A 55,181-nucleotide genomic window follows, 5' to 3' on the forward strand; every position below is an offset into this window, starting at 1 on the left:
CGTCCGGGAACGGGGTTGGCCTGAGGCAGGCCCTGGGGCGGTTCAGGCCGGGAAGACAGTGCATAACCGGGCCGGCGGGCACTCGTCCCACCGGCCCGGCGTCCTCCCGGTCAGGCGTCGACCTTCTCGTCCTCCAGCGACGCGCGGATCTGCTCCCGCAGCTCCGGGCTGTCGGTGTGTTCGTGGACGGAGACCGCGTGTTCCGTCGCGGCCCGCACCACTTCCTCCTCCTCACCGGCGATGGTGAGCGAGCAGTTCGTGACGCTCGGGTGCTTGCGGCAGTCAGCGATCTTCCTGGTCATGACGGCCTCCTCGGCTCGTACGGCATGCCGTCACACCCAGGATAGATCCGCACGAATCGGGCTTTCAGGAACCGGGCTTTCGGGCTTCACAGTCCGTCCAGGGGCGGGGTCGTCTCCGTGGGCGGCACCTGCCAGGGCTTGGCGATCACCACCCACACCGTGAACGCGACCACGGCCACGCACAGCACGAACACCACCAGCGCACGGAGCGCACGGCGCCGCCGCAGCATCCGGCCGCCCTGCTCGGCCGCCCGCTCCGCCAGATCGGCGGGGACCTGCGGATGCGGCACGTCCAGCATCCGCCGGACCTGGTCCTCCTTCTGGTCCTGACGGCTCATGGCCCCGCCCCCAGCAGCCGTATGGGCAGCCGCCGCGCCGTGGGCCTGCGGGTGCCGCGCATCGTGGCCACCGACCGGTTGCAGAGCGCCCGGATCCGGTCCACCGGAAGCCCCAGCAACGCGGCGGCCTGCTCCTCGGCGACCCCCTCGTACAGCCGTAGCACGAGAACCAGCCGCTCCCGCGGGGTCAGCGGATCCAACAGCCCGCCGCGCGGCCGATGGTGCCGCCACGCCTCATGGGCGAACCGGATGGCCAGCTCCTGCCGGGTGCGGTCGTACGGATCCTCACCGTGCAGCCCGTCCCAGGCCGAGTACGTGCGGGCCAGGGCGGCGGTCAGCAGCCGCTGCGCCCGTTCGTTCGCGCCGGGCGGCTGCGTGGGCTCGGCGGTGAGCAGGGTGGCGGTATGCAGCAGTCGGCCCGCGGCGCCCGCCACAAAGGCCTCGAACTCCCGGGCGCGCCGCCGTCGAAGTCCTGTCTGCCGCTCTCGCACACCCACATCGGAGCGCCGGGGAGGTCCCCGGGTCAAGAGGTCGTGCAGGCGTATTCCGGCCGTCAGCCGCCCGCAGGCTGCTGCTGCCGCGCAGCCAGCGCCGCGTTGAACCGGGTCAGCAGCGTGCAGAACGTCTCGCGCTCCTCCGCCGTCCATTCGCCTGTCACCTGTGACATCAGCTCCCGCCGCGACACACGCACCTCGTCCAGCCGCGCATGTCCGCGCGGCGACAGCTGAAGCACGACCGCGCGGCCGTCCTCCGGATGAGAGGTCCGCTTGACCAGACCGGTGTCGACGAGCGGCGCGACCTGACGGGTCACGGTCGAGGAGTCGATCCCCATGCCCGCGGCCAGCGCCTTGACGCCCATCGGGCCTTCCCGGTCCAGTCGGTTCAGCAGCAGATACGCCGCCCGGTCCATGGAGTTGCGGACCTGGCCGACACCGCCGAGGCGGGTCTGCTCGGCACGGCGGGCGAAGACGGCCACCTGGTGCTGCAGAACGTCGAGCAGGTGGTCGGGACCCGGGGATTCGGGGGTGGCGCCCCCGGAAGGAGACGCAGCAGTCGTCATGTCCTGAGGGGGCATGGCCGGGGGCTCTCTTCGTGCGGTGTTCGGATGGGTGGGGGACAGAGTACGCGGCCACGGGGCAACATGTACCAGCACTGCACAAACCTGCGAACAACGGCGCAGGACGGCCCCAGCACGGCGTCCGGCTCCGCGTCCAGCTGCGAGACTTGCGGTTATGAACTTCCGTACGTCACACCCGTTTCCCCCGGTGATCCTCGACGACGTCCGCGGCGCACGGAAGATGCTCTCCGGCGTGGCCCGGATGACCCCGATGGAGGGCAGCCGTCACCTGTCCGGGCTGGTCGGGGCGCCGGTCCACTTCAAGTGCGAGAACCTGCAGCGGACCGGCTCGTTCAAGTTGCGCGGCGCGTACGTGCGGATCGCCGGCCTCTCCCCGGTCGAGCGCGCGGCCGGGGTCGTCGCCGCAAGCGCCGGAAACCATGCGCAGGGTGTCGCACTCGCATCTGCGCTGCTCGGCGTACGCGCAACGGTCTTCATGCCGGTCGGGGCGCCGCTGCCGAAGGTCGCCGCGACCCGCGAGTACGGCGCCGAGGTCCGGCTGCACGGCCACGTCGTCGACGAGACCCTCGCCGCCGCCGAGGAGTACGCCCAGGAGACCGGCGCGGTCTTCATCCACCCCTTCGACCACCCGGACATCATCGCCGGACAGGGCACCGTGGGCCTGGAGATCCTCGAACAGTGCCCGGAGGTCCGCACCATCGTCGTCGGGATCGGCGGCGGCGGACTCGCCGCGGGCATCGCCGTGGCCGTGAAGGCGATCCGGCCCGACGTGCGGATCGTCGGAGTCCAGGCGGCGGGCGCCGCCTGCTACCCGCCGTCGCTCGCCGCCGGCTACCCGGTGGCGATCGGCTCGCTCCAGACGATGGCGGACGGCATCAAGGTGGGGCGCCCCGGCGACGTACCGTTCGGGCTCGTCCAGGAGCTGGTCGACGAGGTCCGTACGGTCTCCGAGGCCGAACTCTCCAGTGCGCTGCTGCTCTGCCTGGAGCGGGCGAAGCTGGTCGTCGAACCGGCGGGGGCGAGCCCGGTGGCGGCGCTGCTGAGCGACCCGGAGTCGTTCCGCGGTCCGGTCGTCGCCCTGCTGTCCGGCGGCAATGTCGACCCGCTGCTGATGCAACGCATCCTCACCCACGGCATGGTGACCGCGGGCCGCTATCTCAGCCTGCGGGTCCGGCTCACGGACCGTCCGGGGGCACTGGCCACGCTGCTCTCCGTGCTGACCGTCGCCGACGCCAACATCCTCGACATCGGCCATGTGCGGACCGATCCGCGGCTCGGACTCACCGAGGCGGAGGTCGACCTGCATCTGGAGACCAAGGGTCCCGAGCACTGCGAGGAGGTCACCGCGGAGCTGCGCGGGGCGGGCTACCTGGTGACGGACTGACACGCCGTCAGTTGGGCGTTCGCCGGGCGGGGAGAGGCGCACAAACCTAGGATCCGTCGAGGAAACCAACAAACGCTCTGGGGGAATCCCGTATGCCAGGCGCCATCTACGCCGAAGGTCTGGTGAAGACCTTCGGCGATGTACGAGCACTCGGCGGTGTTGATCTCGACGTGCCGGAGGGTACGGTCCTGGGCCTCCTCGGTCCCAACGGCGCAGGCAAGACGACTGCCGTGCGTGTCCTCACGACGCTGCTCAGACCCGACAGCGGCCGGGCCGTCGTGGCAGGCATCGACGTGCTGAAGAAACCCAACGAGGTACGCCGCTCGATCGGCCTCTCCGGCCAGTTCGCCGCGGTCGACGAGTATCTGACCGGCCGCGAGAACCTGCAGATGGTCGGTCAGCTCTACCAGATGAGCGGGCGCGACGCGAAGGCCCGCGCGGTGCAGCTGCTGGAGCGGTTCAACCTCGCCGATGCTGCCGACCGCCCCGCGAAGACGTACTCCGGCGGCATGCGCCGCCGCCTCGACCTGGCGGCGGCGCTCGTCGTCTCCCCGCCGGTGATGTTCATGGACGAGCCGACGACCGGACTCGACCCGCGCAACCGGCAGCAGCTGTGGGAGGTCATCGAGGAGCTCGTCGCAGGCGGCACGACGCTGCTGCTGACCACGCAGTATCTGGAGGAGGCCGACCGCCTGGCGCATGACATCTGCGTCATCGACCACGGCCTCGTCATCGCCCGCGGCACCTCCGACGAACTGAAAGCCAGGACCGGCGGCGAGCGCGTCGAGGTCGTCGTCCACCACCCCGACCAGATCGATCCGGCCCGCGCCGTCCTCGCCAACCTCGGCAAGGGCGAGGTCACCGTCGCCCAGCACACCCGCAAACTGACGGTCCCGGTCTCCGGCGGCGCCAAGCTGCTCGCCGAGATCATCCGTGATCTCGACACCCGCGGGGTCGAGATCGACGACATCGGACTGCGCCGCCCGACCCTCGACGACGTGTTCCTCTCGCTCACCGGCCATGTCGCCGAGGCGCCGGAGACCGACGAGAACGGGACGGTCCCGGGTCCCGCCACGCAGACCAGCAGGAAGGCCGGACAGGAGGTCAGGAAGTGACTGCCACGACTGCCACGACGGACACGCCGCACCTCGCGGCAACCCCCAGAGCGGGCGGCGGCATCGGCGGGTCGGTCCGCGACTCCCTCGTCGTCGCCAAGCGGAATCTGATCCGGATGACCCGGATCCCGAATCCTGTTCGCCAAGGTGGATTTCAGTTCAACTCGGCAGGAAGTCACGGTCTGCGCGTGAGCGCCGGGAAGGGCGGGGTGCAGTGAGCAGTACGACCGACTCCCTGGTCATAGCACGTCGCAACCTAATCCGTATGAGCCGGATTCCCGAGATGATCCTTTTTGGGGTTATCCAGCCTGTTATGTTCGTAGTCCTCTTCACGTACGTCTTCGGCGGGTCCATCAACGTTCCCGGTGCGCCCGCGGGCAGCGCGAGTGCCTACAAGGAATTCCTGATGGCGGGCATCTTCGCGCAGACGGTCACCTTCGCCACCGCCGGTGCCGGCGCCGGTATCGCGGACGACATGCACAAGGGCCTCATCGACCGGTTCCGCTCGTTGCCGATGGCGCGCGGTGCGGTGCTCACCGGCCGTACGCTCGCCGACCTCGTCCAGACAGCGGTGACGCTGGCGGTGCTGGCGGGCGTGGCCTTGATCGTCGGCTGGCGTACGCACGAGAACATCGGCAGCGTGCTGGCGGGTTTTGCCCTGCTCCTGCTGCTCGGCTACGCGTTCACCTGGATCGGCGCCCTCATCGGCCTGACCGTGCGGACGCCGGAGGCGGCGACCTCGGGTGGCCTGATCTGGCTGTTCCCGCTGACCTTCATCTCGATCGCGTTCGTCCCGGTCAACGGCATGCCGAGGTTCCTCCAGTACGTCGCCGAGTGGAACCCGTTCAGCGCCACGGTGGCTGCGGCCCGCGAGCTGTTCGGCAACACGATCGACGGGGTCCCGAAGTCAGTGACCGGCGCCTGGCCGATGGAACACCCGGTGTGGGCCGCGCTGATCTGGTCCGTGCTGATCATCGCGGTCTTCCGGACGCTGGCGGTCCGCAAGTACCGCCGAGTGGACGCCTGACCCACCCCTTGAAGGCGCAGGCGGAATCACGAGACCGCCGATTCCTCTTCGCTAAGTTGGATTTCGTTTCACTTGGCTAGCGCCAGGGGCAGACAGTGGGGGAGGCGTGAACTCCACCCACGCCACGCAAAGGGGCTCGCCGGGCTGAATCCGGCGAGCCCCTTCTCTCTGTGTCAGAGCGTCAGCAGAAGACCGCGTACTTCGACGATCCTTCCCAGGTGCTCTTCCCGTTGTACGTGGCGACAGCCCACGTCGTGACGGACGCGCAGGTCGGCTTGTTGATTCCCACCTTCACGGTGCCAGCGTTGATGGTTGCGCACTTGGACGCGAGGTTCACGTCCGGACCGTACGGGTACAGCGCGTTGAGATAAACGCAGAGCTTCGTACCCACGGGGTTCGGGCCGTTCAGATTCGCTTCGGCGTAGACCTTGCCGCCAGACAAGTAGGGGAGCTTGGCGGTACCCGACGCCTGCTCGCCAGCCTGAGCTGTGAACGCGCTGGCCAGAACGAGGAGCAACGCCGCAGATCCCGTCCCCAGCAACTTGATGCTTGCCTTCATCGCTTATCAGCTCCATACGCGGCCCTCCGCAACTCACGCCGAGTCGAGACGAGCCGCTTCGTGTGTGATTCACATCGAGGCGTTCGATCTCGCGCAGGCTAACGACACGTAATCAGACAGGTACACCGTGTTTTCAGACCCTTGTTCGGCTTGTTTGCTATTGCCAACAAGATGGAGGTCGGGTAACGGCCATGCGGGCAAGACTGTTCGCGCATCCTCTTCGGTCCCCGCCTCGCGCGAGGGCTTCTCCGTTTCCGCTGGTCAGCGCGCGGGCGACACGCCGTTATCGGCCCGACCATCGAATCGTGACCGATTCGTGCGCTTGACCATGGATTACCACGTCAACGGGCTTTTAGTCTTTTTGCTCCCAGGTGGAACCTGTCAGTAGGGGCAGTGAAAGCGGAGTCTCAGATACCGGATTTATCTCGGCTGTGATTACCTCGGGAGCGCGCAACAACTTGAAGCTTGTACAAAACATCGAGCAGGGAGTCCCCCGTGCCTGCAAACTGCCGACGAAAGCACCGACCCGTGACGGGTCGCGCTAGCACCACTGCCGGAGCCGCGTCCCTTGCGGTCGCAGTGTCGTGGATGGCTGTCGTCGGTATAAGAGGCCCCCATGTCGATCAGGTCGAGCGCCCAAGCATCTCCGCCGACGACACCGAGTCGCCGTTCGACGACAACGCGCTCAACGCCAACACGCAGGGCACCGCAAGGTCGGCCGAGACCGCTCCAGGGTCACGGGGCGAGATCGTGGACGCCGTCGAGCCTCCCCGGACCGACCAGGCAGCCACTCCCGCAGCCACGGAGGGGGACGCCCTCCAGGACCCGGCCACAGAGCAGGGCGGCAAGCACCGGAAGACGAAAAAGGTCGGCAAGCACAGGGCCACCCCGAAGCCGTCCGCGAAACAGTCCGCGAAGACGCCGCGGAAGGCCAGCAAGACCAAGCCGCGCGCCTCGGCGCCGCCCACGGTCACCGCGAAGAAGCAGTCCGGCACGAAGCCGTCCAGCGGGGCGACCGTGTACGTCGTGGGCGGTCCGGACATCGAGAAGCCCAAGGGCGACGGCAAGCGTGACAAGCATGGAGCCCTGGACCACCTCGACGACCTCCTGAACAACTTCCACATCTTCAGCAGGTTCGCCGCGCCCGACGATTACGACCCGCCCTTCGAGCGGTCCCAGGGTTACGACGCGTACGTGGAAGAGACTCCGACCGGGGACGATCCACAGCCTGTGGAAGAACCTCCCGTCGTGGACGAATCCCCGGCCCTCGAAGAGCCCACGCTCTTCCAGGCGTAGGCCGGACAGCAAAAGGGCTCGCCGAGATCCTCCAGGGGCGAGTGGAGACCGGGACCTACGTGGCCGGCGAGCTGATCCCCAGCACCGTGGCTCTCGCCGCCGAGTTTGATGTCTCGACGAGCACCATGCGGAAGGCCCTGGTCGCTCTCATCGAAGACGGCACGCTGTGGGCAGAGCCGGGCATGGGAACGTACGCCCGAGACGAAAAGCCCCCGAGCCAGCACGTCAGGGGCGTCCTCTCGTAACGTTCAGTGATGGCCCATGTCGACATATGTGGACCTCGGTGACTCTCCAACGATTACTGGTCGGCAGAGTTTGGAGGAATCTCCTATCCTCCATGTGAAATTCCTCACATAGGCTTCGATCACCGCTCAGTGAGGCTCTGGCCCTGCATCCCCGGGCGGTAGAAGATCGAGCGCAAGTCGCTGACCGCTTCGCCCTCCCCCTCCGCGGAAGGCCAGTGCCATGACGATGAACTCGAATCAGAAGCGCCTCGCTGCATACCTCTTCTGCCTGCTCCTCGCGATCATCGTCGGGGGCGTTGCGGCGCTTGTCGTCGCTCTGCTCGGCGCGCCCATGCTGGCCGTGGCCGGTGCGGGGGCAACCGGCTTCGTGGGTGTCATGGGTATCGGGTCGAAGGCCATCGGCCCGTTCGTCTTCACCGACGACAAGGCCCCCCCTGTCGAGCCGCAGAGGGAGCCTTCGTCGTAGCTCTGGCACCGGGCAGGCGCTGGCCGTAGAGCCTCGCCCAACCCCTCACCCAAGATCCTCCCAACTGAGCCTGGTTGGGGGGATTTTGGCGTGCTCTCTGGCGGTAAGTGCTACGCTCGCATGGCGGTTCGGACATCCACTCCGTCCCGCAAGCGGTAGTGGCATAGACGGCCCCTCCACCACCGCAACAACGCACACGGGCCCCCTGACTGCGAACAGGGGGGCTTTCGTAGCGAGAAACCGCATGTCGCAGGCCCGCAGTGAGGGGCCTGCCCGAGTACTGAGCATAGGGCTGGTGCGACAGGACTCGACCGACTCCCGTGGAGGAGTGCGTCCAGTGACGCACATCGCGACGGAGAGTCAGACGCCATCTGTCGTAACCGAAACAGGTGGCCGGTCGAGGCTGCCGCAGCGCTTGATCGGACCACCTTCAGTGGAAGGGGTGCCGTGAGCGCCAACAAGAAGAAGCTCGTCGCTGTCGCGCTCTGCGTCGTGACCGCCGCACTGGCCGGCTTCGTGTCAGGAGTCGGGCTCTCGATACTCGGCGCATCCAGGCTGGCAAGCGTGTCCGGCGGAGCCGGCGCTTTCCTGGCGATGGGCATGTTCGGGCTCTCGATCATCGGCTTGTTCGAGTTCAAGGACGAAGACACGAGAACGCCCCCGGCTCGAACTCAGCAGGGGGCGCCCACGCCTTGAACTACCGCACCGGGCAGGCGCCGGTCGTACAGTCCTCATCGGTGGAATCCTCGATCGACGTCACCTCGTACGTCTCGAACTCTTCCTCGGTGATGCGCTCGTACGGCGCCTGCTCCCTGGTGCCGTCGACCATGATCGTGGTGCCCTTCAGGTCGGGCAGCCACGCCTGGATCACCTTCATCGTCTCGTCCAGGTCCAGGCCCTCGGGGACGTTGGCCGTGAAGCTCACGGCGTTGTCCGCGTACTCGGTCTGGTACATGGCCTGGAAGGCGAGCATGTCGTTCAGGCTGATCTCGTCCGCCGACTCGACGATCTCCGTGGGGTAGCCCATGGGCCAAGGTGGAAGGCATCCTCTCGTCGACCCGGCAGTGGAAGGACGTGCGCGGCGGGTTCGAGGTGATGTTGGACAAGGTCCGCACCGACCAGAGCTGGAGGGTCTACAGCGGGGACGAGCGCATCGGTGGGAGGTCGTCCACCAGCCTGTACCGCAGCGCCTCACGATGGTGGGACACGGGCGAGTACGAGCTTGCACTGAAGGCGCTCACGCCCTACCAGGGAGTGCTGGCCCGGCCTCCGTACGTGCTGCCTCCGATGGAGGTGACCGGTGCGGTCGATGCGAGGTTCACGGCAGAACATGCAGGTCACGGGCGTGGGGACGGTAACACGGTGAGTTGCAACGGGGGCAGCATGAGTGGAGACGCTTCCCGGAGATGGTGATCTTCGGGCTGATCCAGCCGATCATGTTCGTGGTGCTGTTCAGCTACGTCTTCGGCGGCTCCATGATGATCGGCGGTTCCACCAGCCCCAGTGACTACCGCAACTTCCTGATGGCGGGCATCTTCGCGCAGACCGTGACCTTCGCCACCGCGGGCGCCGGTGCGGGCATCGCGGACGACATGCACAAGGGCCTCATCGACCGGTTCCGCTCGCTGCCGATGGCGCGCGGCGCGGTCCTCACCGGCCGCGCGCTCGTCGTCGCCGCGTCCAGACGACGCTCACTCTGGTCGTCCTCGCGGTCGTCGCCCTGCTGGTCGGCTGGCGCACCGACGAGAACGTCGGCAAGGTGCTCGGCGGCTTCGCGCTGCTGCTCCTGCTGGGGTACGCCTTCTCCTGGATCGGGGCGCTGATCGGTCTGTCGGTCCGCACCCCCGAGGCAGCCACGTCGGGCGGTCTCATCTGGCTCTTTCCGGTCACGTTCATCTCGAACGCCTTCGTGCCCACCGAGAACATGGCGAGCTGGCTCCAGCCGGTCGCCGAATGGAACCCGTTCAGCGCGACCGTCCAGGCCTGCCGCGAACTCTTCGGGAACCTGGGCGTCTCCCCGTCCGGTGCCTGGCCGATGCAGCATCCCGTCTGGGCCTCGCTGATCTGGTCCGTGCTGATCATCGTGGTCTTCCGCACCCTCGCGGTCCGCAAGTACCGTTCGGCGACCGCCTGAGGAACACCAGGAAGCCCCGGCCGTCGGCGGCCGGGGCTTCCTGGTGTTCTGCGGCGTCCGGAGGCCGGCTCAGCCCGAGTAGGGCTTCGCCGCGAGGATCTTCACCGAGGCCCGCTTGCCGTTCGGCAGCTCGTACTCGGCGTCCTCGCCCATCTTCTTGCCGTTCACGCCGGTACCGAGCGGAGACTGCGGAGAGTACGTCTCGATGTCCGCGCTCGCGTACTCGCGCGAGGCGAGCAGGAACGTCATGGTGTCGTCGGGGTCACCGTCGAACGCGATGGTGACGACCATGCCGGGCTCGACCACGCCGTCGTCGGCGGGGGACTCGCCGACCTTCGCATGCTCCAGGAGCTGGGTGAGCTGGCGCACCCGCAACTCCATCTTGCCCTGCTCCTCCTTGGCCGCGTGGTACCCGCCGTTCTCCCGGAGGTCACCCTCCTCACGGGCCGCCGCGATCTTGACGGCGATCTCCGTGCGCGCGGGACCAGACAGGTACTCCAGCTCGGCCTTGAGCTGGTTGTACGCCTCCTGCGTGAGCCAGGTGACGTTTTCGCTGGTCTGGGTCACAGGTGCTCCTAGTCGGTACTGGTATTCAAGCGTCGGTACTGGGAATACAAAGCATCGCCCTACCCAGAAGCATGTGCCTCCACGGGTGGGCGAAACCACGAGCCTAACAATTCCCCAGGAAAAGGGGGAGAAGGTAAACCGCTATGACCGCGTCGACGCGGGTCGACCGCGATCATCGCAGGTCAGGGCCGGTCCGTGCCGGTCAGTTCGACGACCCGCCGTCAACCGTGCAGCCCAGCAGCTCGACGCTGGTCGCCCGCGAGGTCGTACGCAACGAGACGATCCGGTCGATCCGGTCGGAACGGTCGTCGAAGCGGACGTCCTTCCGGGCCACGTCGCTGCCGTCCACCTGCTGGGAGCGGAGGGTGCAGTACCCCTTCGCGTCCCGGTCCTTACGCACCTCGAGGTGGACGTCGACCCGGTCGTCCGAAGCGATCCTGAACTTGATCACCTCGGCGCTGATGCCCTGGCCGGCCACGTAGTCGTAACCGATCCAGCCGACCACGCCGAGCAACGCCACGCCCAGCACCGAGCCGATGATCTTGAGCTTGCGGTCCGCGCGCTCGTCCGCGGAGCGCCCGTAGCGGCCCTCCGGAAGTGCTTCACGCGCCGCAGTCATGATCGTTCCTCCTGTGCCGGGGATCGAGGAATTTTCCGCCCCCCGGTTCGGTCACTATAGAAGCCTGCCACCCGCCATCCGACCGCCGCCCCACACCGACGTCCCTCCGGGACGGCGCCACTGGACGGCGGCCGAATCACTGAGGATCGAGTCTTGACTGAACAGCTTCGACTGATGGCCGTCCACGCCCACCCCGACGACGAGTCGAGCAAAGGGGCGGCCACCATGGCCAAGTATGTGTCCGAGGGGGTGGACGTGCTGGTGGTGACCTGCACGGGAGGCGAACGCGGCTCCATCCTCAACCCGAAGCTCCAGGGCGACGCGTACATCGAGGAGCACATCCACGAGGTACGGAAGAAGGAGATGGACGAGGCCCGGGAGATCCTGGGCGTCAAGCAGGAGTGGCTCGGCTTCGTCGACTCGGGGCTGCCCGAGGGCGACCCGCTGCCCCCGCTGCCCGAGGGCTGCTTCGCGCTGGAGGACGAGGAGAAGGCGGCAGGGCGTCTCGTCCGCTCCATCCGCGCGTTCCGGCCGCAGGTCATCACCACGTACGACGAGAACGGCGGCTACCCGCACCCCGACCACATCATGACCCACACGATCACGATGATCGCGTTCGAGGGCGCCACGGACACCGAGACGTTCCCCGAGGTCGAGTTCGGCCCCGCCTGGCAGCCGCAGAAGCTCTACTACAACCAGGGCTTCAACCGTCCGCGCACGGTGGCGCTGCACGAGGCGCTGCTCGCCCGCGGCCTGGAGTCGCCGTACGGCGAGTGGCTGGAGCGCTGGAAGGAGTTCGAGCGTGTCGAGCGGACGCTGACCACGCACGTTCCGTGTGCGGAGTTCTTCGAGACCCGGGACAAGGCGCTGATCGCGCACGCCACGCAGATCGATCCGGACGGCGGCTGGTTCCGGGTGCCGATGGACATCCAGCGGGAGGTCTGGCCGACCGAGGAGTACGAGCTGGCGAAGTCTCTCGTCGACACCTCCCTCCCCGAGAGCGACCTCTTCGCGGGCATCCGCGACAATGCCTGATATGTACGCGACCCAGGCACTGACCCACGTCGTTCCTCTCGCCGAGGAATTCGACAAGAACAAGGTGACACCCGGCGTCCTCGGCTTCCTCGTCTTCGCGGCGCTCGCGGTGGGCGTGTGGCTGCTGATGAAGTCCATGAACCGGCACATGGGCAAGGTGAACTTCGAGGAGGCGCCGGATCCGGATGCGGGGTCGGCCGGGGCCGACGTATCCGGGGCGGGGGCCGGGTCCGCGAAGTAGCGGGTTCCGGCGCAACCCGTTGGCGCCTTTGTCCTCAATCGCCGGACGGGCTCAAAAGAGGCCCGTCCGGCGAGGGTGCCGGGACTGCGGCTATGACCGTGCTTCCACTGCCACGCCCATGATTTCCCGGGCGTGGCGGGTCGGCGTCATGCCCAGGCGCCAGGCCTGCCAGCCGTCCTCCAGGTCGATCCCGCGGTTCAGGACCACGGTGAACGCCTCCGCGCAGTCCTCCAGCTTGCTGTCGCGGTTCGGGTGCCCGGCCCGGAGCAGGTCGGCGAGTTCCTGCTGGGCCACCACGGTGCCCACCTCCGTACCGCCCGCCGACGCGTACGGCAGAAGAGTGCAGCGCAGGAAGCGGGCCCAGTCGGCGCCCCGCGTGTCGCCGTACGAGTCGAACAGCTCCACCGCCTCGTCGCACAGCGCGAGCGCCGGGGCCGCCCGGTTGTTCCCCGCGTCGACCAGGGCCAGTTCCAGACACGTCCACGCCTCGCCGTGGGCGACACCGATGCGCCGGAAGTCGGCCCGGGCATCGACCAGGAGCTGGCGGGCGAAACCTGAGTTGCGCAGATTGCCGGTCCGGGCGGCCCGCTGGTCGCGGGTGACCCGGCCCGAGTGGTGCCGGGCACACGCCAGCCCGTAGACGTCCCGCATCCGCGAGAACATCGTGCGCGACCGCTCCAGCTCCCGCACCGCCCGGTCGGTGTCGCCCGCCGCCTCCAGCGCCTGGCCCAGGTAGTACAGCGTCCACGCCTCACCGCGCGCGTCCTCGTTGTCACGGTGGCGGGAGAGTGCCCGGCGCAACCCGTCGACCGCCGGGTCCGGATCGCCGTCGAGCAGCCGGGCGCGGGCCAGCTGGGTCAGCGCCCACGCCTCGCCGCGCTCGTCACGGGTGCGGCCGTACAGATCCAGGGCCGTACGCAGCGTCTCCTCGGCTCCGGGCACATCGCCCATCCGCAAGCGCACCTGGCCCAGCTGGAACTGCGTCCACGCCTCGCCATGCAGCGACTCGCCCTCCCGGTGCAGGGTCAGCGCCGTGTCGAGGAGGGTCAGGGCCTCCGCCAGGTTAGCCCGGTCGCGCTCGACGGCGGCCAGGGCGTGCAGCGACCACGCCCGGTCCTCGGCCTGTCCGTCGGAGGACTGCAGCGCGATCGCCTCGCGCAGCCGCGCCGACGCGTCGGTGAGGTTCCCCTGGTGGTGCAGGGTGATGCCGAGCGAGCAGAGCGCCAGCGCCGTGCCCGCGTCGTTCTGCGCCTCGCGGTAGAGACCGACGACCGAGGACAGTGTGGTGCGGGCCTTGTCCAGCTCGCCGAGCTGCCGGGCCGCGATGCCCGTACGCCACTGGACCGACTGTTCCAGCAGCCCCTTGTCGACGGCCTGCGTCAGCTCGCTGATCTCACCCAGGCGGTAGAGATCGCCGCGCAGCAGGCAGTAGTCGCACAGTGCGCCCAGCAGGTCCAGCACGGCCCCCTGGTCGACGCCCTCCGCATGCCGCAGCGCGGAGGTGATGAAGCTCGACTCGTCGTCCAGCCAGTGCAGCGCCGCGTCGAGCGAACCGAACCCGTGCGAACCGAACTGCCCCGCCCGGGTGGACATCTTCCCGTCCACCATCCGGATCACCGCACCGGCGAGCTCCGCATAGTTGTGGATCAGCCGCTCCTGCGCGGCGGTACGGTCCGCCGCCTCCTCCTCGTCGCGCAGCCGGACCAGGGCGAAACCGCGTACGAGATCGTGCAGCCGGTAGCGCGTACCCCGCACATGGTCGAGCAGCCCGGCCCGGGACAGCGCCGTCAGCAGTGACTGCGCCTCCCGTTCCTCGGCGGACAGCAGCGCCGCGGCCGCCGCCGCGCCCAGGCTGGCGCGCCCGGCCAGCGCGAGCCGGCGCAGCAGCCTCCGCGCCTGCTCGGACTGGTCGGTGTAGCGCAGCCACAGAGCCCGTTCGACGGGGGCGACGGGACCGTACGCGGCGAGTTCGGTGGCCAGCGCCGTGCGGGTACGCGGCCCGAGCGAGGAACCCACGACCCGCAGCGCCAGCGGCAGCCCACCGCACAGCTCGGCGATCGCGTCCGTCGACTGGGAGTCGTACGGCCCCTGCTCCTCCTCCTGCGCCGACACACGCAGCAGCTCCTCCGCACCCGCCGCGTCCAGCGGGCCCACGGGCAGCTGGTGCACCCACGCCGGAATGTCGCCAGGCAGGTCGAGAGGAGCGCGGGCGGTGACGAGAACCAGGCTGTCGGAGCGCTCCGGTATGAGCGTGCGGACCTGCTCCGGATCGCCGGCGTCGTCGAGGACGATCGTCACGGGCGTACCGGTCAGATGCTGGTGGTAGAGCTCGCTGAGTCGTCGCACCTGCTGCTCGGCGGAGGACCTTCCCCGAGATCCCGACCCCGCTCGATCAGGGGAGCCCCCGTCCCGGAACAGCAGCTGTTCACGCGGCGCGCCGAGCCGGTTCAGCAGGTGCAGCAGCGCGTCGCGGGTCGGCAGCGGGTTCTCGCCGGTGACGTCGGAACGCAGATCCACCACGCACGCGCCCCGGAACTGGTCCTTGAGCTCGTGCGCCGCCCGCACCGCGAGTGTCGTGCGCCCGGACCCGGGCGTGCCGTGCAGGACGACGACGGTGGGCTTGGTCTCCGTCGACGCGCGGGCCGCGTGCACCCACTGAGCGATCTGCGCCAGCTCGGCCCGGCGGCCGGCGAACGGGCCGTCGGGGGCGGGCAGATGCCCGAAGGACTGGTCGAGCAGCGCCCTCCTGCGCGCCTCCGCACTGCGGTCACCGCCGCGCAGCCGCGGCACGACGGCGGCGGCCTTCTTCTTCGGCGTACGGGACGACGCGGTCAGCATCCGCTGCTGGTCCAGGAACGGGCGGATGCCCCGTACCTCCAGCGCCGCGAGCCACTGCAGCCGCAGCTGCTCGGGCCCGCCGGGCTGGCCCGCCGCACCCGCGTGCCGGTGGGCGGCGGGCCAGTGCGAGGCGGTCACCTTGACGACGGTGGCCGCGGCGCCCGCGACAGCGACGACGGCGCCCGCGCCGAGCGCCGGCCCCACCGCCGTACCGAACGCGAGATCGGCGCCGAACGCCGCGGCTGCGGCAACTCCCGTGACCAGCAGTGGAGTTCCCATCGCGGCCTTGCTGAACTGGTGCGACAAGGGTTTCTGCCCGGCCTCCATCGCATCGAGCGCCTGCGTGTACGCGGCGTACTCCTCGGCCGCGCCCGCCGCCAGCGAGTCGAGCGCCGCCCGCCCGCGCGCAGTGAGCGCACCGGCGTCGGCCCTGCCCCCCGAACGGCGCACTTCCTCCTCCACGGCGCGTACCAACAGCCGTTCGGCTTCGGCCCGGTGGCTGTCACGCATGTCCGTCCCCCTCCGAGAGCTCTGTCCGGGACAAGTGTCCTGCGTGGGGCGGCTGAGCGCGAGAGAGCATGAGGGGCAAGTGGCAGGACCCGAACAGCCGTTGCGCTCAGCCGGCGAGCCCGGCTACCTGGTGGGGCGAAGCGGTCCGCCCGCGCGCAGGGCTGTGTCATCGTCGCCAGGTATACCGACAATGGGCGTAATGCGTCCAAGCCGGGGTGTGTGCGACCAGCGTTCGACAGGCTGCTCCTGGACCTCAGGCGAGGGGCGGATGGCGGCGGTACGCCACTGGGAGCGTCGTCTGTGTGGCAGACGATCGCCTCTACCGGCGCGTGGAGGACTTCGCACGGTTCGTCGAGGCTCTGACGTGCCACCCGGGGCGCATACATGTGGACCAGAGCGGAGTCCGTGATCCCTATACCAAGGAGGGGCTGCTGCAGGCTGTGCTGTCGCTCGAAGCGGCTACTGCAGAGACCGAGAGACGACGCCATCGAGAGGCTTCTCTTTCCCGACGGAGGGCGCGGGCCCGTGCGACTGCCGGAGTCGATTCGCGAGCGCTGGATGTCGGGTGCCACGGACCTCGGTGAGCGGCGCAAGGTGATTGCCTCGGCCTTCGAGTGCTTCGTGATCCGGCCGGGGGTGAAGGGAAACCAGGCCTGGGACTACTCACGTGTGACGCCGGTCTGGAAGTGGGCGGACCGAGTGGCGGCATCCGATGCTGCGGCTTGAGGGCCGGGTCATGGGATGGAGCGGGTCTATTCAGGCAGGATGGAGGTATGCCGAACCGCCTGGCCCATGAGACGTCTCCGTACCTCCTTCAGCACGCCGACAATCCGGTCGACTGGTGGCCTTGGTCGCCCGAGGCCTTTGAGGAGGCCCGGGAGCGGGGTGTTCCGGTGCTGTTGAGCGTCGGCTACTCGAGTTGTCACTGGTGCCATGTTTTCGCGGTCGAGAGCTTCGAGGACGAAGCGACCGCGGCATACATGAACGCGCACTTCGTCCCGGTGAAGGTCGACCGCGAGGAGCGGCCCGACGTCGACGCCGTCTACATGGAGGCGGTGCAGGCGGCGACCGGCCAGGGCGGCTGGCCGATGACCGTCTTCCTGACCGCCGACGGCGAACCCTTCTACTTCGGCACGTACTTCCCGCCCGCGCCCCGTCACGGTATGCCGTCCTTCCGGCAGATCCTCGAAGGTGTCGTAGCCGCCTGGACCGAACGCCCGGACGAGGTCGCCGAGGTCGCCGGGCGCATCGTGCACGACCTGGCAGGCCGCTCGCTGGCGCACGGCGGGGAGGGGCTGCCCGGCGAGCAGGAGCTCTCGCAGGCGCTGCTCGGGCTGACCAGGGATTACGACGAGAAGTACGCGGGCTTCGGCGGCGCCCCGAAGTTCCCGCCGTCCATGACGATCGAGTTCCTGCTGCGCCACCACGCCCGCACCGGCGCCGAGGGCGCCCTCCAGATGGCGGCCGACACCTGTGAGGCGATGGCCAGGGGCGGGATGTACGACCAGCTCGCCGGCGGCTTCGCCCGCTACTCGGTGGACCGGGAATGGGTCGTACCGCACTTCGAGAAGATGCTCTATGACAATGCGCTGCTCTGCCGGGTGTACGCCCATCTGTGGCGGGCGACGGGTTCCGGCCTGGCGCGCCGGGTCGCGTTGGAGACCGCCGACTTCATCGTGGGCGAACTGCGGACGGCGGAGGGCGGGTTCGCCTCGGCGCTCGACGCGGACAGCGAGGACGGCGACGGACAGCACGTCGAGGGCGCGTTCTACGTGTGGACGCCCGCGCAACTGCGCGAGGCGCTGGGAGAGCAGGACGGCACGTTCGCCGCGGAGTACTTCGGGGTAACCGAGGCGGGCACCTTCGAGGAGGGCAAGTCCGTGCTCCAACTGCCGCGCACCGACGACGCGGTGGACCCGGACCGGGCCGCCGATGTGCGGGCCCGGCTGCTCGCGGCGCGCGAGGAGCGGGCGCGTCCCGGACGGGACGACAAGGTGGTGGCGGCCTGGAACGGTCTGGCGATCGCCGCGCTCGCCGAAACCGGGGCGTATTTCGACCGGCCCGACCTGATCGAACGCGCCACGGAGGCGGCGGACCTGCTGGTCCGGGTCCACATGGGCGAGAATGCCCGGCTGTCCCGGACGTCCAGGGACGGCCGGGCGGGTGACAACGCCGGGGTCCTGGAGGACTACGGCGATGTCGCGGAGGGCTTCCTCGCGCTGGCCGCCGTCACCGCCGAGGGTGTCTGGCTGGAGTTCGCCGGCTTCCTGCTCGACATCGTGCTGCAGCACTTCACCGGCGAGGGCGGGCAGCTGTACGACACGGCGGACGACGCCGAACAGCTGATCCGCCGCCCACAGGACCCCACCGACAGCGCGACTCCGGCGGGCTGGACGGCGGCGGCCGGAGCACTGCTCTCGTACGCCGCGCACACCGGATCCGAGGCCCATCGGGCTGCCGCGGAAGGCGCGCTCGGGGTGGTGAAGGCGCTCGGGCCACGGGTTCCGCGGTTCATCGGGTGGGGTCTCGCGGTTGCCGAGGCGCTGCTCGACGGCCCGCGCGAGGTGGCGGTCGCCGGGCCGGTCGGCGGCGCACTGCACCGTACGGCACTGCTGGGACGGGCACCGGGCGCGGTGGTCGCGGCGGGCGAGACCGGTGGTGCGGAGTTTCCGCTGCTGGTGGACCGGCCGATGGTGGGCGGGGCTCCGACGGCGTACGTCTGCCGGCATTTTGTGTGCGACGCGCCGACCACGGACGCGGAGGAGCTGGCGCGGAAGCTCGGGGGGTGACCGGGGACGCCCGGGGCGTGCCCGGCCGGCGCTCCGTCTGCGGACTGCACCCATGGCCTGGGGAGTGTGTGGCGCACCCTTGGTGCCCCCGAGGCGTCAGAGCGTCAGGCCGCCCTCGAGCGTGTCCATGGCCCGGTTGATCATGGCGATCAGGTCGCCCTTCTGGTCGTGCTCGCCCCAGTACAACGTCACCTCGCGCAGCGCCCCCAGCACTGCGGCGGTGAACACCCGGACCTCCAGGTCGTCCGCGCCGCGGCCGCTTCGGTCGGCGAGCACCTGGGCCAGGATCTTCGCCGTGTCCGACATGGTCTCCGACATCCGCGCCCGGATCGCGGGGACCTCCACCATCAGCCGGGTGCGTTGGCACAGTTCCTCCTCCTCGGTGGCGAGGAATGCCGTCAGCGCCTCTGTCATGACGAACCGCAGCGACTCCAGTGGCGGCTCGTCCGCGGGACGGTTCCGCAACTCCGCTTCCATGAGGGGGCCGTACTCGTCGGTGAGGACGATGTCCTCCTTGGCGGCGAAGTAACGGAACACCGTGCTCGGCGACACCTCCGCCGCCTCCGCGATCTGCTCGATCGTCGTCGCGTCGTACCCCTGCTCGGCGATCAGCCGGTACGTCGCCCGGCGGATCGCCATCCGGGTCTTGAGCTTCTTGCGCTCGCGCAGCCCCAGCTGGGGCTGCGTCCCGGGGGCGGAAACGGAAGGAGTACGAGAGGTGGCGGCCATGGTCGCCATTGTCAGGCATCGACGGGCGCCGGGGCCACGTCCGTCCGCTCCTGCGACGGGGTGGGGAGGTTCGTCAGGAACGTCCCGACCAGCAGCGCCGACCCCAGGGCCGTGACAGCGATGACGAGCAGCACCACGCTCATGCCGTGGAGGTACGCCGCGTCCGCGGAGTCGGCCAGCCGCTGCGCGCCGAGCTTCGCCGCGACGACATGGGCGGCGACGAGCGAGTCCCCGGCCGTGTCCGCGGCGGCGGCAGGCACGCCGGTGGTGTCGAGCCGGCCGCTGTACGCACCGGCGAGCAGGCTGCCCAGCAGCGCGATCCCGAGAGTGCTGCCCGTCTGCCGCACGGTCATCAGCAGCCCCGATCCGCTGCCCGCACGGTCCGCGGGCAGGGCGGCCAGCGCGGCGTCCATCGCGGGGACGACGGCGAAGCCGAAGCCGACCCCGGCGACGGAGAGCCGCAGCGCCGTGAAGCCGTAACCGCTGTCGGCCGTCGTACGGCTGCCCAGGAGCGCGGCGAAGGCGAGTACGACCAGGCCCGCCGTCATCGTGGCGCGTGCTCCGAACCGCTGGGTGACGGGGGCGCCCGTCTTCGCGGCGACGATCAGCCCGCCCATCATCGGCAGCATCCGCACCCCCGTACCGAGGGCGTCGTGGCCCAGGACCGCCTGGAGATAGCCGGGCAGGATGAACATCAGCCCCGACATCACGAACATCACCAGCGTCGCGGCGAGCGCGCTCAGCAGGAACGGCCGCTGCCGCAGCAGGGACATGTCGAGCATCGGGCGCCTGGCGCCGCGTTCCCGTACGACGAGCGCGGCGATCAGCACGACACCGGCCGAACCGGTCGCCGAGCAGTCCCGCCGGGAGCATCAGTGCGGCGAAGACAACGATGTATGCATCGGCCATCCACTGCTGTTCGCCGAGGGTTGCGCCGAGCTGTTCGGCCATGGTCGGCAGCGCCACGTTGAGGATCGTCATGTCGAATCCGAGCACGAGCAGACTCGCGACCAGCGCGCCCAGGGCCCACCAGCGTCGATTCATGGCCCACTCCTTCGAGAGTTAAAGTCAAGTGACGGTTACTCTCAAAAGATTGTGGGCGTCAATATGACGGGCGGGTGGCGGTGCCCCGGCATGCAGAAGGGCCGCGGCTCGGAAGCCGCGGCCCTGGAAGGGTGGGGAGGGGGGGTCGCTCAGGCGTGGTTGTACGCCACCAGCGAGATGCCGACGTAATGCACGGTGAAGGCGGCCAGGGTCAGCGAGTGGAAGACCTCATGGAAGCCGAACCACCGCGGTGACGGGTTGGGCCGCTTGATCCCGTAGATGACGCCGCCCGCGCTGTAGAGCAGGCCGCCGACGACGACCAGGACCAGGACCGCGATCCCGCCGGTGCGCATGAAATCGGGCAGGAAGAAGACCGCCGCCCATCCCATCGCCAGGTAGCAGGGGGTGTACAGCCAGCGGGGGGCGCCGACCCAGAACACCCGGAAAGCGATGCCGGCCGCCGCTGCCGCCCAGACCGCCCACAGCAGCGGGCGCCCGGTCGACTCCGGGAGCAGCAGCAGGGTCAGCGGCGTGTACGTGCCCGCGATGATCAGGAAGATGTTGGCGTGGTCCAGCCGGCGCAGCACCGCCTCGCCGCGCGGACCCCATGTGCCGCGGTGGTAGACCGCGCTCACGCCGAAGAGCAGGCATGCGGTCGCGATGTAGATGCCGCAGGCGATCCGGCCGCGGATGCTGTCCGTGAGCGCAATCAGAACAATCCCCGCGATCAGCACCGCGGGGAACATTCCGGCATGCAGCCAGCCGCGCATGCGCGGTTTCACCGGGCCCGGCGCCGCCTCGGCCGGGCCTGGCTCGGCTGGTTCGACCTCGGCTGGTTCGGGCGCGGCGGCAGCAGTCATGACCGCATGCTACCTACGGCACCGTAGGTTGCGAACGCGAGTGGCGATGCTCACGTGGGCGCCCCTCTGGACATATGGGTGAATCGGTCGCATGATCAAATGAGTATGGTCGGCACCGGATGAGCGGCTACGAAGCATCCGGGTCGCAGCCCCCACGGGGCAACAGCCCAAAAGACACCCTCAACAAGGAGCGATCGTGGCGCGCGACATCGCGGCTCCCCTCACTGTTCCCACTCGTCACCAGGAGCTCGCCTCCTGGGTGAACGAGATCGCAGCCATCACCGAGCCGGACCGCGTGGTCTGGTGCGACGGTTCCGAAGCCGAGTACGAGCGCCTGTGCGGGGAGCTCGTGGCCAAGGGCACGTTCACCAAGCTCGACGAGATCAAGCGCCCGAACTCGTACTACGCCGCCTCCGACCCGAGCGATGTCGCCCGCGTCGAGGACCGCACCTTCATCTGCTCCGAGAAGGAGGAGGACGCGGGCCCGACGAACCACTGGAAGGCCCCCGCCGAGATGCGGGAGATCTTCACCGGTGAGAAGGGTGTCTTCCGCGGCTCCATGCGCGGTCGCACGATGTACGTCGTTCCGTTCTGCATGGGCCCCGTCGGCTCCCCGCTCTCCGCGATCGGCGTCGAGATCACCGACTCCGCGTACGTCGCCGTCTCGATGCGCACCATGACGCGCATGGGCCAGGCCGTCCTCGACGAGCTCGGCACCGACGGCTTCTTCGTCAAGGCGGTCCACACGCTGGGTGCGCCCCTGGAGGAGGGCCAGGAGGACGTTCCGTGGCCGTGCAACTCCACCAAGTACATCTCGCACTTCCCCGAGGACCGCGAGATCTGGTCCTACGGCTCCGGCTACGGCGGCAACGCCCTGCTCGGCAAGAAGTGCTACGCGCTCCGCATCGCCTCGGTCATGGCCCGTGACGAGGGCTGGCTCGCCGAGCACATGCTGATCCTCAAGCTGACGCCGCCGCAGGGTGAGGCGAAGTACGTCGCCGCCGCGTTCCCGAGCGCCTGCGGCAAGACCAACCTCGCCATGCTGGAGCCCACGATCTCCGGCTGGACCGTCGAGACCATCGGCGACGACATCGCCTGGATGCGGTTCGGCGAGGACGGCCGTCTCTACGCGATCAACCCCGAGGCCGGATTCTTCGGTGTCGCGCCCGGCACCGGCGAGCACACCAACGCCAACGCCATGAAGACGATGTGGGGCAACTCCGTCTTCACGAACGTCGCGCTCACCGACGACGGCGACGTGTGGTGGGAGGGCATGACCGAGGAGCTCCCCGCGCACCTCACGGACTGGAAGGGCAACGACTGGACCCCCGAGTCCGGTACGCCCGCCGCCCACCCCAACGCCCGCTTCACCGTCCCGGCCGGCCAGTGCCCGATCATCGCGCCCGAGTGGGAGGACCCGAAGGGTGTGCCGATCTCGGCCATCCTCTTCGGTGGCCGCCGCGCCTCGGCCGTACCGCTGGTCACCGAGTCCTTCGACTGGCAGCACGGTGTCTTCCTCGGTGCCAACGTGGCCTCCGAGAAGACCGCCGCCGCCGAGGGCAAGGTCGGCGAGCTGCGCCGCGACCCGTTCGCCATGCTGCCGTTCTGCGGCTACAACATGGGCGACTACATGAACCACTGGGTCAAGGTCGGCGCCGCCAAGGACCAGGCGAAGCTCCCGAAGATCTACTACGTGAACTGGTTCCGCAAGAACGACGCGGGCAAGTTCGTGTGGCCGGGCTTCGGCGAGAACAGCCGTGTTCTCAAGTGGATCGTCGAGCGCCTGGACGGCAAGGCGGAGGGCGTCGAGACGCCGATCGGCATCCTGCCCGCCAAGGGCGCCCTGGACACCGAGGGCCTGGACCTCTCCGAGTCCGACCTGGAGTTCCTGCTCACGGTCGACAAGGAGGTCTGGCGCGAGGAAGCGGCGCTGGTTCCCGAGCACCTCAACACCTTCGGCGACCACACGCCGAAGGAACTGTGGGACGAGTACCGCGCGCTGGTCCAGCGCCTGGGCTGACGCCCCGGGGCGGCGCCTTCGAGGCGTCGCCCACCCGGGCGCACTCCTGAAGCGCGCCCCTGCGATCCCCGCGACCGGGCCTTTCGACATCCGCCCTGACCTGTGGGGTCAACAGCCCGCCGCGGAACGGCCCCCGGAATCCCCTGACGGTTCCGGGGGCCGCCCTTTCTCGCCCTTTTTATTGAATACGTCTCGTTTATTGAATACGTCTCGGCACCACCGGTCGACGGCGTCGGCGACGGTGCGCGTCCGGCGGTAGGCGGACGGCTTCCCGTCGGGCGGGCCGGGCTCCCGGCCCGCCCGACGGGGCTCAATCGGACCGGCCCCGGTCCTCCAGGTACCGCGTGTGCGTCTGCTGCCGACCCCGCTGATGAAGTCCCGGAACGGCGCGTCACTGCTGGTCTGCTGCGCACCCTGTACCTGGATCAGCTTCTTCAGCAGCGGCGCGGTGCGATCGATCGCGGCGTCGTCGGCGGCCACCCGGCCGCCGTCGGCGACGTACGAGGCGGCGGCGAGGTAGAGCGCGCCGGAGTTGGATGCGACGGGATCGGTGCTCGCGATGAACACCGTTCCGGTCAACTCGGAACGCTTATCGGAGCTTGAGCCGCTGCCAGGTCCGGTCCGCCTTCGCGGCCTTCAGGTACGGGGCCATGTGCAGCTTCCCGCTGGACTTGCCGCTCAGCGTCGCCAGCCCGTTGTCCGCCAGCACCTGCGCGGCGCCGCGGTGCGCGACGACGACGAGCGGCGAGTAGAAGGGCCTGAGTGGGCCGCCCTTGACGGGGGACTTGCGCTGCAGCTCATCGGCCGGAGCCTTCGAGCCAGGGAAGGCGAAGTCGTACCCCTTCAGTGGAAGTTGGTCCATGGCCCAGGACCCGGACGTCTCCGCCTTCACGGTGAACCCCTTGGCAGCGAGGGCCTTCACCACATCGGGATCGGCGAAGAACTCCGCCTTCTCCGATCCGATCAGTCCACGCACGGTCTTCGTTGCCGTGCTCGTGTCCTTGCTGTCGCGGCCTGCTACGACGGCTACTGCCACTCCGCCGATCAGCAGCACCGCCAGGACGATTCCCACGATGCGTCTCACGGATGCAGACTGCTCGCGGAAACCCACATTCCGGGCGGAGATGAGTGGACGGCAGGTGACGTGTGTATCCCAGTACGCTACGGGCGCGCCCGACTCTCTCCGGCGACCCGAGGGACCACCGCGGGAACCACGAGAAAAAGCGCCCCGCGTCCGACGACCTGCCGGTGGCCGGTTACGGGGCAAGGGAGTTGGAGGCGACGGGGTCGATGCTTGCGAACCACCCGCCGCGGGACATGGACTGCACCGCAGGGCGCACGCACGTGTGCCGTGCCCGGACGGCCCCGGGCACGGCACACTTCAGAGGGATCCCAACGAGGTCAGGACCGCTTCTGGCTCTTCGAGAGCCCCTTGTCGGCTGTCCTGTCGAGGCCGAGGTCGTCCAGCAACTGCTCCATCGCGCTCATGCTGCTCTGCTGCTGGTTCGCGTTCAGCGGGTTGTCGCTCACGAACGGCCCGCTGCGGACATTGGTACCAACCGATTGCCAAGGTCGCGGGTTGGCGGCGCTACCGCAGTTCAGGGTGAGGGGTAGCCCGGCGGAGGTGCACTGGAGCTCGTAGATGACCCCGCCCGTGGTGATCACCTTGAAGTTCGTCACCTGGCCCAGGGATGCAATGCTGGTGGCACAGACAGTGGCGGGGTCGGGGTAGCCGGGGTTCTGCGTCGGTGTGGTGAGGTCCTCGTAGAGGTAGGTCCCCGCCGTGGCGCTGCCCCGGTGGCCCCCATACGTAACCCCGTTGACCAGGAAGACGCTGAATTCCTCACCGGGGGCGGGGAAAACGGTGTCGATGGCGCTGCCGCACCCGCTGGCTCCGGTGTCGCCCTCGTCGCCCTTGGGTCCCGTGGCTCCGGTGGCTCCGGTGGCTCCGGTGGCTCCGGTGCGTCCCGTGGCTCCGGTGGCTCCGGTGGCTCCGGTGCGTCCCGTGGCTCCGGTGGCTCCGGTGGCTCCGGTCGGTCCCGTGGCTCCGGTGGCGCCGTTCTGGCCGTTCTCGCCGTTCTGACCCGTGGCTCCGGTGGCTCCGGTGGCTCCGGTGCGTCCCGTGGCTCCGGTGGCTCCGGTGGCTCCGGTGCGTCCCGTGGCTCCGGTGCGTCCCGTGGCTCCGGTGTGTCCCGTGGCTCCGGTGCGTCCCGTGGCTCCGGTGTGTCCCGTGGCTCCCGTGGCTCCCGTGGCTCCGGTGGCGCCCGTGGCGCCGTTCTCGCCGTTCTCACCCGTGGGTCCGGTCGGTCCCGTGGCGCCGCGCGGCCCCGTCGGCCCGGTGGGTCCGCGCTTGCCCTTCTCCTTCTCCTTGCACTTGTCCCTGTCGTGCTTGTTCTTGTGGCGGTCGCAGCACTCGTCCCTGTCGTGCTTGTTCTTCTGCTTCTCGCACTTGTCACCGCCCATAAGCACAGGACGGTTCATCTCGCCCGGAGAGAAGGCGCTCTGGGCGGCCGCCATCGCAGGGCTGGAGAAGCCCAGCACGACAAGGCTCAGCGTTGCCATCGCACCGCCGGCCAGCCACTTGCGACCTCGGGGCACCGGGCCCAGACGGGAGGGGGTCCTGTTCTCAGGACTCATGAATTTGCTCCTTGTGGAACCGAATGGAGTGGTCTCGAGAGGCATGCGGAGCCTCTGACGCAAGATTCGGGTGCGTGTGCAAGAAAGCGGGCGAGACACACCAGACGTTCAGGCGATCGGCAGAGGGAGGGAGGGGGCTGAAAGGGGATGAGTATCGAAGAGTTGGGCCACGCGGCCCAGTGGTGGTTTCAATCCCGAGTGTGTGTCGGTGCAGCCGTCACACAGGTGGGTGGATACGCTCTGCATGCTTCATCAGCTCCCACTCGCCAAATCGAGGCTCGAATGTCCGTCAGAGATTTTCAAGGAAAGATGAATTTCTTCACCAGGGCCAGGAAGCGTGTGGTCAAGGTGGCGACGGTCGCACTCGCCGTGACCACGACGTGTTCAGGACTGGCATGGGCGGCGGTCTCCCTGACGGGAAACAGCGTCGATGCGAAGCCGCCAGTCACGTGCTCATACAAACCCACCGATGGTGCGAAGCCTGCGGGAATTCCCACCTTCGACGCCTCGGCCGCAGCCCGGCCGTACACGGCAGAACTCGTGACCAACCGGGGAACCGTCACCCTTGAGGCCCTGACCGACAAGGCGCCCTGCGCCACCAACTCCTTCTCCTTTCTTGCGCGGAAGGGGTACTACGACGGCAGCAAGTGCCACCGTGTCACGACCCGAGGGATTTTTGTATTGGACTGCGGTGACCCCAAAGGGGAAGGCGCAGCCGATCCGGGCTATTTCTTCGATGACGAGAATCTGGACGGAGCCGAATATTCGGCCGGCACCGTGGCGATGTCCAAAGCGGTTCCCGGCAGGAACGGCAGTCAGTTCTTCATCAGTTATGCCGATCCCGATGTTCCCATGTCGTCCGAGTGGACTCCCTTTGCGAAAGTCGTGAGCGGATTGGACGTACTGAAGGCGATCGCCAGGAACGGGACGCAGGACGGATCCTCCGACGGAAAGCCGAAGAAGGCCGTCGTCATCAAGTCGGTAACGGTGCGGCAGGCATCGGCCAATGCCCCTCGCGAGAAGCGCGGGTGACTCCACCACGCCCCAGGTGTGCCGCTGTTCGGAGTATTCCGCGCGCGCACATGGTGGCTCAGAGCCAAGCCGTGAAGGCTGCTGGCATCTTGAGGTTCTCAGGGTCAGCTTTCCGGAAGGAATAAGTCATGCAAGCCCCACCCACCGACAGTGCCACGCTCCCGGCGCAACAAAAATCAACTGTGGATGAAGGGCCGGCAGTCGAACCGTCTCGCGGGAGTCGCCCCGGCATCCCGTGGTGGATCTGGGCCCTGGCGGGAACGCTGTTCTTCACATACGCGACGTTGTCCTTGCGTATCCATCAGCGCATGCTCTCCCACAGCTTCGACCTGGGAATCTTCGAGCAGGTCGTCCGGTCCTACGCGAATGGGCACCTGCCCGTCTCCGAAGTCAAGGGGCCGGACTTTCCCGTCCTGGGGGACCACTTCTCTCCCATTCTGGCCCTGGTGGCACCCGTCTACCGGCTGTGGCCTTCGGCGATGGCCCTGCTCGTGGTGCAGGCGGCGCTGATCGCCGCGAGCGTTCTGCCCCTGACTCTCTGGGCGCGCCGAACGCTGGGCTCCCCCGCTGCCGCGGTCATCGGGGTCTGCTACGGCCTCTCCTGGGGTCTCGCGAGCGGGGTCGGCTCCGACTTCCATGAGTGGGCCTTCGCCGTTCCTCTTCTCGCGTGCTCGCTCACCGCTCTCGCGACGGGCCGGATGCGTGCCGCGGTCTGCTGGGCTCTGCCTCTGCTGCTGGTGAAGGAGGACCTCGGGCTCACCGTGGTCGTGATCGGCCTCGTCATCGCCCGGCGCGGCGACCGCAGGCTCGGGATCATCACCGCCGCAGTCGGTCTGGCCGGGGCACTGCTGGCGACGATGGTCATTCTGCCGGCCTTCAGTCCGAACGGGTCCTATGACTACTGGCACTGGCTGAATGGCTCGGAAGGCAGTGAGAGTGGGCTGACGGGTCTGCTGTACAAGAGCACGATCGGTCTCATCACCCCCGAGGCCAAGATCTCGACGCTCCTGCTCGTGCTGGCCCCGACCCTGTTCCTGGCCCTGCGGTCCCCGTTGATGTGGATCGCAGTACCGACCCTGTTGTGGCGGGCTGCCTCAGAGCTCAGCACCCACTGGGGCACCGCCTACCACTATTCGCTCGTGCTGATGCCGATCGTCTTCGCGGCCTTCATCGACGCCTTGATCCGACGGAACCCGAGCAAGAGCAGCCTGCGACGATACCTCGCCGGGTCCGCTGCGATCACACTCCTGGTCCTTCCGCAGTATCCGTTCTGGCAGCTCGTCCAGCCGGCCACCTGGCGGGACGATCCCCGCATCGCTGTCGCCCACCGTCTGATGGACCGGATCCCCGACGGCGCCACGGTCCAGGCATCCAACCTGCTCGTGCCCCAGCTCACGAACCGTACGAGCGCCAGCCTCTACGGCTGGGCCGACAGCCGCCCCGATCCTCAGTGGATCATGGTCGACACCTGGGTGCCGTTCAATCAGCGGTGGCCGCTGAACGTCCTTCAGGAAGAGCAGGCCCTGGGGATTGCCCGCGCACAGGGGTATCTCACCGTGAGCAAGGAACAGGGCTTCGTCCTGCTCAAGCGCCCGAACTGACGTCGTGACGTCGGTCTTCTACCTCACCGAGTTGGAGGTGACCCATGAAATCAACGGTCTGCCTGAACATGATCGTCAAGAACGAGGCCCCGGTCATCAGACGCTGCCTCGAATCCGTGCGCCCTTTGATCGACACCTGGGTCATCCTGGACACGGGCTCGACCGACGGCACCCAGGACGTCATCCGTGAGGTCTTCAGTGATCTGCCCGGCGCCCTGCACGAAAGTCCCTGGAAGGGATACGACGGGAGCCGCAGCGAGGCGATCGACCTGGCGCGCGCCGAAGCGGACTATCTGCTGTTCATCGACGCCGATGACGAGATGGAGGTGGAGCCCGGCTTTCGCATGCCGGAGCTGACCCACGACGCCTACCGAGTCGCACTGCACGACGGACCCATCACCCACTGGCGCCCCGCTCTGGTCTCGACCCGGCTGCCCTGGCGCTACGTCGGCGTCCTGCACGAGTACATCGACTGCGGAACGCCGTACACCCTCGGGTCGTTCACAGGCGCCAACATCCTCTCGGTGGGGGGCGGCGCGCGCCTGAGGGGAGAAGGGGTGCGGAAGAAGTACCTGCGCGACGCCAAGGTCCTTCAGCAAGGCCTGATCAAGGAACCCGACAACTCCCGCTACGTCTTCTACCTGGCCCAGAGCTGGCGCGATGCCGGAGAGCCGAAGAAGTCACTCGCCGCCTACGACCGCCGGGCAGGCATGGGCGGATTCGCCGAGGAAGTCTTCTGTGCCCACCTCTACGCGGCACGGCTCGCGGAAGAGCTCGGCCGGCGGCCGGCCGAGGTGATCGACCGCTACCTCCGCGCGCACGAAAGCCGTCCCTCGCGCGCCGAAGCCCTCGGTGAACTCGCACGCTACTGCCGCCTGAACGGCCCGCGCTGGCCACTTGCGTACATGTTCGCGCGGCAAGCAGCGCAGATCCCGTACCCGAAGGACACTCTGTTCGTCGAGTTCGAATGGTACGACTGGCGCGTACTCGACGAACTCGCCGTGGCCGCTTACTGGACCGGAAACTACGAGGAGTCGGAGCAGTGCGGCCAACGCCTTCTCGAGGGCGGCAAGGTGCCGCCCGATGACCACGACCGCGTGACCGGCAACCTCGAATTCGCTCGGCAGAAGCTGGGCTCGAGGGAACTCGTGAACGCCTGACCGGGGGTCGGCGGGGCCGCGGTGGCCCGGCCGGAGAGCCTTCGCGGCGCAGGCCGGTGCCCGCTCGGAACGGCCGGACGCGGCACACGAATGGCACCCGGTCCGCGCGCCTCCCCGGCCCGCGGACCGGGGCCGTCAGGGGGCGCCGATCAGCTCGGCGTCACGCAGGGCGGCGGTGTGTGCGTCCATGCGCTCGGCGGCGAGAATCGCGGCGGCGGTGTCCGCGCGGGACGCGGCGACGACGAGCGCGCGGCCGGCAAGGGCGAGCGCCCGGTGGTGCAATGCGGCGGGGTCGGCCCGGGTCAGCGCGGCATGCCGCGCCGGCGGCGCCCCGCGCAGCCGGGCCACCTGCTCGGCAATGCGATCGCCCGCCCGGCCGAGCCCCAGCTCGTCGGTGACGGCGAGCAGGGCGGCCAGATGCCCGGCGAGCTGGATGTCCAGCTCCTCCTCGCGGGTGCGGTGGGGGTACTGCGCCGCGTCGGCCATCGAGTGGACCGACTTGGTGCGGATCGGCTCGTACATGGGGATGGCCTCCTGCTCGCGATCAGGAGGCCATCCTACATTGGATTCAGTCTAAAGTTGAGCGGTGTCGGGATCCGGCTGCCTCACGGCTGCCCGTACCCGTCCAGGAACGCGCCGATCCTGGTCACCGCGTCCGTCAGATCCTCGGTCGACGGCAGCGTCACGATCCGGAAGTGATCGGGCTCCGGCCAGTTGAACCCCGTACCCTGCACGACCATGATCTTCTCGGCCCGCAGCAGGTCGAGGACCATCTGCCGGTCGTCCTTGATCTTGTAGACCGCGGGGTCGAGCCGCGGGAAGAGGTACAGCGCCCCCTTCGGCTTCACGCAGGTGACGCCCGGGATCTGCGTCAGCAGGTCGTACGCGACGTTCCGCTGCTCCAGGATCCGTCCGCCCGGCAGTACCAGGTCGTCGATCGACTGCCGCCCGCCGAGCGCCGCGGCCACCGCGTGCTGCGACGGCATATTGGCGCACAGCCGCATGTTGGCGAGGATCGTCAGCCCTTCGATGTACGAGGCGGCGTGCCCCTTCGGGCCGCAGACGGCCAGCCACCCGGACCGGTAACCCGCCGCCCGGTAGTTCTTGGAGAGCCCGTTGAACGTGAGCACCAGCAGATCGGGCGCGATGGCCGCCGTCGGGGTGTGTGTCGCTCCGTCATACAGGATCCGGTCGTAGATCTCGTCGGAGCAGACCACCAGGTTGTGGCGGCGGGCGATCTCCGTCAGCCCGCGCAGCATCGCGTCGTCGTAGACCGCACCGGTCGGATTGTTCGGGTTGATGATCACGATCGCCTTGGTGCGGTCCGTGATCTTCCGCTCGATGTCGGCGAGGTCCGGCATCCAGTCGGCCTGCTCGTCGCACCGGTAGTGCACGGCCGTGCCGCCGGCCAGCGACACGGAGGCGGTCCACAGCGGATAGTCCGGTGCGGGTACGAGCACCTCGTCGCCGTCGTCGAGCAGCGCCTGCATCGACATCTGGATCAGCTCGGAGACGCCGTTGCCCAGGTAGATGTCCTCGACGTCGAGGGGGATCCCCTTGGTCTGGTAGTGCTGCATCACCCCGCGGCGCGCGGACAGCAGCCCCTTCGCATCGCCGTAACCGTGCGCCCCGGAGAGGTTGCGCAGTATGTCTTCGAGAATCTCGGGCGGGCACTCGAACCCGAACGCCGCGGGGTTGCCCGTGTTCAGCTTGAGGATGCGGTGACCAGCTGTTTCCAGCCGCATCGCCTCCTCGAGCACGGGGCCCCGGATCTCGTAACAGACATTGGCGAGCTTCGTCGACTGGATGACCTGCATGCCAGCGAGGATACGGTGGTGTTTCACAGGGTGCGCGGGGTTTGCCCACAGGTTGACCCGCCCGGGGAACCCGGTTCGCCCGCCCGGTCTTCCATCGCCATGCACCCGCCGTCCTCGGCCGTGGGAACCCTGGCCGGGGACGGTGACGCGGCTTGGAATGGATGTGTGACGGGCCGGGGCGGGTGAGATGCGCCACGCGAATGGGGCGCCGCCGTCACTCGGGCAGGCGCGTGCCGTCCGGGAGACGGATGCCGAAGTCGTCCGCCAGGACCCGCAGGAGTTCGTCGCCGTCCGCCAGCTCCCGTTCCTTCCGCGTGCCGTCGGGCGCCGTCTCCGTGAGCTTCCGGCCGGACAGTGCCAGGTGGCCGTCCGCAGTGGTGCGCTGGACGTACACCAGGTGCTGGAACGGGGAGCGCGGATTGGTCGCGATGTGCCAGTTGACGACCTCGTAGTCCGGCGCCTCGAACGGCTCCAGCGTGAACGTGTACTGGTCCTCCCACTACCCGCCCGCGGCCAGCGTCTGCAGCTTCCACAGCGGCAGCGGGCCGCCGTGCGGTGCGTGGACGAGCCGGTGACGGCGCGGTGCGTCGTGCAGCTCCGCGTCCGCCACCAGCGCGATCGGCTCCAGCAGCGAGCTGCCCGCGCCGAAGCCGACATCGGCGAGATGCGGGGTCGGCTCGCCCGGAACCTCGGCCAGCATCAGCATGTGGGTGCGCGGCCGTACGTCCCCGGGCGCGGCCCCCAGCACCACGCGCGCGCAGAGCAGCGTCACCGTGAATCCGAGCTCGGCCAGTACGGCGGCGAAGAGGGTGTTGTGCTCGTAGCAGTACCCGCCGCGCTCACTGCGTACGAGCTTCGCCTGCAGGTCCGCGAGCGCGAGTGAGGGCGCGCTCCCGAGCACGGGGTCCAGATTCTCGAACGGGATGCCCAGCGCATGGGCGCGGTGCACGGCACGCAGAGCACTTCCACGGTGGGGAGGCGCTCCCCGGTCCAGCCGATACGGGCGAAGTACGCGTCGAGGTCGAGAGTGCGGTCGTGATCGGTCGTCATGGTCCGACCGTACGCAACCGGGGCGGCGGAAGCCTCCGACCAGGGGCTGATCCGTCTGGTACGCGGGTCCTGGTACGCGGGTCCTGGTTCCGGCCCGACGCGCTCCCGGGCCTCGGATGTACCTCAACTCGGGCGAGACGAGCGGTGATACGAGCAACGATCGCCGCACGATTCGCTGGTGTGCCCGGTGAACAGCGGCCGGTGTACGGCGCGTTGAACGTCTGGCGCAAGGAGGTCGGGGCGGCGCCACGGTTCGGCTCGGCGCACTTCCGGCTGACCGCCGAGGCGCTTGCGCGCGCCACGTTCTGCTACCCGGACAGTGCCGCCGAACCCACGGACTTCGGCGTCGCGGACCGTATGCGGCTCATCTGAGACCGACAGTCAGGACGCGCTCAATGAACCGGCGCGCGGCTGACCGGCCACCCCGTCAGCAGACCGTGCCCGGCCGGGCCGCGGTGGCCCTCAACAGGTCGCGCACCAGGTCGAAGTCGATGTTCTCCGGCTTGCGGAAGCGCAGGCAGCCCTTGCCCGTGTCCTGTCCGGCCAGCCGCTCCTCGAATGCCGCGCGGACATCGGTGCGCAGCAGGTAGAAGGAGACGTAGTTCTTCTGGCTCGCGAAGGCGATCTCGGTGACCCCGTCCCGTTCGTAGGCGGGCATCCCGTAGGCCATGATCTCGCCGAAGCCCTTGAGTTCCTGGCGGCACATCAACCGCAGTCTGCCCAGGGCGTCCCGGCGCTCCGCCGGCACCTCGGCCAGGTATCCGTCGACGTCCTCCGCCTTGCTCTGCACCATGCGCACAGCGTAACGGCCGTCCCGAGGCCGGAAGGCGGTCTTGCCCCGGAGCCACGCACCCCTAACAATGCGCATGACAAAACCGAACGAACTTCGGTCACAGAGGTCATAGAGGGGACCCCCACATGAAGAAGCCTCTCCTCGGCGCGCTTTTCGCCGTTCTGCTCCTCGGAGCGGGAACGGCACCCGCTGTCGCGGCCACAAGCCACGACGCGGCGGCGCCGCAGAAGACGACACAAGCCGAGCAGATCACGGCCAAGGCGGTCGACTTCGCCGGTACGGTCGCGCTCAGCAACTGCTCCGGCTCCGTGGTCCGCACGGCCGCCTCGCTCCCGAGCGACCCGGCGCTCGTGCTCTCCAACGGGCACTGCCTGGAGACCGGCTTCCCCAGTCCGGGTGAGGTCGTCCTCGGCCGGAAGTCCACCCGCAGCTTCACCCTGCTGAACTCCGCGGGCAGCGGAGTCGGCACCCTGCGCGCCAGCAAGATTGCGTACGGGACGATGACTGACACCGACATATCGCTGTACCAACTCACCCGTACCTACGCCCAGATCGAGAGCACCTACGGCATCAAGGCGCTGGAGCTCAACGCCGCGCACCCGGTCCAGGGCACCGCGATCACGGTCGTCTCCGGCTACTGGAAGCGCACGTACAGCTGCAATGTCGACGGTTTCGTCTACCGGATGAAGGAGGGCTCGTGGACATGGAAGGACTCGGTCCGCTACACCTCCGCCTGCCAGACCATCGGCGGCACGTCCGGCTCCCCGGTGATCGACAACGCGACCGGCAAGGTCGTCGCCGTCAACAACACCGGTAACGAGGACGGGCAGCAGTGCACGGTCAACAATCCGTGCGAGGTCGACGAGAGCGGCAATGTGACGGTCCGGCAGGGCATCAACTACGCCCAGGAGACGTACGGCATCGTGCCGTGCATCGGCGCCGGCAGTCAGATCGACCTCAACCGGACCGGGTGCACCCTGCCCAAGCCGTAGTCGGAAAACGTCCGCGCGCGTCGCCCGGCCTGCCCCGGGCGACGCGCGCGGGGCGTGGTCCCGCAGGGTACGAGCGGCGGGGCGTCAGGTCCTGCGCCACCGGCCGTTGGTGCAGGAGAAGAGACCGAACGCGGCGAGACCGGCCGCTATGCGCGGCCAGCAGCCACGGGCCGAACGGGGTCTCGGCGAACGCGCTGTAGGCGTAGGCGACCCCGGTGCCCAGCGCCACGAGGATGTTCATTGAGGGTGCAGCCGACGGTCGCCTCGGTCGCCGCGGCGGGGGTCGACGCGGTGATGGTGATTGCGGTCTCCTGTTCGGGCGAGGGTACGTGGGCTGCGGCTGATTGTTCGGGGTGGGGTCCGGCCTCGGGTCGGTGATTTCGCCAGGTTCGCGGCCGGGTCAGTGGCCGGTGGCCAAGTCGGCGTACGCGCTCGGGGGCCAGGCGGCGAGGATCTTGGGCCGCAGGGTGGCGCCGAGGCGGTGGTAGAAGCGCTGAGCGTCGACGTTGTCGGCCTCCATGCCCCAGCGGATGAGCAGTCGCCCGGGTGCGGCCAGTGCGGCGAGAGCGGCCATGAGCTGCCGGCCGGCGCCGGCGTCGCGGTGCCCGGGGCGGACGTAGAGGTCGTCGAGGTTGAGCACGTCGCCGCCGGTCCACAGGTGCAGCTGGCGGACGGAGGAGACGTAGCCGACCGCCCGGCCGCCGCGCTCGGCCAGCAGGACGATCACCTCGGGGCGGCCGAGCAGGGCGCGCCACTGCCCATCGGTGACGTGTACCTGCGCCGCCTGGTCCTCGTGGGCGGCGATCTCGCGGACCATCGCGGCCACGTCGGCGGCGTCATCCGGCGTGGCCTGGCGGATTGTGACATCGGTCATCGTGGGGCGTCCTCTCGGGGGGTGGTGGACGGGGCGGATGCGGCGGCGGGAGCGGGGTGGACGGCTCCCGCCGCCGCGGTCGGGGTTCACGCGACACCGAGGTGTCACCGACGTCGCCGGGCTGGGGTCGGGGCCTCAGCAGTGGGCGTACTCGTGCGGGCGCAGCAGCATGGCCACGGCCATCGCCGGGAGCATGAGCAGGTGGCCCCACAGCATCAGGGCGCCGGTGTCGATGAGCTCGAGCGCCAGCGGCACGAACAGCACCAGGAAGGGCACGTACATGGCCGAGCCCATCTCGGCGATGGGCCGCCAGCGGTGGCCGCGGAACTTCATCCACGCGGACATGGCCACCGTCATGTTCGTCGCCATGATCAGCGCGCTGGTGTAAGGGCTGTGCATCAGTCCGGCGGCGCCGAGGGCGTCGAGGACGAACATCCACACCGGGTGCAGGACCACCATACCGACGGCCATGGCCACGACCATCTCGGCGAAGTGCAGGGCGAATTTCTTGGCGCTCAGGCGGTGGCCGTTGTGCGCCACGGCGTCGGTGGGCGCGGGGGCTGTGCTTGGAGTGGCGGGTTGGCTGTGCACGGCATGTCTCCAGGGATGGGCGCGGGTCACGGGACGAGGGCGTAGCCGGCCTCGGCGACTGCGGCGGCGATGTTGGCGCGGTCGACCGGCTGGGAGGCGGTGACGGTGACGTTGCCGGTGGCCAGGTCGACGGTGACGGACTCGACGCCGGCGACACTCGAGATCTCCTCGGTGACGGAGCGGACGCAATGCGCGCAGGTCATACCGGTCACCTCGAAAGTGGTCGAGCCGATGAAGGTGCGGGGGGTGCCGGAGAGCAAGGGGAACTCCTCGAGGTGTTGGTGGTGGTGCGGTCACGCGGTGGCCGCCCCGGGTGAGGCGGCCACCGCGGTCCGCGGCTGGTCGAAGGCAAGGTGTGGGCTCAGCCCTCGGGTGCCGTGCACGGCGTCCTGGATGGGGCCGATCTTCGCCTTCGTGTCGGCGCGGTCGCCGGCGATGTCGAAGGTGCCCAGCGCCGCGCGGCCCACGCCTTCATCAGCCAGGCGACAGGGCCTCCGAATCCTGCATCCGCCAGGCGACCACGACCAGCCAGATCATCCACGCCACGTCCAGGACGAAGGCCAGCACGATTGCGATCGTCTCCGTTCGCGAGAAACCCACGGAGCCGACCACCCAGCCCTGCACCAGGTAGGCGAGGCCGGAAAGCCCCATCAGGTGGGCTATCGGCCGCGGGACCCAAGCCGTCCGCACGAGCGCGGCCGCGAACAGGAGCAAAGCGAGTCCGAGGGCGAAGTTTTGGTAGCTCCTCACCCCCCACTCAAGCCAGCGGATTGCCTCGGCGCTCGCGAAGCGCGCCGCCTTCTCGGTACCCGGGGCGTCGGCCCACGTGTTCACGGCCTGCTTGAGGGCGACGCCATCCACCGCCTGGAGGACGCCGTACAGCGCCAGCGTCGCCACCGCCGAAGCGGCACCGAATCGACCCGCCCATCTCGCCGTTCCAGCCTGAACGTCCAGGGCGAAGAACAGGGCGAGCAGCCCCGCGAGGAAGATCGCCATGCCTGCGAACTGGCCGAGGTGTACGACTGTCCAGATCCCGCTGCCGGCGTACTCGGCGAACACAGCGGGGTGGTTATTTGCGTCCCCATCGGCGTGGAACTGGGTGACCGCGATGTACAGGAGTTGTCCCACGAGCAGCAGCGTGGCGGACAGACGCAGCGACTTGCGACGCGCCAGGGGTTCGGTGCGCGCGGAGGTGGCGCTGAGGGCGGGAAATGAGCTGGACACGGCAGACCTCCAGGTGGCGTGTGGAATGGACGGTGTCACGGGACGAGGACGTAGCCCGCCTCGTCGACGGCGGCGATGTCGGCGCGGTCCACGGGGCGAGAGGCGGTGACAGAGACATGGTCGAACCGAGGAAAATGCTGGACAGCAGGGGGAACTCCTCGAGGTGCTGGTGCGGTCAGGAGTAAGAGTCCGTGCGGGGGCCGGTGCGCCTCACCGGGGAAATCGCCAGGTTTTCCGCCGGGATCGGCCCGGTCGGTGACGGTGCGCCCCGTGCCCGTGGCCGGTGACGGCGGCGCTGGGCTTGCTGCTGGTGACGGCGATCGCGGTGAGCCCGGCGACGCAAAGCGCGGCGTCGATCTCGTGGCCGGTCATCATCAGCCCCGAGGCCAGTCCGGAGCTCTCGGCGGGCACGTCGCCCATGGCGGCAACGGCGATGGGCGACGAACGTCGGCCCGACGCCGGCGCCGACAAGCAGCGGGCAGCACGTCGGCGGGGTCTGGGTGCCGCCGGCACCTGGCGGCCAGCAGTAGCTCGCCTGCGCCCATGACGACCAGGCCGCCGAGGATCAGGGCGCGGGCGCCGCGGCGACCGAGCTGTGCGTGGCCAGCGCATGGGGCGACCGGTGCCCGTGGGTGGGGGCCGCCGGTTCGGCGGCGGGTGGGCCGACAGGGCTTCTCCGCGGAAGTGGGGGTGGTGGTCGGCTGCCACGCTCGCGGTCGGCATGCTCACTCACGCAGGGTCATTTCACCAGCGCGTTCGATACCGTTGGACTCGTGCTGGCCGGACGGAATCCCGAACGCGCGGCGATCGCCGCCCTGCTTGACGCAGCCCGCACCGGCAGCGGCGGCGCGTTGGTGGTGCGCGGCGTCGCCGGGGTCGGCAAGTCGACGCTGCTGGCTGACGCGCTGGCAACCGCGTTGGACCTGCGGGTGCTGCGCACCTCCGGCGTGGAGTCCGAATCGCCGCTGGCCTTCGCCGCGCTGCAACGGCTGCTGTGGCCGCTGCGCACCCGAATCGACGCCGTGCCGCCGCCGCAGGCCGCGGCGCTGCGCGCGGTGATGGGTGAGGCCGAGGGCGAGGGCGACCGCTTCCTGGCGTTTCTCGGCACGCTGAGCCTGCTTGCCGACGCTGCCGAACAGGCGCCGTTGCTGGTCGTCGTCGACGACGCGCAGTGGCTCGACGACGCGTCGGCAGCTGCGTTGCTGTTCGCCGCCCGTCGGCTGCAGGCCGAGCGCGTGGCGCTGCTGTTTGCCGCCCGCGACGGCGACGCCCGCCGCTTCGACGCCGGGGACCTGCCCACCGTCGTGCTCGGCGGCGTGACCGGCGCCGACGCCGGCGCGCTGCTGTCCGCCCGCGCGGGGACCGACATCGACCCGGCGGTGCGCGACCAGCTGGTCGCGGGCACCGGCGGCAACCCGCTCGCGCTGGTCGAGCTGGCCGGGGTGCTCACCGCCGACCAGCTGGCCGGCCGGGCGCCGCTGCCCACCCCGCTGCCTCTGACCGGCGGCGTGGAGCGCGCTTTCCTCGACCGCTACCGCCACCTCGACGAGCCCGCGCAGCGGTTCCTGCTGGTCGCCGCGACCGACGACACCGCCCGCCTGACCGTGGTCCGCGCCGCCGCCGAGCGCCTCGAATCCGCTGATTCCGCCCTGGATGCCGTGGAGCGGTCCGGGTTGCTGCGCGTGGACGGCGATGCCGTCGCCCTCTACCACCCGCTGGTGCGCTCGGCGGTCTACCGGGCAGCCACCAGCGCGCAGCGCCGCGCCGCGCACCGAGTGCTCGCTGACGTGCTGACCGGCGACTCCGAGCGGCGGACCTGGCATCTGGCCGCCGCCGCCGACCGGCCCGACGAGGACATCGTCGCCGCCCTTGACGGGGTTGCCGAGCGCGCCGCGGACCGCGGTGGCCACGAGGCCGCGGCCGCCGCGTGGGCCCGCGCCGCCGAGCTCACCGTCGGCGGTGAGGCCCGCGGCCGGCGGCTGTACCTTGCCGCGTCCTCGGCCTGGCTGGGCTCGCACCCGTCGCGCGCCTCGGCACTCGCCCAGGCCGCTGCGGCGGAGGTGATCGATCCACTGCCACGAGCGCAACTGCTCGCGCTGCAGGGGCAGATCGAGTGGAACACCCATTCGCTGAACGACGGCTATGACCTCATCTTGCAGGCCGCCGAGGTCGCCGCCGACGTGGACGCGGCGCTGGCGGCTCAGCTGGCGATGCTCGCCGCGGCGCTGGCGGCGTTCGGCGCCCGATCCCCGCGCGTGCTGAACCCGACCGTGCTGGTGCCCGAGCCCGCGCCGGACGCGCCGCCCCGGGTGCGGGCGGTGTGGGCTCTGCTGCACGGGTTCGGTGCCGTCGCCCGCAGCGACTGGGCGGCCGCCACAGAGTTCTTCCGGTGCGCGTTCGTCGTCACCGACGCGGACCCGGTCGACGACCATGTGCTGCAGCCCAACCTGGGCATCGCCGCGATACTGATCGACGATGACGAGCGCGGACTGCGGCTGCACGAGCAGCAGCTGACCGCCGCCCGCCGCGCCGGCGCGCTGAACATGGTCGAGCACGCCCTCACCCGCGGCGTCCACTTCCAGATCGCGGCCGGCGCCTGGTCGAAGGCCGCCGGTGCCGCCGCCGAGGCGCTGCCGCTGACCGCCGGCACAGGCCACCCGGGGCTGACCGCGCTGCCCACCGCGCAACTCGCCCTGGTCGCGGCGCTGCGTGGAGACGACGCCGACCGTCATCTGGATAGGGTCACCGAGATCCGACACAAGCACCCGGTCGGCATTACCGACGGCCTCGTCGCCGACCTGACGCATTGGGCCCGCGGGCTGCGCGCGGCCGCGCAGCCGGCGACCGCGCTGCACCACCTCCAGCAGATCGAAGGGCCGGCATGGCGCCGCCTGGCCGCCCTCGACCTGTTCGACGCCGCCCTCCGCGGCGACCGCCCCGACCTCGCCCGCACCTGGCTGGCTGAGCTGGAGCAGTTCGCCGCGGGGACCGGTCTGCCGGCCGCGACCGCGGTCGTCGAGCACGGCCGCGCCCTGCTCGCCGGCGGCGGCGACGCCGAGACCCACTTCCAGCGGGCACTCGCCGCGCACGTCGGCTCGCCGCGGCTGCCCGACCGGGCCCGCACCCACCTGGCCTTCGGCGAGCACCTGCGCCGCGCCCGCCGCCGGGTCGACGCCCGCGAGCACCTGCGCACCGCGCTGGCGCTGTTCGAGGACCTCGGCGCCACCCCGTGGGCTGAGCGGGCCGCGCAGGAGCTGCGCGCCTCCGGGGAGACCGCCCGCCGCCGCGACGTCACCACCGCCACCGAGCTGACCCCGCAGGAACGCCAGGTCGCCGCCCTGGTCCGGCAGGGCCTGTCGAACCGGGAGGTGGCCGCGCAGCTGTTCGTCAGTTCACGCACCGTCGACTTTCACTTGAGGAACTGCTACTCCAAGTTGGGCGTCAGCTCCCGCGCCGAGCTCACCGCTCTCCCGCTCGACCTATGACCGGCATGTCCCTGCACCTGAAGACCGCCTCAGTCGCTGTCGCTCACCGATCCTCGCTGTCGGCAGGTCACTCAGGGCGAGGGTGACGGAGCCGTCGGCTGCCGCGGTGAGTTCCGGATCGGCCAGAGTTGCGGGGGGAAGGGGCAGGACGAGCAGGAACCCGGCTGGCAGTGAGGGTTCGCTCCACATCCCCTCCGCTTCGTCACCGATCGTGCCCCAGACGGGTTCCACGCCGCCGTCGAGGGGTTCGGCGGTCGTGCCGGGCAGCGGGAGCGTACCTGCACCGCGCTCCTGCGCTGGTGCCTTCCGGCTCGTCAGGGCTTGCGGCCGATGAAGGCGACGGCGCCCTCGCGCGGTGTCTCCCCGGCCTCGACCTTCCCGCCCGGAGGAACCCAACCCCGCCAACGGTGCTTCACCAACACCACCCGGGCAAGATCCTTGTCGAACACCCAGACCTCGGCTGCAAGAGGCTCCATCGGTCCCCGCCGGGCAGCAGTCAGCCACCGGCAGGCCCCGTCGAACTCGGCTATCGCCTGTTCAGCGTCGTTCACCGCCGCTTCGACGGCCCGCTCATGAAGGTCCCACCCAGCGGCAATATGCCGAATCTCGAACCGAACCCTCGATAACGTCGGGAGTAGGCAAGACACATATCGCCGTCGCCCTCGCGGTCGCCGCCTGCAGGGCCGGGTTCTCCGTCTACTTCACCACCCTCGACGACATGGTCCGCAAGCTGAAGAGCGCCGACGCCATCGGCCGACTCGCCGGAGCCCTTCGTGCCTACCTCCGGCCGAACATCCTGCTGCTCGAAGCACTCCCGGCCGGGATGCGCGCGGTGGCGTACGTGGCGGTCGTCGACGCGGGGGAGGAGCAGCGGCTCTCCTCCGCCGCCGAGGTCACCGTGCGCTGGGCGCACGCGGGGGAGGAACTGACGGACCTGGTCCGCGCGGCGGAGCTGCCGGGCGAGGCGAGGTCGGGGGCCGCATGGCTCGCGGGGGAGTCGGGGACCGTACGGACGCTGCGCCGCCACCTGGTCGAGGAGCGCGGGATGCCCAGGTCGGCGGTGGAGTTCAGTGGTTACTGGCGGCGCAGGCTGACCCAGGACGACGCCCCGACCGAGGAGGACCTGGCCTGGGCGAAGGAGCGTGCGGCGGAGGACCGGGCCCCGTCCTGAGGGCTGTCCCGTACCCACTGGCAGGCGTGCGACGACAGCTACGGCACCTCGCCCGCAGCTCCCGCTTCGAAACACTGAGGCCCGCCGACGGCGACGGGCCTCACAAAGGGGCCGCCCTTGACCGACGGAGTCGACGGCCAACCCCTTGCGCGCGGAAGCCGCTTACTTCGTCACAGCGTTCAACGCGTTCACGATCCCCCGCCCGTAGAACCCGTTGTGGTTCTTCGAACCCTTGCACACGGCGTCGATCTTGCCGTCGGAGTCGATGTCGTACGGATCCGTGCACGGCGTGGCGTCGGCCTCGGAGTACAACAGGGCCTTCACCTGGCCGGCGGTGGCGTGCGGGTGCGTCGACTTGATGAGGGCGGCCACCCCCGCGACGTGCGGGGACGCCATCGACGTGCCCGCCCTGTAGGCCCACGTGCCGCCGGGCATCGTGCCGAGGATCCCACTTTCGGTGGCCGGCGGGGCCGGGGGCTGGTAGAGGATGGAGTCGCCTCCGGGCGCGGCGACGTCCACGACGTTCAGACCGTAGTTGGAGAACGACGACTTGATGCCCTTCGCGCCCGTCGCGGCCACGGTCACCACACCGGGCAGCTGGGGCGGCAGGACCAAGCACTTGTGCGGGTCGATCACGCGGTCGCCCGGCGTGCCGTCGTTCGGGGAGGCGGGGTCGGTGATGGAGTCCGCGTCCAGGTCGCGGCGCTCGTTGCCCGCGGCCGAGACGTTGACCGTGCCCTTGCGCTCCGCGTACCGCGAGGCCCGGGTGGTGGCGTCGACGAGTGCCCTCTGGTCCGGGTCGTCGAGGCAGTTGAAGTTCCAGGGGTCGGTGTAATAGCTGTTGTTGGTGACGTCCACGTGGTGTTCGGCCGCCCAGACGAAGCCGCAGACCACGGCCTCGGTGTAGATGTAGTCCGCCGGGGTGGACACCTTGATGCCGGCGACCCGCACGCCGGGCGCGACGCCGGTCATGCCGATGCCGTTCTTGGCTGCCGCGATCACACCCGCGACATGCGTACCGTGGGCGGCGCCCTCCGACGCGCTCGGCCGCCAGGCCCCGTCCGCGGTGTCCGGCTTGCCCGAGACGCAGCTGACGGACGCCTCGCGGTTGAAGTTCGGGGCGAGGTCGGGATGGGTGTCGTCCACGCCGGTGTCGATGACGGCGACCGTGACGTCGCGGCTGCCGAGCGTCTTCTTGTGCGCCTTGTCCGCCTTGATGGCGGGCAAGTCCCACTGCGACGGCTCCAGGGGGTCCTGGCCTTCGGCCGCCTGAGCGCTCGCGACCTCCTTGGCGCTGAGCACCCGCGTCGCGCCGACCTCGGTCGTCGACTGCGCGGCAAGGGGCGCGTTGCGGGTGGCGCCGGCCGACTGCACGCCCGGAACCTTACGGGCGGTCCGGGCGAAGTCGCGGTTCGAGGAGTGGACGACGATCACCCCGATCTGGTCGTACGAGATCACGATGGTGCCGCCCGCGTCGGCGATGGCCTTCTTCACCGCCGTGGACGGGCCTTGTCCGGTAGCGACGTTGACGATGTAGCTGAGGGAGGTCGCGTCGGCCGTCGTGGCCGTCGTGGCCGTCGTGGCCGTCGTGGCCGTCGGGACCGCCTCGGCCGCCGACGCCGTGACGTTGGGCAGGCAGGCGAGGGCGGTCGCCATGACCATCCCCAGCGGAAGGGCGACGAGGCGACGGGAGCACGTGCGCGGCGCTGTCATAGAGGTCTCCAGTTGGTTCGCGGTATGGGTGGTATGACGCGTGCGGAGACTCAACAAGTTGATCGGCGGGCTTACTTGGCTGTTCGCAGGGCGTTGACGATGCCGAAGCCATGGAACCCGTTCACGTGCTTGCCACCCGTGCAGGTCGCGTCCACGACCCCGTCGCCGTTGCGGTCGTAGGGGCCCTTCGGGCCGGATCAGCGAGTGCGGCCCGCTCCCCGCACGGCCTGGATCAGCGGGCGCGGCCCGCTCCCCGCACGGCCCGACCCGCCAGCACCTGCGTCCGGCGGCCGTCCTCGATGACGAAGCGGCCGTCGATCAGCACGTGCGGGATGCCGACGGGCAACGTACGCGGCTGTTCGAACGTCGAGCCGGCCGCCACCGTCTCCGGGTCGAAGAGGACCAGGTCGGCGCGGTAGCCCTCGCGGACGTACCCCCGGTCGGGCAGCCGCAGCCGGGCCGCCGGGCGGGAGGTGAGGTGGGCGACGCACTCCTCCAGTGACAGGATGCCCAACTCCCTTACGTACCGGCCGAGATACTGCGGGAACGTGCCGTACGCGCGCGGGTGCGGCTTGTCGCCCTGGAGGATGCCGTCGCTGCCACCGGTGTGGACACGGTGGCGCATGATCTGCCGGACGTTCTCCTCGTGGCCCACGTGCTGGAGGATCGTCGAGCCGAGCCGGTCGTCGAGGAGCAGCCGCCGGGCGGTCGCCCAGGGGGCCTCGCCCCGCAGCCGCGCGGACTCGGCCACCGTACGGCCGACATGGTCGGCGAGGGCGGGCATGCTCACACCGGAGATCTCGATGGTGTCCCACTCGATCGGCACGCCGTGGCAGCCGTCCGAGCCGATGACCTCCAGGTGGTGGCGGACGGTTTCCGCCGTCGCGTCGTCCGCGAGCCGTTCCAGGACGGCCTCCGGGCCGCCCTCGCTCGCCCAACTGGGCAGCATGGCCACGAGTGTGGTGCAGCCGGGGGTGTACGGATACGTGTCGAGGGAGATGTCCGCGCCCGCGGCGAGAGCGTCGTCGAGGAGGGCCAGCAGGTCCGGCGCCCTGCCCTTGTTCACGCCGAAGTTCATGGTGGCGTGCGCGAGATGGAGGGCGCAGCCCGCGTGACCAGTGAGCCGGACCATCTCCTCGTATGCGCCGAGCGCGCCCGCCCCGTACGAACGGTGGTGCGGGCAGTAGTAGCCGTCGTGCCGGGCCACCACCCGGCACAGCTCGGTGAGTTCGGCGTCGTCGGCATACATGCCGGGGGTGTACGTCAGCCCGGACGACATGCCGACCGCGCCGTCCGCCATCCCCTGCGCGACGAGCTCCTTCATCCGGGTCAGCTCGGCGTCGGTGGCGGGGCGGTCGTCCCAGCCGACGGCGTACATCCGCACGGTGCCCTGCGGGATGAGGTACGCGGCGTTGACCGCGATGCCCTCGCCGCCGAAGTTGCGGTCGAGACGGTCCAGGTACTCGGCGACCGTGCGCCAGTCGAAGTCGATGTCACCGCCGTCGCCGTTCCAGCCGGTGATCGCCTTCCGCACTTCGGCGAGGGTGCGGGTGTCGACCGGGGCGTACGACAGCCCGTCCTGGCCGAGCACTTCGAGGGTGACGCCCTGGGCGGCCTTCGCGCTGTGATCAGGATCGCGGAGAAGCGCGAGGTCGCTGTGGGCGTGCATGTCGACGAAGCCGGGGGAGAGGGCGAGGCCGTCGGCGTCGAGGGTACGGCGGGCGGTCGGGCGGGGGCCGTGCCCCTCGCCCTCCTTGCGGATCTCGGCGATCCGGCCGCCGGTGATGCCGATGTCGGCGCGGTAGGAGGGGGTGCCGGTGCCGTCGATGACGGCGGCGTCGCGGATGACGAGATCCATGGTGTGCGGCCTTTCCGCGCCGGTGTTCTTTCCCCTCCCTTCCCCGCCCCTTCCCGTGACCGGGGGCGCTGCCCCCCAGCCCCCTGGTCCTCAAACGCCGGACGGGCTGGAGCGGGCCCACAACCGGGGGCGCTGCCCCCGCACCCCCGCTCCTCAATCGCCGGAGGGGCTGGAGTGGAAATCGCCGGAGGGGCTGGAGTGGGCCCGAGGGCAGCGCCCGCGGGGATCAGAAGAACGTGCGGATGTAGTCCGTGACGGTGCCGTCCGCCTCGACAAGCGGAATCAACTGCCACTTGTCGAACGACGTGCACGGGTGCGACAGCCCCATGCCGACCCAGTCCCCGACCTCCAGTGCCGCTCCGGCCTCGGTGCGCAGCCACGCGTGCTGGTCGGACAGCTTGGTGACGGTGATGCCGGTGGCGGCCCGCACCGAACCGTCCCGCCCGGACCGCACGACCTGCGCCTGCGGAAGATCGAGGTCGTACGCCGCGTCCCGCTTCCCCGCGTTCACGAACGCCTGCTCGTCGGACGGCCGCGAGACGACCTGGGCCCAGAGACGGAACGCGGGCTGCAGGGCGCCCTCCTCCGGGACCCGGTTGAACGGGGTGAGGTGCAGGTAGTGCCCGTCGTCGTGCGAGACGTACGCCCCCGAACGCAGCAGCTTGCATACGGGACGAGTGAGTTCGGGGATCTCCGCGAAGACTTCCGCGACCGTGTCGAACCAGGCGCTGCCGCCCGCGCTGATCACGATCCGGTCGTCGGCGGCCAGTGCGGCGAACCGGTCCGCCTTGTCGAGGTCGGCGGCCACCCGGACGAGCCGCTGCAGCCAGTCCCGTACCCGCTCCGTGGACGCGTCCGGCACCTCGCCCTCGTAACCGGCGACCCCGACCAGACGCAGCGTCCCCACCGCGGCCACCGCGTCCGCGATCGCCGCGCAGTCGGCCTCGGTACGGGCACCCGTGCGGGCCCCCTCACCGGCGCCGAGTTCCACGACCACGTCCACCTGACGGACCGCACCCGCGGCGCGCAGCGCTTCGTCCATCAGCTCGACGCCGCGCACCGAGTCGACGTAACAGATGAAGTGGAAGTCGGGGTCGGAGTCCAGCTCGCCGGCGAGCCAGCGCAGTGCGACCGCGTCGACGAGCTCGTTGGCGAGGAAGATCCGTTCGATCCCGTATGCGCGGTACACGCGGACCTGGTGCGGCACGGCGGCGGTGATGCCCCACGCGCCGTGCTCCAGCTGCCGGGCGAAGAGCTGCGGCGCCATGGACGTCTTGCCGTGCGGGGCGAACGCGAGCCCGTGACGCTCGGCGTACGTCTCCAGCAGCGCGAGGTTGTGCGCGACGGACTCGGCGGAGAGGGCGAGGACGGGCGTCGTGAAGCCACCGGTGAAGAGGTTGCGGCGCTCGGCGGCGAGGGCGCCGACCGTGAGTCCGTCGGCGTCGGGCGGGAGCGACTTGAAACGGTGGTCGACCCGCTCGGCGGCGAGTTCACCGAGCGTGTGGGGAGCTGTCGCGACGTTCTCGTCGGTGGCCATGGACCCTCCTCGAAATCTGTTCGTTGCACCATATGCAACACCCGTTGCGCATATCGCTTGACGCTGTCTAACATCCGAGCCGACGCCGGGTCAATGGTGAGAGCCGGTGCGGAGCGCTGACCAGCGAGGAGCCCAGATTGTCCGGACCCGCAGCCGCGGGACGTGGAGCCGCCACCGCCGATGTCGTCTGCCTCGGTGAGTCCATGGTGACGTTCCTGCCCTCGCAGCCCGGCCGCCTCGCCGACGTCCCGTCCTTCGGGCGCGCGATCGGGGGCGCCGAGTCCAATGTCGCCTGCGCGCTCGCGGCGGCGGGACACCGCGCGAAGTGGGTCGGCCGGGTCGGTGCGGACGGGTTCGGCGACCATCTCGTCGACGCGATCGCGGCCTACGGGGTCGACACGTCGGCAGTCCGGCGCGACTCCGACCGCCCCACCGGCATCTACTTCCGTACGGCGGCGGACCGGGCGACGGGCACCCATGAAGTCGCGTACTACCGGGCCGGGTCGGCGGCTTCCGCGATGTCCCCGGCGAACGTTCCGTACGCGGACCTGCTCGACGCGCGCATCCTGCACCTGACCGGTATCACGGCGGCCCTCTCCGCGGACTGCCTGTCCCTGCTCCGTTCCCTCACCGAGCCCCGCCCGGGCCGCCCGTTGATCTCCTTCGACGTGAACCACCGCCCGCACCTGTGGCGCGCCGGCGACGAGGGGCCGGGCGTGCTGCTCGACCTCGCGCGCCGCGCCGATCTCGTCTTCGTCGGTGAGGACGAGGCGGAGGAGGCCTGGGGGCTGCGGGGCGCCGACGCCATCCGTGCGGCACTGCCGGAGCCGGCGGTGCTCGTGGTCAAGCGGGGGTCGGAGGGGGCGACGGTCTTCTCGGGGCGCCGCCCCGAACCCCGCTCCTCGATCGCCGGAGGGGCCGGTTCTTCCGTCACAACCGTCCCCGCTCTCCACGTGGACGTCGTCGCCGCCGTCGGCGCCGGCGACGCCTTCGCCGCCGGTTTCCTCTCCGCCACCCTCCGCGAGCTCTCCGTCCGCGACCGCGTCCGCCACGGCCACCTCATGGCCGCCGCCGTTCTCACCGTCCCCGGCGATCTCACCCAGCCGCCGGCCCGTGCCCAGGCCGACGAACTCGTCGCTCTCGACGACGCGGCCTGGGGGAGACTTCGTCTCGGTCCCGGCTGGACGGCAGCCGACCGCGCCGGCATCGACCGGAGCCCGGCCCCGCAGGAGGTACACCCGACATGAGCCAGACCGTCGACCGCGCGCTGAGCATCCTGCCGCTCCTCGCCGAGGGCCCCGCCGACCTCGGCCAGGTCGCCGACCGCCTCGGCGTCCACAAGTCCACCGCGCTCCGCCTGCTCCGTACGCTGCACGAACACGGTCTCGTCTACCGCCAGCAGGACCAGCGCTACCGCCTCGGCGCCCGCCTCTTCGCCCTCGCGCAGGAGGCCGTCGAGAACCTCGACGTACGCGAGATCGCCCACCCCCACCTCGTCGAGCTCAACGCGCAGTGCGGGCACACCGTCCATCTCGCGGTGTACGAGGAGGGGGAAGTCCTCTACATCGACAAGGTCGAGAGCCGCTACCCGGTCCGGATGTACTCGCGGATCGGCAAGCCCGTCGCGATCACCGTCGCAGCCGTCGCCAAGCTGCTGCTCGCGGATCTGTCCGAGCCCGAACGGCGGGCGATCGCCGAGAAGCTCGACTACCCCATGTACACGTCCCGTTCGGTCCCGAACGCCGGTGCCTTCCTCAAGGAACTCGCCGTCGTCCGCGAACAGGGCTGGGCCACCGACCTCGGCGGCCACGAGGAGTCCATCAACTGCGTCGGCGCCCCGATCCGCGGCGCGGACGGCCGTGTCGCCGCTGCCATGTCGGTCTCCGCACCCAATGTGGTGGTCACGGCCGAGGAACTCCTCACCCAGCTCCCGCTGGTGCGCCGCACCGCCGACACCATCAGCCGGGAGTACTCCGGCACTCCCCAACCCAAGAAGGCCTGAACCGCGATGACCGAGAAGACCGCCCTCACCCCCAGCACCCACACCACGCCGCCCGCCAAGTTCTCGCACGGCGTGAAGAAGGGGAACATCCTCCAGGTCGCCGGCCAGGTCGGCTTCCTGCCCGCCGATCGCGATGGGACTGGCCGGGCCCCCACCTTGGCCGGCCCGACGCTGCGCGAGCAGACCCTCCAGACGTTCGCCAACGTCAAGGCGATCCTGGAGGAGGGCGGCGCGAGCTGGGACGACGTGATGATGATGCGCGTCTACCTCACGGACGTTGACCACTTCGCGGAGATGAACGAGATCTACAACACGTACTTCGGCGAGCAGAACCTCAAGGAGGCCCCTGCCGCGCGTACGACGGTGTACGTGGGCCTCCCCAAGGGCCTGCTGATCGAGATCGACGCGCTCGCCGTCCTCAGCTGAACGGTCCCCGGCTGATCCGCCTGCCCCACCGCACCACCACGCCACACGGCACGGCGCCCCGCATCGAGGGGGGCGCCGTGCCGCACCCCACCAGCGCGGTGGTCAGACGATCATGACCGGGACGTCGTAGTGCGGGATCCACTTGTCGCGGGTGACGATCGTCATTCCCTCGGTCTGGGCCTGTGCGACCAGTATCCGGTCGAAAGGATCGCGGTGATGGGCGGGCAGCCTGCCTGCCCGTACGCCGTGTCCTGCGGTGATCGGCAGCGAAGTGAACTGGCTGTCCCGGACCCGTTCCGCCAGGTCCTTCGGCCCTTCCAGCTTGCCGAGTGACTGCTTGATCGCGATCTCCCAGGCAGAGACCGCGCTGATGTACACGGAAGGTTCCGTGTCGAGCAGGTCCTTGATCTCCCCGGAGAGTTCGGAGGAATCGTCGAGCCACCAGAGGATCACATGTGTATCGAGCAGCAGGCGCATCAGTGCATCCCGAAGGCGTCGGCGATCTCGTCGGGCAGCTCGTCGAAGTCGGCGGCGAGGTGGATCTGCCCCTTCAAGGATCCGCGTCCCGTCCGCCTGACCTTGGGGTGCAGCGGAACGACCTTGGCCACCGGCTCACCGGCCTTGCTGATCACGACTTCCTCGCCGGTGGCGACCTGTTCGAGGATGCGCGAGAAGTGGGTCTTGGCCTCGTGCACGTTGTACTGGCGGGCTGCTTCCATGGCTGCCTCACACGTGGGATCGAGAGGTGGACTAAGTGCTGGACTAAGCACAGGATCACCATAGCGCACATGCAGCAGCGCCACCGGGGGAGCGGTGGCGCTGCTGGTCAAGGACTGGTGCTCAAGGACGCCGGGTCATGGGTTACGGCAGGCCGTGGACGTGCGGGGTTCGACCAGGCGTTGCCCGACTTGGCGTCCCAGTTGGGGTGCCGGCGAGTGCCGGGGGTAGGACACGGGGTGTCGCGGGGTGGAGCGGAGGTGGAACGAGGAGGGGTGGCCACCGCTGGGCGACAATCTGGTCCAGACCAATTGAGTTGTCAAGGCTTCCGACGCCGGCGGCTGCGATCGGCGGGCTCGACGGCCGTGGTGGGCGCGATGGAATCGCGCGGTCCGGTGGTCCGGACCGCTGTCGGCCGAAGTCACCCGGAGGCACATTCCGTTGACACTTTCCGGTGATCTTTTCGCGCGCAGTTCGAGGTCTCTCGCGGGTGGGTGGGCCGAGATCGTCGGACAGTGACCGAGCCCCGCCTCCGGAGCCTGCCGTCGATCCGCGAAGATCCATTCTGACGTGCGCGAACGAATTCTAAACATGGGGAATCGGAACGGAGTCCGGTAACCCTCCGCAGTGGTACGGAACTTAACGAGTCTTGGTTTCGTCCGATTTCGCACCGACGTGTTGCGCGCGAGTCACCCCCGCGCCGCGCACACCTTGTCGTACTGGCCTCCGAAAGGTGTTCTCTGGCTGGTAAGACGTGGATAAAGTGCTGACGCAGAAGCACGGAGCAGGAGCGATTGCGGCCGTTGTCGTCACGACAACGGCCGGAGCCGAACGGGGAACCAGCGTGCCGACCGCAATAACAGTGACCAGTGCTGATCTCGTGCTGCCGTCGACCGACCAGCAGACACCGACAGCCGCTTTACTCCGGGCTCCGGAAGACCAGACCATGGACCAGGCGATCGGCGACATGCATGTGCTGCTGGAGCAGCACGGGTATGTCGTCGCCATCTACGCGGCCAACCTGCCGATCGCCCATGAGCGCAGGATGCACTCCGTCAGATCGGTCCTGGAGAGTGACCGGATCGCCCTGCTCAAGGTGGATCTGCCACCGTTGGGCATCGCCGTACTGGTGCGTCAGTTGCGTCAGTTGTCGATCTGCGACTTCAGCCCGGGGGTGGTGGCGTCCGCCGCCCGGCTGCTGCCCCACTACATCCACGCCGGCGCCCTGTTGAACTCCGTCACCAAGCTGGACCGGGTCCCGGTCAGCCTGAAGACGCACGCCAGGTCCTGGGTTCCGGGCTCCCAGTTCGCCGTCCTCGCGGGCCCGAACCCGCAGCTCATCAAGGTCGGCCCGACCGTCAAACCTCTGGACGGCCCCGAATTCGCCGCGGATCTGCTGGTCGCCAAGGGGCAGTCGCAGTCCGAATGGGTGCAACAGACCTTGGCTCCTGCATGGAAGGTCCAGGCCATTCACGAGGCCGCCCTGCCTTCCGATTCCCCCGGCTGGTGGGGGACCGGAAAGCTGGTGGAATTCGCCGCTTACCTTCCGGACATCTCCGTGCTGTACCAACTCGTCGCATCGGTAAGGCGGGAGATCTGCCGCTGGTGCGGAATGGAGCTCATCGGGGACCGTTGCGCATTCTGTACGTCACCGCTTCACGCTCCCGAGAACCGCTTGGCTTCCAGCGGTGTCCTCAGCCAGGGGGCACCTGCACCACCGGGTTCCTAGCGCGCCCGGACTCCTCCACGGCCGCATATATCCACGTACCGCTCCCCGACCACCGCTCCTGCGCCCCACTCCCTGTCATATGCCATCCCGGTCAATCTGCACACAGGGCCCATGGACAGGTCTACGCGCAGATACAGACGCAGATTCAGACATAAAACGATTTCCCGCACATCCTTCTGTCCGCTGCCCCACGCATCCGATACGAACGAGGTTGTCCGGCCCATGAACTCCCGCCAGCGCCGCGGCGTGATACTCCTGCTCCTGTCGGTCCTGTGCGCCTTCGGCGCCTTCGCCGGGGTGCTCTCGGTGATCAGCGACGTCAACTCGAAGGTCGGACCCGAGGTCTCCGCCTACCAGGTGAAGTCCAACGTCGCCCCCTACACGGCGCTGTCCGCCGGGCAGTTCAAAAAGATCACGATGCCGAAGCGCTGGCTCTCGGCCAACGCCGTGACCGACCTCGCCGAGGTCGACGGCAAGATAGCCGTCACCCAGCTGCGCGAAGGCTCGCTGCTCCAGTCGGACATGATGCAGAAGCGCCCCGAACTGCAGCCCGGTGAGCAGGAGATCGCCATCATGATCGACGCCGCTACCGGTGTCGCCGGCAAGATCACCCCCGGTGCGACGGTCAACATCTATGCCACCTTCGCCGGGGAGAAGGACGGCGACCACTCCCAGTCGAAGGTCATCGTCTCCAACGCCAAGGTCCTGGACGTCGGCAAGCTGACCGCCCTGGAGCCGAACCGCGACGGCAAGTCCAACATGGGCACCGAGGCCGTCCCGATCACCTTCGCGCTCAACACGCTCGACACCCAGCGCATCGCCTATGCCGAGTCCTTCGCGGAGCACGTACGCCTCGCGCTCGTCGCCTCCGGCAGCGACAGCACCATCCGCCCGGGCGACCGCACCTACACGCTCGACAAGGACAAGTGAGGATCGAATGACCACGAGGATCCTCCCGGCAGTCGGCGACGCCGACGCGGCCAGATCCGTCACCACCCTGCTCAGCCAGCTCCCCGACGCCGAGCCAGGGGCTCCCGTCGGCGACTCGACGCAGCTGATCGACACCCTCGCCCGGCTCGCGGGCGAGTCGCTCGACGAACTGCCCGAGGTCGTGCTGGTCCATGAGCGGATCGGCCCGGTGCCGGCTCTGGAACTGATCCGGGAGGTCTCGCTGCGCTTCCCCGCCATCGGGGTCGTGCTGATCACCGCCGACGCCAGCCCCAGCCTGTTCGCCGCGGCAATGGAGTCCGGCGCCCGCGGCCTGGTCACCCTGCCGCTGAGTTACGAGGAACTGGTCAACCGGGTCCAGTCCGCCGCCCAGTGGTCGGTCGGAGTACGCCGCCACCTGGGCACCGGAGGCGATGTCTTCACCGGTCCCGGCGGCACGGTCGTCACGGTCAGCGGCGCCAAGGGCGGTGTGGGCGCCACCGTCACCGCGGTCCAGCTCGCCCTGGCCTCCCAGACGTCGGGCCGTACGGTCGCTCTCGTCGACATGGACCTCCAGGCCGGTGACATCGCCTCGTACCTCGATGTGCAGTTCCGGCGCTCCGTCGTCGACCTGGCGGCGATCACCGACATCTCTCCCCGCGTCCTGTCCGACGCCGTGTTCAGCCACAGCTCCGGCCTCGCCCTGCTGCTGGCGCCCGGCGAGGGCGAACGCGGCGAGGAGGTCAGCGACCGGTCCGCCCGCCAGATCGTCAGCGCCCTGCGGTCGCGGTACGAGGTCGTGGTCATCGACTGCGGCAGCCAGCTCCAGGGCGCGAGCGCGGCGGCCATCGAAATGGCGGACACGGCGCTGCTCGTCACCACCCCGGACGTGATCGCGGTGCGCGGCGCGAAGCGCACCGTACGGATGTGGGAGCGGCTGCAGATCCGCAAGGCGGAGGAGACGCTCACCCTCGTCAACCGGTTCATCCGCAACACCGAGATCCAGCCCCCGCTGATCGAGAAGATCACCGGGACCCGGATGGCGAACACGGCCGTCCCCGCGAACTTCAAGGAGCTCCAGGGCGCCGTCGACGCGGGGCGGATGCATGAACTCGATGCCAAGAGCACGGTGAAGCAGGCGCTGTGGGGCCTGGCCGGAGAGCTGGGGATCGTGAAGGTCCCCGAAAACGCGGACAGGCGCGGCAAGTTCAAGAACGACCGAGGCTCGATCGGGCGCCCGCGCAGACGGCGCGACGGTGACACCGGGGGCCGTGCGACGACCGAGGAGGCACGTTGAGCCATGACGACCACCGAGATGAACGGCCCGGAGATACGGGAAACACAGGGAGTACGGGGACGGCGTTACCGCACAGCCGACCGTGAGCACGACGGCTGCCGCGTGACGGGGCGGGACCGTGACCGCGGTCAGACCGCCATCGAGTTCCTGGGCGTCACACCGCTGATCATCCTGCTGATGATTGCACTGTGGCAGTGCGCGCTGATCGGTTACACGTTCTCCCTGGCGGGGAACTCGGCGGACGAGGCCGCCCACAAGGGCGCCATCTCCGGCGGTCTGCGCGCACAGGCATGCAGGCAGGTCGCCACCGAGCACCTTCCGAAGGCATGGCGGGAGAAGTCCAGGACGACGTGCCGCTCCTCGTCCGACATGTACAAGGCCGAGGTCAAGCTCAAGGTGCCGGTCCTGGTGCCCGGCGTCCTGAACTGGCCCTTCCACGTCACCGGCAACGCCGCCGCACCGCTGGAGGGCTGAGCGATGAACACACGCACGCACACACCCGCACGCACCACCCGCCGCCGCGACCGGGGTCAGGTCGCCATCGAGTACATGGGCTTCATCCCCCTGCTGCTCCTGGTCGGCCTCCTCGCGATCCAGATGGGCGTTGCCGCGTACGCCGCCAACCAGGCGGGCACCGGCGCCCGTGCGGGAGCCCGCCTGTCCAGCATGTCCGCCAGCGGGTCCGACTGCGCGGGGGCGGGCAGGGACGCGATGAGCGACTGGACCGCGAACAGGGCCCGCTTCAGGGCGAAGCCCTCCTTCGACGAGGTCACCTGCACCGTCCGCGTCAAGGTGCCCCGCATCATTCCCGGCGTCGACATCTGGGGCTGGGCCGAACGGAGCTCCACGATGCCCCGCACCTGACCCCACAGCGCCCCGCACGTACGGCTGAGGCCCCACCGGTAAGCCAGAACGAGGAGTTACGGACATGAGTCTGCGGGCACGCGTCACCGCCCCCGAGAAGCAAAGCGGGGCGCGGGAGGACGGCCACATGGTCGCCACCTACCGCGCCAAGCTGCTCGAAGAGATCGACCTGGCGGAGATGTCCTCGCTCGCCGCAGCAGACCGGCGAGCCAGGCTGGAGCGCGTCCTCAGCCACATCATCAGCCGTGAGGGGCCGGTCCTCTCGACCGTCGAACGCACCCAGTTGATCCGCCGGGTCGTCGACGAGGCCCTCGGTCTCGGCATTCTGGAACCGCTCCTGGAAGACGCGTCCATCACCGAAATCATGGTGAACGGGCCTGACCAGATCTTCGTCGAGCGCAGCGGCAAGGTCGAGCAGCTCCCGATGCGCTTCGGTTCGCACGAGCAGCTGATGCAGACCATCGAGCGCATCGTGTCCACCGTCAACC

At 69.5% G+C, this 55,181-nt stretch carries 52 protein-coding genes and 7 pseudogenes (1 of these 59 running past the window's edge); 29 read left to right on the forward strand and 30 right to left on the reverse strand.

From position 1 onward, the window contains the following. Positions 1-110: 110 nt before the first annotated feature. From ACGFSA_RS05625 to ACGFSA_RS05640, 4 genes are all read right to left on the reverse strand, one after another. Positions 111-302, reverse strand: a complete 192-nt coding sequence (locus ACGFSA_RS05625) for a DUF1059 domain-containing protein (protein ID WP_393300078.1) — start codon at positions 300-302, stop codon at positions 111-113. An 86-nt stretch (positions 303-388) separates the two neighbouring features. Then, positions 389-640, reverse strand: a complete 252-nt coding sequence (locus tag ACGFSA_RS05630; RefSeq protein ID WP_393300081.1) for a hypothetical protein — start codon at positions 638-640, stop codon at positions 389-391. Further along, positions 637-1,131: a sigma factor-like helix-turn-helix DNA-binding protein gene (locus ACGFSA_RS05635; protein WP_393300084.1), complete on the reverse strand. Its 495-nt coding sequence runs from the start codon at positions 1,129-1,131 to the stop codon at positions 637-639. The genes ACGFSA_RS05630 and ACGFSA_RS05635 overlap by 4 nt, the downstream gene beginning before the upstream one ends. 62 nt (positions 1,132-1,193) lie before the next feature. After that, the gene (locus tag ACGFSA_RS05640) at positions 1,194-1,715 is read right to left on the reverse strand and encodes a MarR family winged helix-turn-helix transcriptional regulator (protein WP_393300087.1); all 522 of its coding nucleotides are present in this window, start codon (positions 1,713-1,715) and stop codon (positions 1,194-1,196) included. A 157-nt stretch (positions 1,716-1,872) separates the two neighbouring features. Here ACGFSA_RS05640 and ilvA point away from each other — a divergent pair, with 157 nt between their 5' ends. The 4 genes from ilvA to ACGFSA_RS05660 all read left to right on the forward strand — a co-directional run bounded on the left by ilvA (position 1,873) and on the right by ACGFSA_RS05660 (position 5,244). Then, positions 1,873-3,102, forward strand: a complete 1,230-nt coding sequence (gene ilvA, locus ACGFSA_RS05645) for a threonine ammonia-lyase (RefSeq protein ID WP_393300090.1) — start codon at positions 1,873-1,875, stop codon at positions 3,100-3,102. A 92-nt stretch (positions 3,103-3,194) separates the two neighbouring features. Continuing rightward, complete coding sequence (locus ACGFSA_RS05650) at positions 3,195-4,217, forward strand: ATP-binding cassette domain-containing protein (protein ID WP_393300093.1); 1,023 nt, start codon at positions 3,195-3,197, stop codon at positions 4,215-4,217. Next, complete coding sequence (locus ACGFSA_RS05655) at positions 4,214-4,435, forward strand: hypothetical protein (RefSeq protein WP_393300096.1); 222 nt, start codon at positions 4,214-4,216, stop codon at positions 4,433-4,435. Before ACGFSA_RS05650 ends, ACGFSA_RS05655 begins: the two co-directional genes overlap by 4 nt. Continuing rightward, the gene (locus ACGFSA_RS05660) at positions 4,432-5,244 is read left to right on the forward strand and encodes an ABC transporter permease (RefSeq protein WP_393300099.1); all 813 of its coding nucleotides are present in this window, start codon (positions 4,432-4,434) and stop codon (positions 5,242-5,244) included. Before ACGFSA_RS05655 ends, ACGFSA_RS05660 begins: the two co-directional genes overlap by 4 nt. Before the next feature lie 181 nt (positions 5,245-5,425). Here ACGFSA_RS05660 and ACGFSA_RS05665 read toward each other — a convergent pair whose 3' ends face one another. Next, on the reverse strand, positions 5,426-5,803 hold the full coding sequence (locus tag ACGFSA_RS05665; protein ID WP_393300102.1) for a hypothetical protein: 378 nt from the start codon (positions 5,801-5,803) through the stop codon (positions 5,426-5,428). A gap of 588 nt (positions 5,804-6,391) precedes the next feature. Between ACGFSA_RS05665 and ACGFSA_RS05670 the strand changes: the two genes are divergently transcribed. From ACGFSA_RS05670 to ACGFSA_RS05685, 4 genes are all read left to right on the forward strand, one after another. Continuing rightward, positions 6,392-7,099: a hypothetical protein gene (locus ACGFSA_RS05670; RefSeq protein WP_393300105.1), complete on the forward strand. Its 708-nt coding sequence runs from the start codon at positions 6,392-6,394 to the stop codon at positions 7,097-7,099. Then, the gene (locus tag ACGFSA_RS05675; protein WP_393300298.1) at positions 7,060-7,344 is read left to right on the forward strand and encodes a GntR family transcriptional regulator; all 285 of its coding nucleotides are present in this window, start codon (positions 7,060-7,062) and stop codon (positions 7,342-7,344) included. Before ACGFSA_RS05670 ends, ACGFSA_RS05675 begins: the two co-directional genes overlap by 40 nt. Before the next feature lie 220 nt (positions 7,345-7,564). Then, positions 7,565-7,810 carry a hypothetical protein gene (locus ACGFSA_RS05680; RefSeq protein ID WP_393300108.1) on the forward strand — a complete coding sequence of 82 codons (246 nt, stop codon included), beginning with the start codon at positions 7,565-7,567 and terminating at the stop codon, positions 7,808-7,810. 447 nt (positions 7,811-8,257) lie between these two features. Beyond that, positions 8,258-8,506, forward strand: coding sequence for a hypothetical protein (locus tag ACGFSA_RS05685; protein ID WP_393300111.1), 249 nt, complete (start codon positions 8,258-8,260; stop codon positions 8,504-8,506). Between the two features lies 1 nt (position 8,507). Here the strand turns inward: ACGFSA_RS05685 and ACGFSA_RS05690 are convergent, their stop codons facing one another. Then, a complete protein-coding gene (locus ACGFSA_RS05690; RefSeq protein WP_393300114.1) occupies positions 8,508-8,837 on the reverse strand; it encodes a hypothetical protein in 330 nt (109 codons plus the stop codon). Between the two features lie 379 nt (positions 8,838-9,216). Between ACGFSA_RS05690 and ACGFSA_RS05695 the strand changes: the two are divergent. Beyond that, positions 9,217-9,944: pseudogene (locus ACGFSA_RS05695) on the forward strand (ABC transporter permease). A 69-nt stretch (positions 9,945-10,013) separates the two neighbouring features. Here the strand turns inward: ACGFSA_RS05695 and greA are convergent. Continuing rightward, positions 10,014-10,511, reverse strand: a complete 498-nt coding sequence (gene greA, locus ACGFSA_RS05700) for a transcription elongation factor GreA (RefSeq protein ID WP_376664001.1) — start codon at positions 10,509-10,511, stop codon at positions 10,014-10,016. Between the two features lie 202 nt (positions 10,512-10,713). Beyond that, positions 10,714-11,130, reverse strand: coding sequence for a DUF4307 domain-containing protein (locus ACGFSA_RS05705; RefSeq protein ID WP_393300118.1), 417 nt, complete (start codon positions 11,128-11,130; stop codon positions 10,714-10,716). 153 nt (positions 11,131-11,283) lie between these two features. On the opposite strand from ACGFSA_RS05705, the gene mca reads away from it, so the two are divergent. Both mca and ACGFSA_RS05715 read left to right on the forward strand, forming a co-directional pair. After that, entirely contained in the window at positions 11,284-12,165 is an 882-nt protein-coding gene (gene mca / locus ACGFSA_RS05710; protein ID WP_393300121.1) for a mycothiol conjugate amidase Mca, read from the forward strand. Position 12,166: 1 nt separating this feature from the next. After that, positions 12,167-12,406, forward strand: coding sequence for a hypothetical protein (locus ACGFSA_RS05715; protein WP_345515210.1), 240 nt, complete (start codon positions 12,167-12,169; stop codon positions 12,404-12,406). 90 nt (positions 12,407-12,496) lie between these two features. Here ACGFSA_RS05715 and ACGFSA_RS05720 read toward each other — a convergent pair whose 3' ends face one another. Beyond that, complete coding sequence (locus tag ACGFSA_RS05720; RefSeq protein ID WP_393300124.1) at positions 12,497-15,754, reverse strand: tetratricopeptide repeat protein; 3,258 nt, start codon at positions 15,752-15,754, stop codon at positions 12,497-12,499. 773 nt (positions 15,755-16,527) lie between these two features. Between ACGFSA_RS05720 and ACGFSA_RS05725 the strand changes: the two genes are divergently transcribed. Beyond that, a complete protein-coding gene (locus ACGFSA_RS05725) occupies positions 16,528-18,543 on the forward strand; it encodes a thioredoxin domain-containing protein (protein ID WP_393300127.1) in 2,016 nt (671 codons plus the stop codon). A 96-nt stretch (positions 18,544-18,639) separates the two neighbouring features. Here ACGFSA_RS05725 and ACGFSA_RS05730 read toward each other — a convergent pair whose 3' ends face one another. From ACGFSA_RS05730 to ACGFSA_RS05740, 3 genes and pseudogenes are all read right to left on the reverse strand, one after another. Then, positions 18,640-19,272 carry a TetR/AcrR family transcriptional regulator gene (locus ACGFSA_RS05730; RefSeq protein ID WP_393300130.1) on the reverse strand — a complete coding sequence of 211 codons (633 nt, stop codon included), beginning with the start codon at positions 19,270-19,272 and terminating at the stop codon, positions 18,640-18,642. Between the two features lie 11 nt (positions 19,273-19,283). Then, positions 19,284-20,316 (reverse strand): annotated as a pseudogene (locus ACGFSA_RS05735) (MFS transporter). A gap of 149 nt (positions 20,317-20,465) precedes the next feature. Beyond that, positions 20,466-21,176, reverse strand: coding sequence for a hemolysin III family protein (locus tag ACGFSA_RS05740; RefSeq protein WP_393300132.1), 711 nt, complete (start codon positions 21,174-21,176; stop codon positions 20,466-20,468). A 196-nt stretch (positions 21,177-21,372) separates the two neighbouring features. Here ACGFSA_RS05740 and ACGFSA_RS05745 point away from each other — a divergent pair, with 196 nt between their 5' ends. Next, complete coding sequence (locus tag ACGFSA_RS05745; RefSeq protein WP_393300135.1) at positions 21,373-23,196, forward strand: phosphoenolpyruvate carboxykinase (GTP); 1,824 nt, start codon at positions 21,373-21,375, stop codon at positions 23,194-23,196. A 354-nt stretch (positions 23,197-23,550) separates the two neighbouring features. Here the strand turns inward: ACGFSA_RS05745 and ACGFSA_RS05750 are convergent. Both ACGFSA_RS05750 and ACGFSA_RS05755 read right to left on the reverse strand, forming a co-directional pair. After that, a pseudogene (locus ACGFSA_RS05750) lies at positions 23,551-24,307 on the reverse strand (hypothetical protein); the annotation flags it as partial. 290 nt (positions 24,308-24,597) lie between these two features. Further along, positions 24,598-25,833: a hypothetical protein gene (locus tag ACGFSA_RS05755; RefSeq protein WP_393300138.1), complete on the reverse strand. Its 1,236-nt coding sequence runs from the start codon at positions 25,831-25,833 to the stop codon at positions 24,598-24,600. A 309-nt stretch (positions 25,834-26,142) separates the two neighbouring features. Here ACGFSA_RS05755 and ACGFSA_RS05760 point away from each other — a divergent pair, with 309 nt between their 5' ends. From ACGFSA_RS05760 to ACGFSA_RS05770, 3 genes are all read left to right on the forward strand, one after another. Continuing rightward, entirely contained in the window at positions 26,143-26,865 is a 723-nt protein-coding gene (locus tag ACGFSA_RS05760; RefSeq protein ID WP_393300141.1) for a peptidylprolyl isomerase, read from the forward strand. 308 nt (positions 26,866-27,173) lie between these two features. Continuing rightward, a complete protein-coding gene (locus ACGFSA_RS05765) occupies positions 27,174-28,466 on the forward strand; it encodes a DUF2079 domain-containing protein (protein WP_393300144.1) in 1,293 nt (430 codons plus the stop codon). A 44-nt stretch (positions 28,467-28,510) separates the two neighbouring features. Further along, positions 28,511-29,626 (forward strand): glycosyltransferase, encoded by a 1,116-nt coding sequence (locus ACGFSA_RS05770; RefSeq protein WP_393300147.1) that lies wholly within the window; start codon positions 28,511-28,513, stop codon positions 29,624-29,626. 135 nt (positions 29,627-29,761) lie between these two features. On the opposite strand, the gene ACGFSA_RS05775 is transcribed toward ACGFSA_RS05770, so the two are convergent. The 3 genes and pseudogenes from ACGFSA_RS05775 to ACGFSA_RS05785 all read right to left on the reverse strand — a co-directional run bounded on the left by ACGFSA_RS05775 (position 29,762) and on the right by ACGFSA_RS05785 (position 32,493). Continuing rightward, a complete protein-coding gene (locus ACGFSA_RS05775) occupies positions 29,762-30,148 on the reverse strand; it encodes a hypothetical protein (RefSeq protein WP_393300150.1) in 387 nt (128 codons plus the stop codon). Between the two features lie 83 nt (positions 30,149-30,231). After that, positions 30,232-31,443, reverse strand: coding sequence for a pyridoxal phosphate-dependent aminotransferase (locus ACGFSA_RS05780; protein ID WP_393300153.1), 1,212 nt, complete (start codon positions 31,441-31,443; stop codon positions 30,232-30,234). 214 nt (positions 31,444-31,657) lie between these two features. After that, positions 31,658-32,493 (reverse strand): annotated as a pseudogene (locus ACGFSA_RS05785) (arylamine N-acetyltransferase). Between the two features lie 189 nt (positions 32,494-32,682). Here ACGFSA_RS05785 and ACGFSA_RS05790 point away from each other — a divergent pair. Further along, positions 32,683-32,862, forward strand: a pseudogene (locus ACGFSA_RS05790) (DUF3626 domain-containing protein); the annotation flags it as partial. A 58-nt stretch (positions 32,863-32,920) separates the two neighbouring features. On the opposite strand, the gene ACGFSA_RS05795 reads toward ACGFSA_RS05790, so the two are convergent. Continuing rightward, on the reverse strand, positions 32,921-33,286 hold the full coding sequence (locus ACGFSA_RS05795; protein WP_393300156.1) for an iron chaperone: 366 nt from the start codon (positions 33,284-33,286) through the stop codon (positions 32,921-32,923). A gap of 125 nt (positions 33,287-33,411) precedes the next feature. On the opposite strand from ACGFSA_RS05795, the gene ACGFSA_RS05800 reads away from it, so the two are divergent. Then, positions 33,412-34,278: a serine protease gene (locus tag ACGFSA_RS05800; protein WP_393300158.1), complete on the forward strand. Its 867-nt coding sequence runs from the start codon at positions 33,412-33,414 to the stop codon at positions 34,276-34,278. Between the two features lie 400 nt (positions 34,279-34,678). On the opposite strand, the gene ACGFSA_RS05805 is transcribed toward ACGFSA_RS05800, so the two are convergent. The 6 genes from ACGFSA_RS05805 to ACGFSA_RS05830 all read right to left on the reverse strand — a co-directional run bounded on the left by ACGFSA_RS05805 (position 34,679) and on the right by ACGFSA_RS05830 (position 37,387). Beyond that, complete coding sequence (locus ACGFSA_RS05805) at positions 34,679-35,152, reverse strand: GNAT family N-acetyltransferase (RefSeq protein ID WP_393300161.1); 474 nt, start codon at positions 35,150-35,152, stop codon at positions 34,679-34,681. Positions 35,153-35,287: 135 nt separating this feature from the next. After that, the gene (locus tag ACGFSA_RS05810) at positions 35,288-35,743 is read right to left on the reverse strand and encodes a hypothetical protein (RefSeq protein WP_393300164.1); all 456 of its coding nucleotides are present in this window, start codon (positions 35,741-35,743) and stop codon (positions 35,288-35,290) included. A gap of 26 nt (positions 35,744-35,769) precedes the next feature. After that, complete coding sequence (locus ACGFSA_RS05815; RefSeq protein ID WP_393300167.1) at positions 35,770-36,003, reverse strand: heavy-metal-associated domain-containing protein; 234 nt, start codon at positions 36,001-36,003, stop codon at positions 35,770-35,772. Between the two features lie 33 nt (positions 36,004-36,036). Beyond that, entirely contained in the window at positions 36,037-36,210 is a 174-nt protein-coding gene (locus tag ACGFSA_RS05820; RefSeq protein ID WP_393300170.1) for a hypothetical protein, read from the reverse strand. Positions 36,211-36,217: 7 nt separating this feature from the next. Further along, a complete protein-coding gene (locus tag ACGFSA_RS05825; protein WP_393300173.1) occupies positions 36,218-36,967 on the reverse strand; it encodes a DUF4386 family protein in 750 nt (249 codons plus the stop codon). A gap of 210 nt (positions 36,968-37,177) precedes the next feature. Then, positions 37,178-37,387, reverse strand: coding sequence for a hypothetical protein (locus tag ACGFSA_RS05830; protein WP_393300176.1), 210 nt, complete (start codon positions 37,385-37,387; stop codon positions 37,178-37,180). Between the two features lie 353 nt (positions 37,388-37,740). Between ACGFSA_RS05830 and ACGFSA_RS05835 the strand changes: the two genes are divergently transcribed. Further along, the gene (locus ACGFSA_RS05835; protein WP_393300178.1) at positions 37,741-40,452 is read left to right on the forward strand and encodes an AAA family ATPase; all 2,712 of its coding nucleotides are present in this window, start codon (positions 37,741-37,743) and stop codon (positions 40,450-40,452) included. A 314-nt stretch (positions 40,453-40,766) separates the two neighbouring features. Here the strand turns inward: ACGFSA_RS05835 and ACGFSA_RS05840 are convergent, their stop codons facing one another. Continuing rightward, positions 40,767-40,928, reverse strand: a complete 162-nt coding sequence (locus ACGFSA_RS05840; RefSeq protein ID WP_393300181.1) for an NUDIX domain-containing protein — start codon at positions 40,926-40,928, stop codon at positions 40,767-40,769. Between the two features lie 155 nt (positions 40,929-41,083). Here ACGFSA_RS05840 and ACGFSA_RS05845 point away from each other — a divergent pair. Further along, positions 41,084-41,623, forward strand: a pseudogene (locus ACGFSA_RS05845) (SIP domain-containing protein); the annotation flags it as partial. A gap of 162 nt (positions 41,624-41,785) precedes the next feature. Here the strand turns inward: ACGFSA_RS05845 and ACGFSA_RS05850 are convergent. From ACGFSA_RS05850 to ACGFSA_RS05860, 3 genes and pseudogenes are all read right to left on the reverse strand, one after another. Beyond that, positions 41,786-43,336: a S8 family serine peptidase gene (locus ACGFSA_RS05850; RefSeq protein ID WP_393300184.1), complete on the reverse strand. Its 1,551-nt coding sequence runs from the start codon at positions 43,334-43,336 to the stop codon at positions 41,786-41,788. 232 nt (positions 43,337-43,568) lie between these two features. Beyond that, positions 43,569-45,224 (reverse strand): annotated as a pseudogene (locus tag ACGFSA_RS05855) (amidohydrolase family protein); the annotation flags it as partial. 196 nt (positions 45,225-45,420) lie between these two features. After that, the gene (locus ACGFSA_RS05860) at positions 45,421-46,731 is read right to left on the reverse strand and encodes an alanine racemase (protein ID WP_393300187.1); all 1,311 of its coding nucleotides are present in this window, start codon (positions 46,729-46,731) and stop codon (positions 45,421-45,423) included. A 137-nt stretch (positions 46,732-46,868) separates the two neighbouring features. On the opposite strand from ACGFSA_RS05860, the gene ACGFSA_RS05865 reads away from it, so the two are divergent. The 3 genes from ACGFSA_RS05865 to ACGFSA_RS05875 are packed head-to-tail and all read left to right on the forward strand — an operon-like array spanning position 46,869 to position 49,159. Next, complete coding sequence (locus ACGFSA_RS05865; protein ID WP_393300190.1) at positions 46,869-47,978, forward strand: sugar kinase; 1,110 nt, start codon at positions 46,869-46,871, stop codon at positions 47,976-47,978. Continuing rightward, entirely contained in the window at positions 47,975-48,733 is a 759-nt protein-coding gene (locus ACGFSA_RS05870) for an IclR family transcriptional regulator (RefSeq protein ID WP_393300193.1), read from the forward strand. The genes ACGFSA_RS05865 and ACGFSA_RS05870 overlap by 4 nt, the downstream gene beginning before the upstream one ends. A 6-nt stretch (positions 48,734-48,739) precedes the next feature. After that, positions 48,740-49,159 (forward strand): RidA family protein, encoded by a 420-nt coding sequence (locus ACGFSA_RS05875; RefSeq protein WP_393300196.1) that lies wholly within the window; start codon positions 48,740-48,742, stop codon positions 49,157-49,159. Between the two features lie 102 nt (positions 49,160-49,261). Here ACGFSA_RS05875 and ACGFSA_RS05880 read toward each other — a convergent pair whose 3' ends face one another. After that, the gene (locus ACGFSA_RS05880; RefSeq protein ID WP_393300199.1) at positions 49,262-49,636 is read right to left on the reverse strand and encodes a type II toxin-antitoxin system VapC family toxin; all 375 of its coding nucleotides are present in this window, start codon (positions 49,634-49,636) and stop codon (positions 49,262-49,264) included. Further along, a complete protein-coding gene (locus ACGFSA_RS05885) occupies positions 49,636-49,878 on the reverse strand; it encodes a type II toxin-antitoxin system prevent-host-death family antitoxin (protein ID WP_366690015.1) in 243 nt (80 codons plus the stop codon). The genes ACGFSA_RS05880 and ACGFSA_RS05885 overlap by 1 nt, the downstream gene beginning before the upstream one ends. 860 nt (positions 49,879-50,738) lie before the next feature. On the opposite strand from ACGFSA_RS05885, the gene ACGFSA_RS05890 reads away from it, so the two are divergent. The 6 genes from ACGFSA_RS05890 to ACGFSA_RS05915 form a co-directional block, all read left to right on the forward strand. After that, complete coding sequence (locus ACGFSA_RS05890; RefSeq protein WP_393300203.1) at positions 50,739-51,605, forward strand: hypothetical protein; 867 nt, start codon at positions 50,739-50,741, stop codon at positions 51,603-51,605. Between the two features lie 222 nt (positions 51,606-51,827). Continuing rightward, the gene (cpaB, locus tag ACGFSA_RS05895; RefSeq protein WP_393300206.1) at positions 51,828-52,535 is read left to right on the forward strand and encodes a Flp pilus assembly protein CpaB; all 708 of its coding nucleotides are present in this window, start codon (positions 51,828-51,830) and stop codon (positions 52,533-52,535) included. A 7-nt stretch (positions 52,536-52,542) separates the two neighbouring features. Then, positions 52,543-53,829, forward strand: coding sequence for a CpaE family protein (locus tag ACGFSA_RS05900; RefSeq protein WP_393300209.1), 1,287 nt, complete (start codon positions 52,543-52,545; stop codon positions 53,827-53,829). Between the two features lie 3 nt (positions 53,830-53,832). Then, positions 53,833-54,303 carry a TadE family protein gene (locus ACGFSA_RS05905; protein WP_393300212.1) on the forward strand — a complete coding sequence of 157 codons (471 nt, stop codon included), beginning with the start codon at positions 53,833-53,835 and terminating at the stop codon, positions 54,301-54,303. A 3-nt stretch (positions 54,304-54,306) separates the two neighbouring features. Next, the gene (locus ACGFSA_RS05910; RefSeq protein ID WP_393300215.1) at positions 54,307-54,693 is read left to right on the forward strand and encodes a TadE/TadG family type IV pilus assembly protein; all 387 of its coding nucleotides are present in this window, start codon (positions 54,307-54,309) and stop codon (positions 54,691-54,693) included. A gap of 64 nt (positions 54,694-54,757) precedes the next feature. Continuing rightward, positions 54,758-55,181, forward strand: partial view of a CpaF family protein gene (locus tag ACGFSA_RS05915; protein ID WP_393300218.1) — the 5' end (the start) only. The gene runs 914 nt beyond the window's last position; the window shows 424 of its 1,338 coding nt (coding positions 1-424); its start codon is at positions 54,758-54,760; its stop codon lies beyond the right edge, outside the window.

This window comes from Streptomyces sp. NPDC048496, assembly GCF_043200055.1.
GTDB lineage: Bacteria > Actinomycetota > Actinomycetes > Streptomycetales > Streptomycetaceae > Streptomyces.

What these genes read in the sequence shown, in the direction of transcription:
- ACGFSA_RS05705 (WP_393300118.1), bottom strand. Translation starts at nt 11,130, where the DNA reads ATGACTGCGGCGCGTGAAGCACTTCCGGAGGGCCGCTACGGGCGCTCC.
- ACGFSA_RS05900 (WP_393300209.1), top strand. Translation starts at nt 52,543, where the DNA reads ATGACCACGAGGATCCTCCCGGCAGTCGGCGACGCCGACGCGGCCAGA.
- ACGFSA_RS05875 (WP_393300196.1), top strand. Translation starts at nt 48,740, where the DNA reads ATGACCGAGAAGACCGCCCTCACCCCCAGCACCCACACCACGCCGCCC.
- ACGFSA_RS05840 (WP_393300181.1), bottom strand. Translation starts at nt 40,928, where the DNA reads ATGGAGCCTCTTGCAGCCGAGGTCTGGGTGTTCGACAAGGATCTTGCC.
- ACGFSA_RS05740 (WP_393300132.1), bottom strand. Translation starts at nt 21,176, where the DNA reads ATGACTGCTGCCGCCGCGCCCGAACCAGCCGAGGTCGAACCAGCCGAG.
- ACGFSA_RS05690 (WP_393300114.1), bottom strand. Translation starts at nt 8,837, where the DNA reads ATGGGCTACCCCACGGAGATCGTCGAGTCGGCGGACGAGATCAGCCTG.
- ACGFSA_RS05805 (WP_393300161.1), bottom strand. Translation starts at nt 35,152, where the DNA reads ATGACCGATGTCACAATCCGCCAGGCCACGCCGGATGACGCCGCCGAC.
- ACGFSA_RS05760 (WP_393300141.1), top strand. Translation starts at nt 26,143, where the DNA reads ATGAATTTCTTCACCAGGGCCAGGAAGCGTGTGGTCAAGGTGGCGACG.
- ACGFSA_RS05755 (WP_393300138.1), bottom strand. Translation starts at nt 25,833, where the DNA reads ATGAGTCCTGAGAACAGGACCCCCTCCCGTCTGGGCCCGGTGCCCCGA.
- ACGFSA_RS05870 (WP_393300193.1), top strand. Translation starts at nt 47,975, where the DNA reads ATGAGCCAGACCGTCGACCGCGCGCTGAGCATCCTGCCGCTCCTCGCC.
- ACGFSA_RS05670 (WP_393300105.1), top strand. Translation starts at nt 6,392, where the DNA reads ATGGCTGTCGTCGGTATAAGAGGCCCCCATGTCGATCAGGTCGAGCGC.
- ACGFSA_RS05730 (WP_393300130.1), bottom strand. Translation starts at nt 19,272, where the DNA reads ATGGCCGCCACCTCTCGTACTCCTTCCGTTTCCGCCCCCGGGACGCAG.
- ilvA (WP_393300090.1), top strand. Translation starts at nt 1,873, where the DNA reads ATGAACTTCCGTACGTCACACCCGTTTCCCCCGGTGATCCTCGACGAC.
- ACGFSA_RS05880 (WP_393300199.1), bottom strand. Translation starts at nt 49,636, where the DNA reads ATGCGCCTGCTGCTCGATACACATGTGATCCTCTGGTGGCTCGACGAT.
- ACGFSA_RS05850 (WP_393300184.1), bottom strand. Translation starts at nt 43,336, where the DNA reads ATGACAGCGCCGCGCACGTGCTCCCGTCGCCTCGTCGCCCTTCCGCTG.
- ACGFSA_RS05905 (WP_393300212.1), top strand. Translation starts at nt 53,833, where the DNA reads ATGACGACCACCGAGATGAACGGCCCGGAGATACGGGAAACACAGGGA.
- ACGFSA_RS05720 (WP_393300124.1), bottom strand. Translation starts at nt 15,754, where the DNA reads ATGCGTGACAGCCACCGGGCCGAAGCCGAACGGCTGTTGGTACGCGCC.
- ACGFSA_RS05910 (WP_393300215.1), top strand. Translation starts at nt 54,307, where the DNA reads ATGAACACACGCACGCACACACCCGCACGCACCACCCGCCGCCGCGAC.
- ACGFSA_RS05680 (WP_393300108.1), top strand. Translation starts at nt 7,565, where the DNA reads ATGACGATGAACTCGAATCAGAAGCGCCTCGCTGCATACCTCTTCTGC.
- ACGFSA_RS05625 (WP_393300078.1), bottom strand. Translation starts at nt 302, where the DNA reads ATGACCAGGAAGATCGCTGACTGCCGCAAGCACCCGAGCGTCACGAAC.
- ACGFSA_RS05630 (WP_393300081.1), bottom strand. Translation starts at nt 640, where the DNA reads ATGAGCCGTCAGGACCAGAAGGAGGACCAGGTCCGGCGGATGCTGGAC.
- ACGFSA_RS05765 (WP_393300144.1), top strand. Translation starts at nt 27,174, where the DNA reads ATGCTCTCCCACAGCTTCGACCTGGGAATCTTCGAGCAGGTCGTCCGG.
- ACGFSA_RS05725 (WP_393300127.1), top strand. Translation starts at nt 16,528, where the DNA reads ATGCCGAACCGCCTGGCCCATGAGACGTCTCCGTACCTCCTTCAGCAC.
- ACGFSA_RS05800 (WP_393300158.1), top strand. Translation starts at nt 33,412, where the DNA reads ATGAAGAAGCCTCTCCTCGGCGCGCTTTTCGCCGTTCTGCTCCTCGGA.
- ACGFSA_RS05860 (WP_393300187.1), bottom strand. Translation starts at nt 46,731, where the DNA reads ATGGCCACCGACGAGAACGTCGCGACAGCTCCCCACACGCTCGGTGAA.
- ACGFSA_RS05795 (WP_393300156.1), bottom strand. Translation starts at nt 33,286, where the DNA reads ATGGTGCAGAGCAAGGCGGAGGACGTCGACGGATACCTGGCCGAGGTG.
- ACGFSA_RS05780 (WP_393300153.1), bottom strand. Translation starts at nt 31,443, where the DNA reads ATGCAGGTCATCCAGTCGACGAAGCTCGCCAATGTCTGTTACGAGATC.
- ACGFSA_RS05665 (WP_393300102.1), bottom strand. Translation starts at nt 5,803, where the DNA reads ATGAAGGCAAGCATCAAGTTGCTGGGGACGGGATCTGCGGCGTTGCTC.
- cpaB (WP_393300206.1), top strand. Translation starts at nt 51,828, where the DNA reads ATGAACTCCCGCCAGCGCCGCGGCGTGATACTCCTGCTCCTGTCGGTC.
- ACGFSA_RS05640 (WP_393300087.1), bottom strand. Translation starts at nt 1,715, where the DNA reads ATGCCCCCTCAGGACATGACGACTGCTGCGTCTCCTTCCGGGGGCGCC.
- ACGFSA_RS05770 (WP_393300147.1), top strand. Translation starts at nt 28,511, where the DNA reads ATGAAATCAACGGTCTGCCTGAACATGATCGTCAAGAACGAGGCCCCG.
- ACGFSA_RS05830 (WP_393300176.1), bottom strand. Translation starts at nt 37,387, where the DNA reads ATGGGCGACGTGCCCGCCGAGAGCTCCGGACTGGCCTCGGGGCTGATG.
- ACGFSA_RS05885 (WP_366690015.1), bottom strand. Translation starts at nt 49,878, where the DNA reads ATGGAAGCAGCCCGCCAGTACAACGTGCACGAGGCCAAGACCCACTTC.
- ACGFSA_RS05715 (WP_345515210.1), top strand. Translation starts at nt 12,167, where the DNA reads ATGTACGCGACCCAGGCACTGACCCACGTCGTTCCTCTCGCCGAGGAA.
- ACGFSA_RS05650 (WP_393300093.1), top strand. Translation starts at nt 3,195, where the DNA reads ATGCCAGGCGCCATCTACGCCGAAGGTCTGGTGAAGACCTTCGGCGAT.
- ACGFSA_RS05775 (WP_393300150.1), bottom strand. Translation starts at nt 30,148, where the DNA reads ATGTACGAGCCGATCCGCACCAAGTCGGTCCACTCGATGGCCGACGCG.